Here is a 55,498-nt window from a genome sequence, read left to right as displayed (position 1 = left end):
TGCTGGGTGACCGGTTCAGGGCGAGGGCCCGCACCGCCACGCCCGAGGAGAAGCCGGAGATGTGGTCGATCATGACCGCGGCCTGGCCCGCCTACGACGAGTACACCAAGAAGACCGAGCGGGAGATCCCCGTAGTCGTGCTGGAGCGGGTCACGTCATGATCGGCGCCATGCCGGCCGGAGGGATCCCGCCATGATCGGAAGCCGGCACGGCCGGGCCCGGCGAGCGGTGCGAGCCGGTCAGGGCTCCAGCCAGACGTAGCCCGCGAACCGGCCGGTCGTCCCCTCCCTGCGGTGGGAGAACAGGTCGGCGCTCTCGATGGTGCAGCGGGTGTCGTGGGTGATCTCCCCGACGCCCGCCTTGCCCAGCTGCGAGGTGATGGCGGCCCGCAGGTCGAGGGCCGGGGTGTCCTGGCGGGTGATCGACCAGGCCTCGGGAAGCATCACCGCGACCTCGTCACGCATCTCGGCGGGGACCTCGTAGCAGGTGCCGCAGGCCATCGGCCCGATCAGGGCGGTCATCCTCGCGGGGTCCGCGCCGCGCCCGGCCATCTCCTCGACCAGGGCCGTGACCACGCCGGACATGGTGCCGACCCGCCCCGAGTGCGCGGCACCGACCAGTCCGGCCTCCGGCTCGGCCAGCAGGACCGGCGCGCAGTCGGCGCAGAGCGCCGCCAGGCCGAGACCGGGCACGTCGGTGCAGACCCCGTCCAGCGGCGGCGGGTCGTCGCCGAACGGCTCCCTGACGTATCGGACGTCGGCGCTGTGGACCTGCCGCATGAACACGACCCGCTCCAGGCCGAACTCCGCGGCCGTCCTGGCCCTGTTCGCCGCGACCGCGTCCGGCTCGTCGCCGCACATGCCCCCGAGGTTGCGGCTGCCGTACGGATCGGCGCTGACACCACCATGACGATCGGTGATCCTCATCTGAAAGTTCACGGGCCGACCTTACCCGCCCAGGAACCCGGTCCCCCGGACGTTCGTTTCACAAGGACACAGACCCCCCTAGAGATTGCGAGCGTCATGGCGCAGGTTGTGTACGACCGCAAGGAGCAGTACCAGCAGATCGAGAGCGGCCTGATGCCCGGCGAGCAGATCATCGCCGTCTACGACGCCATCGGCGCGGGCACCGGCTTCCTGGGGCTCACCGACAGGCGCGTGATCGTGCAGGACAAGTCGTTCGTCGGGAAAAGGATCGCCATCACGAGCATCCCCTACAACAAGGTCTCGGCGGTGAGCGTGGTGAGCAACAAGTCGATCGCGGGCTCCTTCTTCTCCTCGGGCGCCATCGCCATCCACGTGGGCACCCACACGTACGAGGTGGAGTTCCGGGGCGACAACAAGGCGCACCACGTGCACAACGTGATCCTGCACTTCATCACCGCCTAGGAACTCCCTCGATCACCGCCTGGGACCCCCTTCCGGGAGCGGGAACCGTCACCCGGCGGAGATCGGCGCCTCCCCGCGGGCGACCCGCCGGTAGAGCTCCATCGTCCGCTCGGCGATGCGCTCCCAGGAGAAGTGCTCCACCGCGCGGACCCGCCCGGCCTCGCCCATCCGGGTCGCGAGGGCGGGGTCGGCCAGCAGCCGGTTGACCCGCTCGGCGAGACCGGCGGCGAAGGCCTCGGGGTCGTGCGGGGTGCCGTCGGCGGCCTGGTCGATCGGGACCAGCAGGCCGGTCGAGCCGTCGGCCACGACCTCGGGGATACCGCCGGTGGCGGTGGCCACGACGGCGGTCTCGCAGGCCATGGCCTCCAGGTTGACGATGCCCATCGGCTCGTAGACGGAGGGGCAGACGAACACGGTCGCGTGGGTGAGGATCTGGATCACCTCGGGACGGGGAAGCATCTCCGAGATCCAGACGACGCCCTCGCGGTCGAGCCCGCGCACCAGCGCGGTCACCTCGGCGGCGATCTCGGGCGTGTCGGGCGCGCCCGCGCAGAGCACCAGCTGGGCGTCGGGGTGGAAGTCGCGCGCCGCGTGGAGCAGGTGGACCAGGCCCTTCTGCCGGGTGATGCGGCCCACGAAGACGACGTACGGCCTGCTCGGGTCGATGCCGTGCCGCTCCAGGACGTCGGTGTCCCGGTCGGGGGCGTACTCGCCGGTGTCGATCCCGTTGTGGATCACCGTGACCCTCTCCGGCGAGATCTCCGGATAGCTCGCCAGCACGTCGCGGCGCATCCCCTCGGAGACCGCGATGATCGCGTCGGCGGTGGCCAGCGCGCCGCGCTCGGCCCACGATGACAGCGTGTAACCGCCGCCCAGCTGCTCCGCCTTCCACGGCCGCAGCGGCTCCAGGCTGTGGGTGGTCACCACGTGGGGCGTCCCGTACAGCATCTTGGCGACGTGGCCGGCGAAGTTGGCGTACCAGGTGTGGCTGTGGACCAGATCGGCGCCCTCGCACCCGGCGGCCATCTCCAGATCGACGCCGAGCACCTGGAGCGCGGCGTTGGCCGTCTCCAGGCCGCCGGGCACCCGGTAGGCCGCGACGCCCTCCTCCGGTCGTGACGCTCCGAAGCAGCGGACCCGGGTGTCGGCGAGCCTGCGCAGCTCCCGGGCGAGGTATTCGACGTGAACTCCCGCCCCTCCGTACACGTCGGGGGGATATTCACGGGTCAGCAGATCCACTCGCATGCGATCAGCCTAGTGTTTCATCCCTGTTCATCAGGTTAGGGTCCATCTATGAGAGTCCTCGCGATCGTGCTCGCCGGTGGAGAAGGTAAGAGGCTCATGCCTCTGACAGCTGATCGAGCAAAGCCCGCGGTGCCTTTCGGGGGGATATATCGGCTCGTCGACTTCGTACTGTCCAATCTCGCCAACGGTCACTACCTGCAGATCGTCGTGCTGACGCAGTACAAGAACCACAGTCTCGACCGGCACATCTCCCGGACATGGCGCCTGTCGGCGATGCTCGGCAACTACGTCACGCCGGTTCCCGCCCAGCAGCGCCTCGGGCCGCACTGGTTCTCCGGCTCCGCCGACGCGCTGTTCCAGAATCTGAACCTCATCTACGACGAGATGCCGGACCACGTCATCGTGTTCGGCGCCGACCACATCTACCGGATGGATCCCCGGCAGATGGTCGAGCAGCACATAGAGTCCGGGGCCGAGGTGACGGTGGCCGCGATCCGGCAGCCGCTGTCGCTCGCCGACCAGTTCGGGGTCATCGAGGCCGACCCGGCCGGGCGGCGGATCGTCGCCTTCCGCGAGAAGCCGAAGGACGCGGTGGGCCTGCCGGACGCTCCCGACCAGGTGTACGCGTCGATGGGCAACTACGTCTTCAAGACCCAGTCCATGATCGACGCGCTCAGGGAGGACGCGCTCGACCCGACGAGCAAGCACGACCTGGGCGGCAACATCATCCCGATGATGGTGAAGTCGGGCAGCGCGGAGGTCTACGACTTCGCCGACAACATCGTGCCCGGCTCCACCGAGCGCGACCGGGGCTACTGGAGGGACGTCGGGACGCTCGACGCCTACTACGAGGCCCACATGGACCTCATCTCGGCGCACCCGGTCTTCAACCTCTACAACAGCCGGTGGCCCATCTACACCGGTCACGACCCGCTTCCCCCGGCCAAGTTCGTGCACAACGACGGCGACCGGGTGGGCAGGGCGATCGACTCCCTGGTCTCCGCGGGCGCGATCGTCTCCGGCGGGCTGGCGGAGCGCTCGATCCTCTCCCCCGGCGTGGTGCTGCACTCCCACTCCCAGGTCGAGGACTCGGTCCTGATGGGCAACGTGAAGGTGGGCCGCGGCGCCATCGTCCGCAAGGCCATCATCGACAAGAACGTGATCATCCCGGACGGCGCCAGGATCGGCTTCGACCTGGAGTACGACCGCAGCCGCTTCGCGGTGACCAGCGGCGGCATCGTCGTCATCGGCAAGAACGAGATCGTCGAACGCTGACCGAGGGACCTGTCCCCGGTTCTCCGGCCCCGCCGTGACGGCGGGGCCGGGGCACCCCCCGTACCGGCCGGGCCCGAGCCTCAGTGGTCCCGCCCGGAAGTTCGTCGGGAGTCAGTAGTCGAGGTAGAGATCGCGTACGAGTCCTACGGGGTTCCGCCCCGGGCGGCGCGGCGGCGCTCGGTGAGCCGCCGGGCCTTGGCCGTGTTGCCGCAGTCGGCCATGCGGCACCAGCGGCGGGAGCCGTTGCGGCTCTGGTCGAGGAACAGCCATCCGCAGCCGCCGTCGCGTATGGGGCAGCGGCGTACCCGGGGCAGGTCGGCCGTCCGCAGGACGTCGAGTGCGGCCTCGGCGACCCGGTCGGGTATCAGCATGGCGGGTATCGTGCCGTAGGTGAGCCGCACCTGCGGCGGGTCGCCTCTGTCGAGCACCAGCGCGGCTCTGGCAGCTGCCCCGACCCATCGCTCGTGCAGCACGACCAGCGCGGCCCCGGCCGCGATCGGATCCCCCTCGCCCGCGTCGTCCGCCGGCCCGCCGTCGGCGGGCCGGATCGTTGCGAGCACCACGAGGTGCAGCCCTTCCCGGATGTCCCGTACGGTGGCCAGCCCCGCCTGCGCCGACGCGGGATCGTCGTGCCACGCCTGGCCGGCCCGATCGCGCTCCGCGTCGCTGATCAGGCCTGCCCTGGCCGCCCAGCGCAGCAATGCGGGAGCGTCGGACAGATAGTCGTGGGGCGGCCCGCCGTCGAGCGGTACCCCTCGTTCGAGCGTGTTGACCAGATCGAGCGCGGGGTGCCCGCCGACCAGGGGAAGGTGTCCCACGTCGAGTGACATGCCCTTGAGGCTACCACTCAAGGCAGGCAAGGAGGTTGCACGGTTCGGTGCGTTGAGCATCGGATCACGTGACTCGGGCGCCCTCGGGCAGGAGGTCGGCGGCCGTGGCCGGTGCGCCCTTCCGCCGGCTGGACAGGACCGGCTCGGCCAGCACGATGGCGAACGCCGCCAGGCTGAGCAGCGCCCCGGCCAGTGCCGTGCTGCGCACGCCCGGGCCAGAGAGGAGCACGCTGCCGAGGAACGCGCCCGCGGTGATGCCCACATTGAACGCCATGGAGGTAGCGGCGCTCGCCATGACCGACTCGCCCGGCGCGTACACGAGCACCCGCGATCCCAGTACGGCGGTCAGGCCTGCGAGTGTGAAGCCGGACAGGGAGATCGCGATGACGGTCCCGACCTGGGAGGCGCCGAACGCGTACTGCCCGGCGAGCGCCAACGCCTGTAGGCCTATGAGCCCCGTCATGGTGCTCCAGCCGTGGCGGTCGACGAGGTAGCCCACCACGAACACGCCGGCCAGGCCCGCGATCCCGCGTGCCAGCAGAAGCGGGCCGATCGATGACTCGGTGAAGCCGCTGACGTCGCTCAGGAACGGGCTGATGTAGGTGAACGCCGTGAACGCGCCGGTGACCGCGACCGCCGTGGTGGCCACGATCGACAGGTACCGGCCGCGGTCGGGCGCGCTGCCCCGGTCCGCCGCGCCCTGCCCGGCGGGCGTGTCGGGCAGGACGGCCGCGATCGTGGCGAGGACGAGCAGGGCCAGGCCGCTGAGCGCGAGGAACGCCACCCGCCAGTTGGTCTGCTGTCCGAGCCACGTGCCGGCCGGAATGCCGGTCAGCGCGGCGCTGGAGGCGCCGGCGTACAAAATGGACAGGGCCCGGCCGCGCACCTCGGCCCGGAAGAGGCCGGCGGCGGCCGGCGTCACGATGGCCCAGAACAGCGCCTGGCTCAGCGCGGTCACCATCCGGGCGCCCATGAGCAGCCAGTAGTTCCCCGCCATGGCTGACAGGCAGGTCGCCACGACGAAGATGCCCAACAGGACGCACAGCAGCCGCCGCCGGGGCAGCCGGCGAGTCAGTCGCGTGAGCGGCAGGGACACCAGCACGATGATCAGGCCGTATCCGGTGACCAGGAGCCCGACCGCTGACGGACTGGTGCCGAGATCCCGGGCGATCAGGGGGAGCAGGCCGATGGGCAGCGACTCGGTGGTCACGTAGATGAACACGGCCAGGGTCAGGGCGGTCAGTGCGACGATCGCCGACTTGCTTCCGAAGCGTTCTTGCACGCGGTCTCCTCGGCTGATTCACCATCGTTCGGGATGATGAAGGTAGCTTCTTCACGTCGCCTCGCGAGAATTTCCTGCTGGAAATGAATGTAGACGTGTGTGTGCTACCGGTCAATGCAATTTAGACGGTACGCTGACGGCTATGCAGGAGCCCGAGCGCGGGGCGGCTTCCGGCCATGTCATGCGCCTGGAGATTCAACAGGGTCGCAGGGGCGTGCCGGCCGGGCCGATCGAGCAGCGCACCCGGGACCTGGGGAGGAGATGCCGCCCGAGACCGAGCGCGACCGCCGGCTCGCCCCAGGAGACGACCTCCGAACCCTCCACGACCTCCCCGCCACCCGAACCACTTCGACCGGCACGCCCCCGGGGTTCGCCGGTCACCGTCCGTCATGAGGAGTCCGAAGGGGGACGGCGTGCGGATCGTTGTCGGTGGCGGGTGACATGATCCGGCGATGCCGGAAAACAGTGCTTCGATCGCGTCCTTCTGGGACGCTGTCGCCGCCTCCTTCGACGAGGAGGCCGACCACGGCCTTCGCGACCCCCGGGTCAGGGCCGCCTGGGCGGAGCGCCTGCGCTCCTGGATGCCCGCCTCTCCCGCCGACGTCCTGGATCTGGGGTGCGGCACCGGCTCGCTGTCCCTGGTGCTCGCCGAACAGGGCCACCGGCCGGTCGGGGTGGAGCTTCTCCTGGCGGCGCTGCGGCCGCTGGTCGAGACCGCCCGCGTCGAGCCTCTGCTCGATCCCGCCCTGTGGGGGCGGGCCATCGAGGACGAGAGATACGCCGTCGTCGCGTTCGCGTAACCGTCTGGACGTACCTGCCCCTCTCCGCGCGACTTCTTGATCGGTACGGGATAGATTCTCCCGATACGTTGCACGACTTCCCGGAGAGCCCCAAGGACCTCCGGACAGACCCCCAGGTACGAGAGATCACATGTTCGGCATCATTCGTCCCTGCGGCGAGCACTCCTGCCCGACGCTGCACCGGGCCTGGATGGCACACCTGTGCGGGCTGTGCCTGACCCTCAGGGACGGGCAGGGGCACGCGGCCCGGCTGGCCACCAACTACGACGGCCTGATCATCTCGGTGCTGGCCGAGGCGCAGGGGCCGGCGGGCTCCCCGCACCGGACCGCCGGCCCCTGCGCGCTGCGCGGGTTCCGGCCGGCGGACGTGGTGGACGCGCGGGCCGCGGGCGTACGGCTGGCCGCCACGGTGTCGCTGGTCCTCGCGGCGGGCAAGCTGCGCGACCACGTGGCCGACGGCGACTCCGCGCCGGGCACCGGCGTGGCGCGCAGGGTGCTGGCGGCCCGCTGGGAGGCGGCGGGGGCCCGGATGGGGGCCGGGATCGGGTTCGACACCGCCTCGCTGGCCTCGACGGCCGAACGCCAGATCGAGCTGGAGAGCGCCTCGGGAGTGACGCTGCTGGAGCTGACCGCTCCCACCGAGGAGGCCGTCGCCGCCGCGTTCGCGCACACCGCGACGCTCGCGGGCACCCCGGGCAACGCGGCGGCGCTGGCCGAGGCGGGCCGGTTCTTCGGCCGGATCGCCCACCTGCTGGACGCCGTGGAGGACCGGGCGGACGACGCCGCCCGGGGGGCGTTCAACCCGCTGACCGCCACCGGCACCTCCGTACGGGAGGCACGGCGGCTGTGCGACGACGCCGCGCACGGCCTGGAGCTGGCGCTGCTGGAGCTGGAACTGGCCGACCGGCATCTGGTGGACGTGCTGCTGGGCACCGAGGTGCGGCGGGCGGTGGACCGGACGTTCCGCCACGCCTCCGGCCCGGATCACGGTCCCGCCGGCGAGGCGTGCGCGCGGCCGCGCGGGGAGCACGACCGCGAGACGCCGCCCCACCCCGGGGAGTCGGGGCACTCCTACGAGCGGCCCGGATTCGTCCGCAAGTCCGCCGCCGGGGTGGGGACCCTGCTGACCTGCGGACTCTGGCGGCCCCGGTGGAGCTCCCGCAGGCGGAACGCCTGGGACGACCGCTGCTACCTGACACGCTGCGACGGCTGCGGCTGTGACGGGTGTGACGGCTGCTGCGACTGCTGCAAGTGCTGCACCAAGTGCGACGGGTGCTGCTGCGACTGCGGCGCCTGACGCTCCGGGGCGCGGCCCGCCGGGCGTCGCGGACCGCTCCCGAACACGCCTCACGAACCGGACGGGCGGGCCCGTCGCCTCAGACCGGATCCCGCCGGTCGCCGTCCCGATCGCGAGAACCGTCCTCACGGGAGTCGCCCCCCAGGCCCCGCGACATCAGGCCCGCGCCCATCAGCCCGGTGAGCGTCCCGGGAACGGTCGCGGACGGGGGCGGGATCTCGACCCGGAAGCGGGGCAGCGCCTCGGGGTACCTCTCTCGGATGAAGGTCACCATGTGCTCGCGCATGTCGCACTTGAGGTCCCAGGCACTGGCGGAGTCGGCGGCGCTCATCAGGGCGCGCAGCTCCAGCAGCCCGTTGGGAAGGGTGTCGGTGACCTGGAGGGTCCAGTCCTTCTGGTCCCAGAGCGGGTGCTCGCGCAGGGCCCGGTAGAGCTCGGCGCGCAACTCCTCCACCGGCACCGACCAGTCGACCCGGAACATCACGTGGCCGATCACCCGGCTGCTGTGCCGGGTCCAGTTCTCGAACGGGTTGGCCGTGAAGTAGGAGACCGGCAGGACGAGCCGCCGCTCGTCCCACAGCCGCAGCACCACGTAGGTCAGGCTGAGCTCCTCTATTCGGCCCCACTCCCCCTTCACCACGACGACGTCGTCCAGCCGGAGCGCGTCGCTGAAGGCCAGCTGGAGCCCGGCGAGCATGTTGCCCAGGGTCGACTGGGCGGCGATACCGACGACGACACCGGCGATCCCGGCCGAGGCCAGCAGCCCGGCCCCGAGCGCCCGCACCTGCGGGAAGGTGAAGAGCATCGCGCCCAGCGCGACCACGATGATCACCGCCGAGGCGACCCTGCGGACCAGGGTGATCTGGGTGCGGATGCGGCGGGCCCGGCGGTTGGCCTCGCCCTCGACGGTGATCAGGCGTTCCAGCACCACGTCGGTGACCGCGTAGGCGGCCTGGATGACCAGCCAGGTGGCGCATCCGATCATCGCCAGGCCGAGACCCTGATAGACCAGCCGGCCGACCACGGTCGCCGTCATCTGGGGCTCGTAGGCGGTGTAGGCCGTCACCACGGCGGCCGTGGCGAACCCCGGCCAGGTACAGCGGCGCATGAGCGGACCGGCGAGAACCCATTTCTCACCGATCAGCCGCGAGCGCAACACCCGTCGTACCACCTCCACCGCCACGACGGCGGCCGCCACGGAGACAATCATCATGATCCAGCCGGACACTTGAGGCGTCCTCCTCGACGTCTGTCATCCTCGTCGTGCTCTTCCCTGGATCACCAGCTAATCAGAAGGATTCGTCGAATGTGACATTCCCTTCGACGGCTATCTGGTAGGCCGAAACCCGCCGTTCGAAGAAGTTGGCCAGCTCCTGCACGTCCTGCAACTCCATGAACGCGAACGGGTTGGCCGTGCCGTAGCGGGCGGGCATCCTCAGCCTGACCAGGCGCTGGTCGGCCACGTACTCCAGGTACCGGCGCATCTGGTCCACGCTCATCCCGAGCAGGCCGTCGCCGCACAGGTCGGCCGCGAAGGCCAGCTCGGCCGCCACCGCCTCCTCGATCATCTGGGTGACCTGCTCGGCGAGCTTGTCGTCGAACAGGTCCGGCTCCTCGGCCCGTACGGTCTCCACGACGCCGAAGGCGAACTCCATGTGCATGGACTCGTCGCGGAACACCCAGTTCGTCCCGGTGGCCAGGCCGCTGAGCAGGCCCCTGGAGCGGAACCAGTAGACGTAGGCGAAGGCCCCGTAGAAGAACAGCCCCTCGATGCACGCCGCGAAGCAGATCAGGTTGAGCAGGAACGCCCGCCGGTCCTCCCGCGTCTCCAGCCGGGTCAGCCCGCCGAGCGAGTCGATCCAGCGGAAGCAGAACTCCGCCTTGTCCCGGATCGAGGGGATGTGCTCGACCGCGGCGAAGGCCTTGACCCGCTCGTCCGGATCGGGCAGGTAGGTGTCCAGCAGGGTCAGGTAGAACTGGACGTGCACCGCCTCCTCGAACAGCTGCCTGCTGAGATAGAGGCGCGCCTCGGGGGCGTTGAGGTGCTGGTAGAGGTTGAGGACGAGGTTGTTGGCCACGATCGAGTCGCCGGTGGCGAAGAACGCCACGAGGCGGTTGATCAGGTGGCGCTCCTCGGGCGTCATCCTCGCCAGGTCGGCCAGGTCGGAGGTGAGGTCCACCTCCTCGACGGTCCAGGTGTTGCGGATCGCGGCCCGGTAGCGCTCGTAGAACTCGGGGTAGCGCATCGGCCGCAGGGTGAGATCCATGCCGGGGTCGAGCAACATCGGGTGAATGCCTTTCTGGGGGCTTTCGGGGAGCCGGGGCGGCTACTGGCAGGCGTCGCAGTACTCGGGGTTCTCCAGGGAGCAGGCGACGGCTTCGGGGTCGGGCGCCGCCCGCTCCACCGGCGCCGCCACGGTGGCCTGCGCGATCCTGGTGGCCGGGCGCGAGCGCAGGTAGTAGGTGGTCTTGAGGCCCGACTTCCACGCGTAGGCGTACATCGAGGAGAGCTTGCCGATGGTCGGCGTGGCCATGAAGAGGTTCAGCGACTGCGACTGGTCGATGTACGGGGTGCGCGCGGCGGCCAGGTCGATCAGCGCCTTCTGCGGCAGCTCCCAGGCCGTCCGGTAGAGCGCCTTCAGGTCGGCGGGGATCTCCGGGATGTCCTGGACGGAGCCGTCGGCGCGCTTGATCGCGTCGCGGATCAGCGGGGTCCACAGGCCGCGGGCCTGGAGGTCGCGGACGAGATAGCGGTTGACCTGGAGGAACTCCCCCGAGAGGGTCTCGCGCTTGAAGACGTTGGAGACCTGCGGCTCGATGCACTCGTAGCAGCCCGCGATGGAGGCGATCGTGGCCGTCGGCGCGATCGCGATCATCAGCGAGTTGCGCAGGCCGGTCCCGGCGATCCGCTCCCTGAGCTCGGCCCACTCCGCGGACCCCGCCGCCTCGTAGTGGTCGGGGTGGAGCACCCCGGCGGCGGCCCTGGTCTCCTCGTACGACGGGTGACGGCCCCGCTCCACGGCCAGGTCGGAGGAGGTCCGGTAGGCGGCGAGCGCGATCTCCTCGGAGATCCTGGTGGACAGCTCCAGGGCGCGCGGCGAGTCGAACGGCAGCCGCAGCGTGAACAGCACGTCGGCCAGGCCCATCACGCCGAGCCCGATCGGGCGCCACTTCCGGTTGGCCGCCTCCGCCTCGGGGGTCGGGTAGAAGCCCAGGTCGATGGTGCGGTCGAGGAACCGCACGGCGGTACGGACGGTCGCGCGCAGCCGCGCCCAGTCGACGGCCTCCCCGGCGTCCGCCGACAGGTGGGCGGCGAGGTTGATCGAGCCGAGGTTGCAGACGGCGGTCTCCGCGTCGCCGGTGACCTCGAGGATCTCGGTGCAGAGGTTCGACAGGTGGATGACGTTCTGGGGCCTGGCCGTCTGGTTGGAGGTCCGGTTGGCGGCGTCCTTGAAGGTCATCCAGCCGTTGCCGGTCTGGGCGAGCGTGCGCATCATCCGCCCGTACAGGGTGCGGGCGGGGATCTGCCGGGTGAAGCGGCCCTCGGCCTCGGCGGCCCGGTAGGCGTCGTCGAACGCGGCGCCGTACAGGTCGGTGAGGTGCGGGACCTCCTTGGGATCGAACAGCGACCAGACGCCGTCGGCCTCGACCCGGCGCATGAACTCGTCGGGGATCCAGTTGGCCAGGTTCAGGTTGTGCGTGCGGCGGGCCTCCTCGCCGGTGTTGTCGCGCAGTTCCAGGAACTCCTCGACGTCGGCGTGCCAGGGCTCCAAGTAGACGCAGGCCGCGCCCTTGCGCCGGCCGCCCTGGTTGACCGCGGCCACGCTGGAGTCGAGCGTGCGCAGCCAGGGCACGATGCCGTTGGAGTGACCGTTGGTGCCGCGGATCAGCGAGCCCCGCGAGCGGACCCTGGTCCAGGCGATCCCGATGCCCCCCGCGTACTTCGACAGCCGCGCGACCTGCCCGTAGCGCTCGTAGATGGACTCCAGCTCGTCGCGGGGCGAGTCGAGCAGGAAGCACGAGGAGAGCTGGGGCCTGCGGGAGCCGGAGTTGAACAGCGTGGGCGAGCTGGGCAGGTAGGACAGGGTGGCCATGAGCGCGTACAGCTCGGCGGCCTCCTCGACGGTCTCGGACAGGCCGCAGGCCACCCGGAGGAAGAAGTGCTGCGGGCGCTCCAGGACCTTGCGGGTCCTCGGGTGGCGCAGCAGGTAGCGGTCGTAGACGGTACGCAGCCCGAAGTACTCGAACCTGGCGTCGGCCTCCGGATCGGCCAGCGCGTCCAGGACCCCGGCGTGGGCGGCCACGAACTCCGCGAGCCCGTCCTGGATCAACCCCGCCTCGTGGGTCGCGGCGATGGACTCGGAGAAGTCGCGGACGCCGTGCTCGGCGGCCTCGTCGGCGATCAGCTCGGCCAGCATCGCGGCGGCGACCCTGGAGTTCTCGGGATCGGTGATCACCCGGGCGGCCGCCTCGTCGATGGCCAGCCTGCGGTCGTCCGACGCGGTCCCCGCCGCGGTCTCCGCCAATGCCTGTGTCACGTAGTGCCCCTCGCTCGATCGGACTTCCCCGTACGGCTCCGCCGGATGGGCACGCGTCCGCGAGCGATCCCGGGCACGCCGGATCGCCTCGTTCCGCGGACCCTCCCACGAGGCCCTGGACGTTCACGTCACCGGCAGGTCTTCGGACTCACGGGCGCACCGCACACACCTACCGGCCGTCGCTTCCCAGGCATGGTTCACCCAGTGCTCGATAACGGCTTTCGTTCCCGTTCACCGCTGCGGGGCAGTCCCGGAATCTCACCGGGTTCCCTCTTGCCTCGCCCCTCGCGGGGCGAACCAGCAACGAGCAGGATCCTACATCTAGGGGCGCCGGACGCAACTACCCCAACAGGTTGTGTCGGAGGACTTCAACAGTCCGAGCTCGTGAAGCACGCCGCGAGTGCGGCCCGTCTCGGTGGAGAGCCACTGGCGGAACTCGTCGCCGCTGAGGTAGACCCGGCTCCAGCCGTGGGACGCGCACAGGGCACGCCAGCGCGGCGCGGCGTCGATCCTGTCACACAGGGCGATCGCGGCGTCCCGGTCCCCCGGGCTCATGCCCTTGGGACCCAGCAGGCCGCACCAGTCGCTGTACTCCAGGCGGACGTCGACCTCCATGAGCGTCGGCGCGTCGATCCCGTCGATCCGGCCGCCGGAGGAGACCACCAGGGGCCGCAGGCGGCCCGCGGCGATCTCGGGCCGCAGGGCGCGCGCCGATCCCAGCAGGGCCGCCACCCGGCCGACGTGGAGCGCCTCGGCGGCGTCCTCGGGGGCGAGGTATCCGGCGTACTCCAGCAGCCGGATGTCCACCCCCAGGCACTTGCCGATCATGCCGTAGAGCACGTGGTCGGAGCCGCCCTCCGACCGTCCGCCGACCGTCAGCCCCGCCGGGTCGTGCCGCAGCCGCGCGACGAAGTCCTCGAAGGTGCGCAGGCGGGAGCCGGAGGAGACCACCAGGACCGCCCAGTCGCCGACCAGGCGGGCGATGGGAGTGGCGGCGTTCACCACGGCCGTGGTGTTGGCGATCTCCGCGGCGGCCACCATCGGCATCGCGGTGACGAGCAGCCTGCCCTCGCGCGCGAAGGGTCCGCGGAAGGCGCCGAACGCGTCGCGCGGGGCGGAGCCCAGGGCTCCCGCCCGCTCGACGGCCATGGCGGTGCGCGCCAGTCCCGACTGGACCAGGACGGTCGCCAGCCTGCCCGCGATCCTGTCCCAGCCGTGGCCGTCGGCGGTCGGCTCGAGAAGGAACAGGCGCTTCACCGCCGGATCGGCGCCGCCGTCCGCACCGCACCCCGCGGCGACCACGGCCCCCGCCGCCAGTGCGAAAAACCCCCTACGGCGCATAAGCGCCCCTTCCCCCAAGAACCCCCTATACCATAGGTTACTTTCCCCTCACTTTCTGTGATGAAGTGGGGTATGCCGGAACTTCCGGTGATCCACGTTCGGGCACGGATCACCGGAAAACACTGGAAATCCGGATATCGAAGACGACCGTCTCGCGAGGGCTCAGGAAAACGCACCCCCGCCCCCGGCAGGCCGGGGACGGGGGTGCGAAGGCAGAGAGGTAGAAGAGAGGTGGAGAGGGTCTCACTCCACCGTGACGCTCTTGGCCAGGTTCCTGGGCTTGTCGACGTCCCTGCCCAGCGCCACGGCGGCGTGGTAGGCGAAGAGCTGGAGCGGGATCGACAGCAGGATCGGGTCCAGCTCGGTCTCGTTCTTGGGCACCACGACGCAGTCGTCGGCCAGCTTGGGGTCGGCCGTGCGGTGGCCCACCATGAGCACCCGGCCGCCCCGGGCGCGGATCTCGCCCAGCGTGGTGAGGTTCTTGTCCAGCAGTTCGTCGTCGGGGACGATCGCCACCGTCGGCATGTCCGGGCCGATCAGCGCCAGCGGCCCGTGCTTGAGCTCGCTGGCCGGGTACGCCTCGGCGTGCACGTACGAGATCTCCTTGAGCTTCTGCGCGCCCTCGCGGGCCACCGGGTAACCCCTGACCCGGCCCACGAACATCATGCTCGGCGACTCGGCGTACTTGCCCGCCAGCTCCTCGATCTGCGGCTCCAGCGCCAGGATCTCCTTGATCTGGTCCGGCAGCCTCCGCAGGCCGTCGCAGATCCTGCGGCCGTCGGCGGGAGACAGGTCACGCACCCGGCCCAGGTGCAGCGCGAGCAGCGCGAAGGCCACGGCGGTCGAGGTGAACGCCTTGGTGCTCGCCACCGAGACCTCGGGACCCGCATGCAGGTAGACGCCGCCGTCGCACTCGCGGGCGATCGCGCTGCCCACGGTGTTGACGATGCCGAGCACCCGGCCGCCCTTGCGCTTGAGCTCCTGCACGGCGGCGAGGGTGTCGTAGGTCTCCCCCGACTGGCTGATCGCCACGTACAGGGTATCGGCCTCCACCACCGGGCTGCGGTAGCGGAACTCGCTGGCCGGCTCCGCGTCGGCCGGGATGCGCGCCAGCTCCTCGATGAGCTGCGCGCCGATCTGGCCCGAGTAGTACGCGGAACCGCAGCCGATGATCTTCACCCGGCGGAACGAGCGGGTCTCCCGCGCGTCCATGTTGAGACCGCCCAGGTGGGCGATGTGGAAGCGGTCGTCCAGCCGCCCGCGCAGCGTCCTGGCCACCGTGTCGGGCTGCTCGGAGATCTCCTTGAGCAGGTAGTGCTCGTAGCCGCCGGTGTCGTAGTGCCCGGCCTCCCAGTCGACGGTCAGCGTCTCCTTGGCCGTCTCCCGCGCGTCGCTGGCGAAGGTGTTGAACCCGTCGGCCCGCAGCACGGCGATCTCGCCGTCCTCCAGGTGCACCACCTGGCGGGTGTAGCGGACCAGCGCGGCGACGTCGGACGCGGCGAACATCTCCTTCTCGCCGATGCCCAGCACGATGGGGCTGCCGTTGCGCGCCACGACCACCTCGCCGGGACGCTCGGAGTCGATCACCGCGATCCCGTACGTGCCGACGACCCGCTTGAGCGCGGTCCGCACGGCCTCCTCCAGCGAGTCGGCCTCCTTGACCGTGCGGGCGATCAGGTGCGACAGCACCTCGGTGTCGGTCTCCGACAGGAAGATCGCCCCGTCGGCCTCCAGCTTGGCGCGCAGTTCGTCGGCGTTCTCGATGATGCCGTTGTGCACGACGCCGATGCGCTCGTCGGTGGACAGGTGCGGGTGGGCGTTGACGTCGCTGGGCGCGCCGTGGGTGGCCCAGCGGGTGTGGCCGATGCCCAGGCCGCCCTTGAACCGCGCGGGCACGACCGCGGCCAGGTCGGCCACCCGGCCCTTGACCTTGCGCATCTTGAGGCCCTTGTTGGAGACCACCACCCCGGCCGAGTCGTAGCCCCGGTACTCAAGACGCTGCAGGCCCTCCAGCAGGATGGGTGCCGCGTCCTTGGGCCCTACATAGGCCACGATTCCGCACATGTAACCGCTCCTTGTCCATAAACGATCGGGGTGCCGTCGTCCGCTACCCGTAGACGATCCGGCGAAGCTGCCGCAGGGAGAGTTCGGGTGCCGCGACACGGCGTACCGCCAGCTCGGCGGCGACCCTGGGGAAGATCTTCTCGTTGACCAGCCCCCTGGCCTTGAGCTCCGCGTGGCGCCGCCGGACGAACTCGTCGACGGGCTCGGAGAAGTAGGCCAGCACATCCGCGACGACCCGCGCCGCCTCGCCCGGACCGAGCGCGCTCGTCCGGGTCAGGTGGGTGATCAGATCCTCGTGTGGATTCCGTGCCGTGGACACAGAGCAGGACCATACGCATCCGGGAGAGAACACACCAAGTTTCCTGCCCGATTCCGGGCAGAGAATCTCTTCAACATCTCAACCCCGCCGCAATGCGCGACAGTCGGTAATCTCTGATAACTCTAGGTAGTTACCAGAGGGGGAGGAACCGCTATGCGCCGCCTGCCGGGGACCACCGTCGTCGCCGCTCTCACCGTCCTGGCCTCGGTCGCCCTGGCCTCGGTCGTCCCGGCGCAGGCAGCACGTCCCGGGGACCGGCCCACCCGGCTTCAGACGCACCCGGCCCCCGCCGGGACCACCGCGCCGCCCGCCACGGCGACGGGAGCGGGGGCACGGTCCGGCAGGCAGGCCGCCTTCACCGAGGCGGCACGGAGGTACGGGGTGCCGGAGAGCGTGCTGCTCGCGGTCTCCTACCTGGAGTCCCGCTGGGAGGGCCACGACGGGCTGCCCAGCGTCTCCGCCGGGTACGGCCCGATGCACCTGATCGACGGCCGGGCCGAACCCGGGCACCCCCACGGCGCCGGGGAGGACCCGCGCGGCGACGAGACCCGGCCGCGCGTGATCGCCCTTCCCCCCATGGCGGCGGACCCGCCGGAGGACACCCTGCGGCGGGCCTCAGAGCTGACCGGCCTGTCCCCCGACCGGCTGCGCGAGGACGCCTCCGCCAACATCATGGGCGGTGCCGCGCTGCTCGCCGACTACCGGCGCCGTACCGGCGGCGAGGGCTCCGGCGACGATCCGGCGAGCTGGTACGACGCCGTCGCCCGCTACCCCGGCGCCCCGGAGGGGGGCGTGGCGGCCGAGGAGGCGGCGCCGTCCTTCGCCGACGAGGTCTACGCGACGATCCGGGCCGGTGCCGCGCGGGTGACCGGCGACGGCGAGCGGGTGATCCTCCCCGCCACGCCGGGCCTGTCCACGCCCCCCGCCCCGCCCGCCCCCGCGGCGTGGCGCCGCGCCCCCGCGCCCACCCCGGCACCCGCCACCGTACGCGCCGTACGCGCCACGGGGTCCGCCGCGAAACCCGCCACCAAGCCCACCACGAGGCCCACCACGAGGCCCGCGACGCCCGCCACCAAGCCCACCGCGGTGCCCGCCAGAGTGCCCGCCCCCACCCCCACCCCGGCGCCCGTCCCCACCCCCGCCACGAAGATCGCCATGATGCTCGCCAAGCGGCCCGCTCCCGCGCCGGGACCCGACTGCCCGAAGAGCGTCTCCTGCGAGTGGCTCCCGGCCGCCTACAAGCGGCTCCCCGGCGGCGGGTACGGCAACCACGACCGCTCCGCCGGCCCCCGGAGGATCGACTACATCGTGATCCACGACGGGGAGACGAGCTACGACGCGATGACCCGCCTGGTCAAGAACCCCGCCTACCTGAGCTGGCACTTCACCATCCGCTCCGCCGACGGCCACATCGCCCAGCACCTGCGGGCCAGGGACATCGGCTGGCACGCGGGAAACTGGTACGTCAACTCCCGATCCATCGGCCTGGAGCACGAGGGCTACCTGGCCAGGGGCGGCGCCTGGTTCACCGAGGCGATGTACCGGGCGTCGGCCAGGCTGGTCCGCCACCTCGCCGCCAAGTACGACGTCCCCCTCGACCGGGCGCACATCCTGGGGCACGACAACGTGCCGGGCACCACCCCGGAGACCGTGGGCGGCATGCACGACGACCCCGGCCCCTACTGGGACTGGGCCCACTACTTCGAGCTGCTCGGCAGGCCGCTGCGCGCCTCGGGCGGCGACGACGCGCGCTCGGTGCTGATCAGGCCCGACTACGACACCAACAGCCCGGGATTCACCGGCTGCGCCGGGGGGTGCCGCGGCCTGGGCGCCGCCTCGGTCTGGCTGCGCACGCGCCCCTCCGCCACCGCGCCACTGGTCAGGGACATCGGCAAGCACCCCACCGGCGGCTCCACGTACAGCGTCTACGACCACGCCGCCCGCGCCTCCACCGGCCAGCGGTACGCGCTCGCCGAGCGCAGGGGCGACTGGACCGCGATCTGGTATCTCGGCCAGAAGGCCTGGTTCCACGATCCGGCCGGAGCTCCCACCTCCGTGCGCGCGTCCGGCCCCCTGGTGACGCCCAGACCGGGCCGCTCCCCGGTCAGGGTGTACGGCAGGGCCTACCCGAAGGCGCCCGCCTACCCGGGGGGCGTTCCCGTACAGACCCTGACCCCGCTGCAGTACTCGATACCCACCGGGCAGGCGTACAGCTCCGGCGCGACGAGGCGGGCCTCCTACCTCAGGGCGGCCGCCTTCGACCCGTCCGAGCACCATGTCGTCACAGGAAAGATCCGCTACCGGCAGATCCAGTTCGGGCACCGGATCATGTTCGTCCGGGCCTCCGACGTCCAGCCGGTCACCAGGTGAGGATCTCCGGCGGCCCGCCTGGTTGCGCACATCAGCCCTGCGGAGGCGCTAGAGTTTTCACGTGCCCCGGAACGTTTCCGGGAGTCACGCGGAAGTGGCTCAGTGGTAGAGCATCACCTTGCCAAGGTGAGGGTCGCGGGTTCGAATCCCGTCTTCCGCTCCGGCGGGTCCTCAGGGGCCCGGCCGGTGGAGTGGCCGAGAGGCGAGGCAACGGCCTGCAAAGCCGTCTACACGGGTTCAAATCCCGTCTCCACCTCAACGCACGACCATCGGACCCCCAGGGATCCGGTAAAGTAGTGCGAGCGCGGAGGGGAAACCCGAAGCGGATACGCGGAAGTGGCTCAGTGGTAGAGCATCACCTTGCCAAGGTGAGGGTCGCGGGTTCGAATCCCGTCTTCCGCTCTGGTTCACCCGAGGACGATTAGCTCAGCGGGAGAGCGCTTCCCTGACACGGAAGAGGTCACAGGTTCAATCCCTGTATCGTCCACCATATCTTCACGGTTCAGATGGGGCTTCGAAGCTCCTGCGAGGTTTTTCACGGGTCGCCGGGAGGCGAGCCTCAGCCTTTCATCCCGCTTTCGCGGCCTGGTCGCGCGCGGCGTCGGCGATCGTCCCGAGGTCGTCCATGGCGCTGGGACCGTTGACGACGACGAGGTGGTCGTCCGTGAAATTGGCGATCTCCGTCGTGTCGCCGCGCCGCACCACGTTGGTCGGGCCGGGCCGCCCCTCGACCTTTCCCACGGAGCCGCATTCGGCGTAGAAGCGCTTGAAGGCCTGGACGGTCTCGATCCCGGAGACGACGAGCTCCGAGACCGACACCCCGTCCGCCGAGGTGAACACCCGGAACCGCACCCGGGCCTCCCCCGGGGCGATGACCCGCTTCCCGCACGGCACCAGCGCCCTGTCGAGGTCGGCCCAGCGCACCTCGCCGGTCCTCTCGGCCGTCCACGGGCCACCGGGCAGTTGCGAGGCGTCGAGCAGCACCTGCGCCGTCGGCTTGACGATGACGGGCTCCCCTTCCGCGGCGCAGGCGGACAACCCGGCCACGGCGACGGCGGCGATCAGCGTCCATCGGGTCATCTGATCCTCCTTCGAGGGGACACGGACGATACCGACGCCGCGACGACCGCCAGCAGGGTCACGAACCCGGCGACGGCCAGGTGCATGAGGCGGACGGCCACGTCTTCCGGAAGGGAGACCGTGCCCGCCGCCATCATGGCACTCGCGGCGGCCCACAGACCACCGATGACGATCTTCAGCGGGGACACGGGACTCACCCCGTCCAGGCAGCCGCACGGCACCCGGCCCCGCGCCCGCAACAGGGCCACGAGATACCCGGCCAAGGCGGTGTGCCACACCGCCGCGGCCCCCCAGACGTGGCGGCCGGGGTCACCCACGACCCAGGCGGCGATCACCGCGACGCCGACCACCGGCTCGGCCAGGCCGGCGGCGCGGATCATCCAGGCGGGCAGCAGGCCGTGCCCGCGCGTGACGTCGTCCTCTCGTACGAAGCCCGCCATCACGAGGAGCAGCGCACCGGCCAGCGCGACGTCGGCGAGCAGGATCATCCTTCACCGGCCCAGGAGGAGAACCAGCAGCACGAGCAGGAAGCCGGCCGCGCACCATCGGCCCACCCGGGCCGACCGCCCCAGCAGGTGACGATCCCACCTCTGGGGGTCGCCGCTCAGCGAGCGGGTGAGCGGCATCAGCACCCGGCCCATGCCGAACCCGAGCCCGGCCAGCACCCCGGGGAGGATGCCCCCGACGAGCACGACGGTGAGGACCAGGGCGTGCGGGAGCGCGGTCGGGGTGAAGGTGCGCACCCCGGTGCCCATCTCGAAGCCGAACTGGAACGGGCCCTCGAACCGGGCGCGCGGGATGATCTCCTGTGGCACGAGCCTGCGGTTCTGGATCAGCTGGAGCGGTCGTCCGGCGAGTTCGAACACCAGCAGAACCGCCACCACCGGGACCAGTACCCAGGTCCGCCCGGCTTCGGGCACCACCGACACGAGGCCTCCGAAGGCCCCCACGACCGTCCCCGACACCAGCCCGCCCAGCACGAGCCCGGACGAGAACGCCGTCATCTGTCCCCGCCAGACCGACGAGGTGAGCAGATCCGCCGAGTTGAGGCTTCAAACCGAGCCGGACAGCGAGAACCCGGCGACGATCCCCATCAACGTCCAGGCGATGAGGTCCAGCCGGCCCGGCCATACCGCGCCGGCCACGGCCATCGCGGCGGCCACGGCGAACAGGAGCCCCGCGGTGCGGGTGGCGGCCATGGTCACGGGTTCGCCTTGGAGCAGATGTAGAACGTGCTGCCCGCGCCGTACACCACGAAGCGGCCGTCGGCGCAGCGGTAGGGGGTGCCGCTGTGCGTCCAGCGCCAGGCGTTCTTCTTCGTGACCCCGCTCGCTCCGCAGTTGACGATCGGCGTGTAGTACGAGTAGGCGTTGCCGTCGGTGCGGAACCAGCCGTCGCTGCCGCAGTAGCTGCTGGAGTACGCCGCGCCCACGCACACCCGCTGGGTGGTGCCGTCCCGGTACCCGTCGAAACTGGCGTAGCCGGAGTTGGAGCAGCCGGACCACTCCGAACCGACGGTCGCGGAGGCGCTCCTGATACGCGCGGGCGGCAGGGCGCCCACCACGTTCAGCGCCAGCGCGCCGCCGAGGACACCGACCGACTTGACCATCGTGCGCCGGGACACCCTCTGACGTACCGAGGGGCGCGCCTCGGTCTCCTCCTCCGCCGTCGGCACGTCGGCCCAGTAGTCGCCGGTCATGTCACTCACCTCACGTTCGACGATTCGGGCTGATCCACCCCGAGGAGCCGGTCCAGGTCCGGGTCGGACCCGACCGCGCGGCGCCACTCCTCGGCGCCGTCCGGGGCGTACTTGACGAGAGAGGGGGTCGCGCCGACCGCGACCGACCCCAGCAGTTCGGCGTCGGCGACGGCGCTGACGTGCGGGACCCGCCCGATCCACGCCGCGCAGGCCTCGGTCGCGCTCAGCAGGATCAGGTGGCCGTCGATCGCACCTGGCGGGATCGCGGCCAGGTGGCCGGCGCGGTCCCGGCAACTCAGGCAGTGCTCGGACACCACGAGCACGAAGGTCGGCCGCCCGTCGGCGGAGGCGAACCGGGCGAGGCGCCGGACCGCGGCCGGGCCGGGGGCGGGGGTGGCGAGCACCGCCTGCTGCAGCTCGCGCACGGTCCTCAGCAGGGCGGAGATGGCGAACAGCGCGACCACCATGCCGAGGAAGGCGAACACGGCCAGCGAGTTGACGACGTTCTGCACGGCCGTCAGACCAGCCCGCACGTGAGGGAGTCGGCGACGGCCGCGAACCGGGGGTCGTCGGCCTCCCGCGCCATGAGGATCGCGGTCGTCGTCGCGTTGACCAGGATCGCCGAGCGGAGCACCCGCCCGTCGGCGGCCCTCTCGTCGCGTTTCCACAACGCGCCGCCGCGCACCCGCTTGCCCGAGCCACCCGGAGTGGGCAGCGACCCGGCCGGGTTCACCTGGATCGAGCAGACGCCCTCCAGGCTGTTGACGGCCAGCAGGTCGCCGAGGCGTACGCGCGCGCCGAGCCTCGGCGCCAGGACGACCCCCTCCGGGGCGTCGTGGATGTCGAAGAGGGAGAGGTATCCGATGAACACCTCGAAGGGCACGTTCGCCCCCGGGACGAACGTGTAGACCTCGTGGTGCGGCCCGATCCACAGCATCGTCGTGCCGCCGCCCTCCAGGTCCTCGTGGGAGACCAGCCGGGCCCCGTTCCAGGAGACCTCGCGGACGGTGAACCGCTCGTACTCACCGAGGTGGCGGGCGATCAGCTCGCGCGAGCCGGCCGCGCCGGTATGGAAACGCAGGGCGCCGTTGTCGCTCTGCGCCCAGATCATGTAGCTCCAGCCCATGGTGAACGGCTGGGGGCTGCCGTCGACGGTGAGGGTCCGACCATCGGGTGTTCGCGCTAACATCGCCACCGCCCCAGAGTGAGCGACCCGTCTCCACGGGCGCCATACGGGCGCCACACGACCGCCACATCACAAGCTGCCGTCCTCCATGAGGATGCGGTCGTGCAGGATCGTCAACGTGTGCGAGGGCCCGACACCGATGCGCTCGACCAGGGCCGCCCGGCAGTCGTGGTAGGCGAGCAGCGCGTCGGCCCTCCGTCCGCTCTTGTGCAGGGCCAGCATGAGCTGCGCGCGCAGGTCCTCCCGCAGCGGGGCCCAGGTGACCGCGATCCGGAGCTGGTCGATGGCCTCCTCGTACGCCCCCAGCCGGACGCACGCGCCCGCGAAGTCGCTCACCGCGGCCATCCGGCGTTCGTTGAGCTGGGTGGCCGCGTTCCGCAGCGCCTGGGAGCTGTCGGCGAGGTCCTGGAGCGCGGCGCCGCGCCACAGGTCGAGCGCGTCCCTGAGCAGGCGGGCCGCCGAGGTGTCGTCGCGCGCGCTCAGGGCGGCGGCCGCGGCCGACCGCGCCGACTCGAAGTCGGAAAGGTCGAGCCGGTCGGCGACGTCGGTCACCCGGTACCCGCCGGGCACGGTCTGGATCGAGACCCCCGAGCAGGCCAGGCCCTTACGCAGGTCCGCGACGTACGTCTGCAGGTTCCTTCGCGCCGACGGCGGGGCGTCCTCCCCCCAGAGGGCGGCGACGCAGCGGTCGGTCGAGACCGCATGCGGCGAGTCGAGCAGCAGGAGGGCGAGGAGCTGGCGATGTTTGATCCGGGTCACGGCGAGATGGCTGCCGTCCGGTCGATGGATCTCGAAGTGCCCGAGCAGGAGAAATCTCATGAAGCTCCAGCCGACTCTGGGAGTGGCGGAGACGGACGGGAATCGAACCCGCCGCGCCGAGATCCTCGGCGCCACCGGTTTTGAAGACCGGGAGGGCCACCAGGCACCTGCACGTCCCCGATGGTAACGCTATCAAATAAATGTTCTGGAGCCAGAGTTGTCCTGGCGTCTGGTGATGCCCAGCAGGTCGAGGTGTTCGAGCAGCGGGATGACGACCCGGCGGCTGGTGTTCAGCGCGATTCGCGCCTCGGCCGCGGTGAAGGGCCGGGGCAGCCGGGCGAGCGCGGTGACCGCCTCCTCCACCGCCCCCGGTGGCAGGACGACGCCGGGCGCCAGGCGGACCAGTTCACCGGCCGCCTCCGCCATCGCCAGGGCGCGCGGGTCGAGGCCCAGCTCCGCGAGCCGGCCCGCGTCCGGCGCCGCGAACGGGTTGGCCGCCCAGTCCCGCCTCAGTTCGGCGACCGCGGGTGTGGCGGCCGGGGGGACCAGCCGTCCGCGCATCCGGCGTATGGAGGTGCCTTCGGCCAAGGCGTCGACCAGTGACCGGTCCGGCAGGCCGAGCAACCGCCGGGCCGTGTCCGCCGCCATCCCCGGCCGCGCGGCGACGACCTCCGCGAGCCGTTCCCGGAGCCTCTCCCAGTACGCCGGATCGGCCACCCACTCCCCCGCGACCGGTTCCACCGCCACCGGTGTCCCCATGGCGGCCAGCTCGTCCCGCCGGGCCAGGCCGCGCCGCCGCAACTCCGCCATCCCGTCCGGCCGGCCGGACATCCCGGCGAGCTCGGCCGCCCGCGCCCTGGCCGCCCCCCTTCGCCGCAGCTCAGGCGGGCGGACGTCGAGCACCACCGCGCCCCATACCCGGCGGCTGCCGGGATCACGCAGCAGCGCCCGGTCGCCGACGCGCAACGGAAACGGGCGGGCAGGCGTCACCCGTACCGTGTCGTCGCCGAGCGAACGCAGGCGCGCGGGTTCCGCCGCGGTGCCGATGTGCCAGGTCACGCGCTCCGGTGGACGGCCCTCGCCGCGGATTCGCAGGTCGGCCACCGGCACCTCGAGCCAGCGGTCCGGTGTCAGCAGCGCGTCCCCGCGCCGGGGGTGCGCGCCTCCGCGCAGGTTCACCGCGACCCTGGCGGGGGCGCCGACCTCGGCCCGAGCCTCCTTGAGACTGTGCAGGCCCCGGACGCGCACGTGGTCCGTCCCGATCCGGAGCCGGTCCCCGACCCGGATCGCGCCCGCGCCGAGCGTCCCGGTGACCACGGTTCCCCGCCCTTCGACGGTGAAGGCGCGGTCGATCCAGAGGCGCACGTCCGCCGCCGGCGCCGCTTCGGGTGACGGGAGAGAGAACAGCAGGGCCCGAAGCTCGGGAAGGCCGCGCCCCGTGACCGCGCTCACGGCGGTCGTCGGCACGTCCGCGAGGCCGGTACCGCGAAGCCGGTCACGGCAGTCGGCCAGCACCGGCGCGGGGTCGGCAAGGTCGGAACGGGTGACGGCGAGCACGCCCCGGGTGATGCCGAGCGCGTCGATGATCTCCAGGTGCTCCTGGGACTGCACGGCCCAGCCCGCGTCGGCGGCCACCACGAACAACACCGCCGGGACCGGGCCGACCCCGGCCAGCATGTTGCCGACGAAGCGCTCGTGGCCGGGCACGTCGACGAAGGCGAGGCCGCCGGTCCACACGTACCCGAGATCGATGGTCAGCCCGCGCCGCCGCTCCTCCGCCCACCGGTCGGGCTCCATGCCGGTGAGCGCCCTCAGGAGAGTGGACTTCCCGTGGTCGACGTGCCCGGCGGTGGCGATCACGAGCACGCGGCCACCACCGCGAGGAAGAGGTCCCCGTCGCGTTCCGGCGCGACCGCCCGCAGGTCGAGCAGGCAGCGCCCGCCCTCCACCCGGCCGGCCACCGCAGGGTTCCCCGTCCGCAGGGTTCCGGCCAGGGCGGCGGCCACGGCCACCGCCGCGCTGGGCAGCACGACGCCGGGTGCTCCCCCGCCCCCGACGGCCGCCTCGGTGTCCACGGCCTCGGCCTTCACGCCCGCCTCGGCCAGCCGTGCCGCGAGGACCTCGGCACGGCGGCGCAGTACGGCCGGGTCTGCGCGCAGGGCGTCACGGGCCGGGTTGGCCGCGTGGGTGAGCGTGGCCTCCACGGCCGCCAGGGTCAGCTTGTCCACCCGCAACGCGCGGGCCAGCGGATGGCGGCGCAGCCGCTCCACCACATCGGCCCGCCCGAGCAGCAGCCCGCACTGCGGGCCGCCGAGCAGCTTGTCCCCGCTGGCCGTGACCAGGTCCGCGCCCGCGCGCAACCAGGTCGCCGCGTCGGGCTCGTCCGGCAGCAGCGGCTCCGGCTCCAGCAACCCGGAGCCGATGTCGGCGACCAACGGCACCCCCAGCCCGGCCAGGTCGCCGACGGACGGTGTCGCCGCGAAGCCCTCGATCCGGTAGTTCGAGGGGTGCACCTTGAGCACGAAGCCGGTCGCGGGCCCGATCGCGCCGGCGTAGTCGGCCACGGACGTGCGGTTGGTGGTGCCGACCTCGCGCAGCCGGGCGCCGGTGGACGCCAGCAGCTCGGGCAGCCGGAAACCGTCGCCGATCTCGACCAGCTCCCCCCGGCTGATCACGATCTCCCGCCCCTGGGCCAGCGCGGTCGCGGCCAGCACCAGCGCCGCGGCGTTGTTGTTGACCACGTGTGCCGCCTCCGCGTCCGGGACGGCCCGCGCGAGCGCGGCCAGCGCCGCCCGGCCGCGCCGCGCCCGGCGGCCGGTCTCGAGGTCGAACTCGACATCGGTGCTCCCGCCCGCGGTACGGATGGCCTCCAGGGCGGCCGCCGAGAGCGGGGCCCGGCCGAGGTTGGTGTGCAGGAGCACCCCGGTGGCGTTGATCACCTCACGGGGCCCGTCGCCCGGCAACGACCGCAACACCTCCTCAGGGACGTCCGAGGGACTGATCTCTCCGCCCCTCGCCCGTCGCTGAGCGGCCTGGACGGCCCCCTTCACTCGATCACGGCCCATGCGCGCGACGAACGGCGCGAGGCGGGGATCGTCCAGGACCGCATCGGTCCGGGGAATGTAGCGACGCGAGTCGATCACAATGAATCGGGATATCGCACTACGCCGATCCGCGCAATGATTCCGATCGTCGAATCGATTCCTCGAATCGATTCGACGAGGAGTGAGCCGGCCTCGCGGCCCGCGTCGCCGGGGCCGGTGAAGCCGCAGGGCGAGCGGGTGTTCGCCGAACCCTCGCCGGTCGTCCTCACGGCTCCTCGCGGTGAACCGATTCGATCTAATATGTGGAAGCGTCGTGGTCGGTCCATCTGAGGAGTGCCGGTGAACATCGGAGAGATCGCCAAGCGGTCCGGCGTGTCACGCAGCACGGTGTCGTACGCGCTGAGCGGCAAGCGGCCGGTGGCGGAAGGGACCCGGCAGCGCATCCAGGCGGTCATCGACGAGCTCGGCTACCGCCCCAACGCCGCGGCCAGGGCACTCAAGGAGGGCAGGACGCGCACCATCGGCCTGGTCATCCCCCCGGCCAGCCGGCGCCTCACCGACGTCCAGCTGGGCTTCGTGGCCAGCGTGGTCGACGCCGCCGCGCGCGCCGACCTCGACATCCTGCTCTCACCGTCCGGCGGCGAGCACGACCGCTCGTTCGAGCGCGTCGTCACCGGTGCCCGCGTCGACGGGGTCATCCTCATGGAGATCCGGCTGGAGGACGACCGGGTCACCCGCCTGCGGCAGACCGGACTGCCGTTCGTCGGCATCGGCCACACCAGCCGGCCCGACGAGATGACCTGGGTGGACATCGACTACGAGACCCTGATAGCCCGATGTGTCCGCCATCTCGCCGACCTGGGTCATCGTCACATCGCCCTGGTCAACCGCTCGGCCGAGCTCGTCGCCGCCGGCTACGGCCCCGGCCACCGGGCACAGCTCGGCTTCACCGACGCCGTCGCCGAGCGCGGCCTGGAGGGCGTGCAGGTCTGCTGCGCCGACGACGCCCAGGCGGGACAGACCTGCGTCGAGAAGCTGCTGGCCGCGCACCCCGAGCTGACCGCCATCGCCACCGTCAACGAGGCCGCCATCCCCGGGATGTACCGCGCGCTGACCAGCGCGCGCCTGACCGTACCCGGCGACTTCTCGATCACCGGGGTCGCGGCCCGGCACTGGGCGGAGAACCTGCACCCGCCGCTCACCGCCGCCGACATCCTGGCCGACGAGCTCGGCGCGCACGCCGTCGACCTGCTCATCCAGCGCATCGCCGATCCCGGCCTCCCGCATCGCCACCTGCTCGTCGCGCCGCCGATCTCGCTGCGGGAGACGACCGGACCGGCGCGCCCCCGAACCGGCCGCGTCTGAGCCGCGGGCACGGCGCGCGACGTGCCGTCGCGGGCCGCGTGGAGGACCGATCGGTTCGGCGTCACGGCCGGTGACGCGGCGGGCGAAGGTGGTCGCACGGTGGTTCCTTCGGGGGTGGGGGGTGGATCAGGTCACGCCCTCCTCAGGGGGTGACGCCTTCCCGAGGTGGAGACCGTCGTCGAACGGGGAGGTGTACGACGGCGGCCGGCTGCGCGGATCCGGCCACGAACGCGAAGCGCCTCCACATCCCGCTCATGTGATCCAGCCGTGGAGGCACCGGAAGGAGCACTCCCTCCCGGAACCTCGCTACCAATTACGTTCCGACTACCTGTGCTCGTCAAGGCCTTAAGCCTGCTTATTTCACAACGAGCACATCGAGATTCGGGCCGTGGTTAGCTGTTTCCCGCTTTCATCTGCGATGATGTCCGCCGTAGGCGGCCTGCACCGACCATTCCCGAATGAAACATTCACATGTGTCGTACTGATCGGGCCCGCCCGATCCGCCGTGAAGGCGACCTCGGCAACCACCGCGGCGAGATCCGGCAGCGCCTCTTCTCCTGCCCCGACCCCGGCCGGTCATCGGCCACAACGGAACCCGAACCGGTTCGCTCCCAACGCGTTCGGACGGGTCGTGAGCAGGTGAGCGGGACGGGCGAACGTTTCTTCGGGCCCCGGCTCCCGGCGAAACGCGGGCATCACCGGCGAGAGCCCACCGGAAGAGAATCCGGCAGGCAGCCGGGCGGAACTGAGTCTTGACAAGCGGTCCGACCGTCGTATGTGCTTCGCTGTACACCACCGCCTCCTCCTCTCCCGGTGGATTCAGAACCCTATCGAATCGATTCGCATTCGTAGTGGCGACCGGCTTCCCGACGAGCCCTGTGGTCTTCCGAGCGCGTCTGTCTCCGCCAGGCCCTACTCCCAAGGAGCACGACAATGCAGGTTCCCCCCATTCCCTTACCGGGCCGCATGGCGCGTGGACGGCGCTCTCGAACGGCCGTCATCGCGTCTGTCGTAGCGGTGCTGACGGCCCTCCTGGCCACCGGCCTGACCTGGTGGGCGCCGGCCTCGGCGGCGACCACGCCGCTGATAGGCACGGCGTCGGGCCGGTGCCTGGACGTCTCCGGCGCCTCGCAGGCCAACGGCGCCGCGGTGAACATCTGGGACTGCAACGGGCGGCCCAACCAGCAGTGGACCTCGACCGCATCGGGTGAGCTGCGGGTGTACGGCAACAAGTGCCTGGACGTGAACGGAGGCGGGACCGCCGACGGCGCCGCGGTGATCATCTGGGACTGCAACGGCCAGAACAACCAGAAGTGGCGCCTGAACGCCGACAACAGCATCACCGCGGTCGGCAGCGGCAAGTGCCTGGACGTCTCCGGCTACGGCACCGCCAACGGCACCAAGGTGCACATCTGGACCTGTCACGGCGGCACCAACCAGAAATGGAGCACCGGAGCCCAGCCCAGCCCGACGCCGACCGTGACCCCGACGCCGCCTCCGCCCGGCGCGCGCCCGTGTGACATCTACGCCTCGGGCGGCACGCCGTGCGTGGCCGCGCACAGCACGACACGGGCGCTCTACGGCGCCTACGCCGGCAACCTTTACCAGGTCAGGCGCTCCTCCGACAGCACGACCCGGAACATCGGCGTCCTGACCGCGGGCGGCGTCGCCAACGCCGCGGCGCAGGACTCGTTCTGCACCGGCACCACATGCGTCATCACGGTCCTGTACGACCAGTCCGGGCGGGGCAACGACCTGTGGTACCAGGGATCCAGCGTGGTCCCCGGCTCCCCCCAGAGCAGGCCCGCGACCGCGACCACCGAGTCGCTCACCGTCGGCGGCAACAAGGCCTACTCCCTCTACATCAACCCCGGCAACAGCTACTGGCGGGACGGCCACCTGACCGGCGTCCCCACGGGCAGCGCGCCCGAGGGCATGTACATGGTGACCAGCGGCACCCACGTCAACAGCGGCTGCTGCTTCGACTACGGCAACAGCGAGACCACCAGGAAGGCCGACGCCGCCGGTGCCATGGACGCCATCAACTTCAGTACCCAGTGCTGGTTCGGCGGCTGCTCCGGGACCGGCCCCTGGGTCCAGGCCGACCTGGAATGGGGTCTGTTCCCCGGCGGCAGCCAAGCGTGGAACCCCAACCAGCGGGCCTTCCCCCACAAGTTCGTCACCGCCACGCTGAAGAACAACGGCACGACCCGGTTCGCGATCAAGGGCAGCAACGCCCAGTCCGGAAGCCTGTACACCCTGTACGACGGCCAGCTCCCCAACGGCTACAGCCCGATGAAGAAGCAGGGGGCGATCATCTTGGGCAGCGGCGGCGACTGCTGCAAGCCCGACGGCGGCGCCAACCTCAGCGCGGGCACCTTCTACGAAGGTGCCATGGTCGCCGGCTACCCCACCGACGCCACCGAGAACGCCGTCCAGGCCAACGTGATCACCGCCGGCTACCGCTGACCCGTCCCAGGAAGAGACCCTCACCCGGCCCGCACGCCGGCCCCCTCCCCAGCGGTGGCGGGGTGGCCGGCGTGCGGCGCCCAGCCTCACCCGCGCCCCACCCACGATGCCGGAGTGCGAGGCGAACGGCAGTGGTCGGCCGCCGGCCCGGACGGATGCCCCTCGACACGCCATCGGGGTGTCGCCGGTGCGACGGGGATCCCCGTCACACCGGCGTACGGCCGCACGATCACCTTCGCGGTGCGGTACTTTCTCCTTCACCGTCCGAGGAGAGCTCTTTCGACCATGGGTGCCAACCACTCACACGGCCCGGCCGCCCCCAGTTCCCGTGGCACGGTGTGGGCGACACTGGCCGTCATCGTTCCCCTGGCGCTGGCCACGCTGACCGCCCTGATCTGGCTGTGGCCCCCTGAACTCACCTCCGCCGGCGGGCCGCCGGCCGGCCTGCAGCGGGTGACCGGGACGATCACCGCCGTCACCCTCACCCCGTGCCCGCAGGAGCCGCCCGCGGACGGGCAACCCCCCGGCCGGCAGCCACCGGCCGACCCCGCCACCTGTGGCGACGCCAAGGTCGAGCTGACCAGCGGGCCACAGACCGGCCATTTCATCACCAGTGGCCTGCCCAGCGGGCCCGGCTCGCAGAAGTTCGCCGCGGGTGACGACGTGATCCTGGTCCACACCCCCGGCGGCGAGCTGGAGGTGCCGCCCTACCAGATCTCCGACCACGACCGGTCCTCCCCGCTGTGGCTGGCCGGTGTCGCGTTCGCGGCGGCGGTGATCGCCTTCGGCCGCTGGCGCGGGGTGATGGCGCTGGTCGGGCTGGCCATCACGTTCGTGCTGCTTCTCCTGTTCGTCATCCCGGCGATCCTGACCGGGCAGCAGCCGCTGCTGGTCGCCATCGTCGGCGCCGCGGCGATCATGCTCGCGGTGCTCTACCTCACCCACGGCTTCACCGTCCCCACCTCGATGGCCGTGATCGGCACCCTGATCAGCCTCAGCCTGACCGGCGTGCTCTCGTACGCGGCCATCGGCATCGCCCAGCTCAACGGGATCACCGACGAGAGCTCGTTCTACCTGGACGTCAGCTACCGGATCAACACCGAGGGCCTGCTGCTGGCCAGCATCATCATCGGCTCGCTCGGCGTGCTGGACGACGTCACCGTCACCCAGGCCGTCACCGTCACCGAACTCGCGCACGCCAATCCCGGCTACACCTTCGCCCAGCTGTACCGGGCCGCCGCCCGGGTCGGCCGCGCCCACATCGCCTCGGTGATCAACACGATCATCCTCGCCTACGCGGGCGCGTCCCTGCCGCTGCTCCTGCTGGTCAGCGTCGGCGACCAGCCCATCGGCGAGGTGGTGACCAATCCGGTCATCGCCACCGAGATCGTCCGCAGCGTCGTGGGGACGCTGGGGCTCATCGCGGCCGTCCCGATCACCACCGCCCTGGCCGCGCTGGCCAGCGCCCGGCGGGCCACCCCCGACCACCAGCCACTCGCCACGGCGCGCCACCGGCGGCGGACGGACCCCTTGACCGACTCCGTCACCCGTTCGTAGCGGCCGGCCTCCGGAGCCCACCCCCTCCCACCTGGGACGATCTCCGGGCAATCATCGGGATCATCTTTTTGGCACGCGATACTCGATGATGGAGAGGCACCATGTAAGGACGCATGACCCGAAACATGGTTAATCGCTATGCTCGTGAAACACGGCAAAGGGGGCGAGCCTGTGCAGCGCGTGGTGGTCGATCCTGAGGTGCCCAGGGATGTCGCCGAGCTCTTCCGCCGGAACGGTCCGCTGCTCTACCGCCTCCGCACCGGACGCCCGCCCAGGGACCAGGACGACCCCAGGATCCCCGGAGTGCTCATAGGGGTCTTCAGCGGGACGGTGGCTCTCGCGGCGGGCGGCCTCTTCGCCCTCGGCGCCCCGCTCTCGGCGGCCGTCCTGCTGCTCACCCCGCTGATCGGCCTGTACCTCTTCATCCTCGGGGTGGTCTACCTCGTGAGGAAGCCCTCGCCCGCCGACTCCGTCGAACGGGTCCTGTACGCGCACGCGCGGCACTGGCAGGGGCGCTTCCTGATCCTGGAGGACTTCGACCACAACGCCAGGCACCTGCTCGGCCGGGTCCAGCGGGCGATCGACTTCGTCGTGCACTCACGGGTCAACGCGATGGGCATGCTCGACAGCGTGCGCAACTCGGTGATGCTCCCCGCCGAGGAGTGGGAGATCGCCCGGCTGCTGACCAAGCTCTCCGCGCTGCGGGCCAAGCACCACAGCCTCGCCAGGGGAGGCAGGAGCCCCGAGGTGGTCGCGGCCATGGCGCCGCTGGAGCGGGCGCTGGCCGCCAGCGAGGCCGCCGTCCTCGCCAGGGTGGAGGCCCTGGAACGCTACGCGGGTCACGTGGCCGACGCCGAGCGGGCACTGCGCGCCCAGGGACAGATCGAGGTCCTGCGAGCGCACCTGCCCGAGTACGAGCAGCTCGTCGCCGAGACGGGCGCCGCCAGATTCTCCGGACCGGAGATCGGGCATCTCAGCGACGACGCCGACATGCTTCGGCGAGCGCTCCGCGAGAGCGTACGCTCGGCGCACGAGGCGTTCCGCCATCTCGACGGCTGACGTGAATGTGATCGAACGGAGGGCCGAGCCTGTGCGGCGAGTGGTGGTCGATCCTGAAGTCCCTCCCAAGACCGCCGACCTGTTCCGCCGGCACGCGTCGATGTTGTCACGCATCCGCGCCGGTTGGAGCCCCGAGCCTCCGCCGCCCAACTCGCGCCTGCCCGGACGGTTCCTGAACGTCGGCGGAGGGGTGGCCGCGCTCTTCCTGGTGTGCCTGATGTTCCTCGCCGATGTCGGGCAGCTGCTGTTCTTCATGCTCGCGCTGCTCGTCTTCGTGGTCTTCGTCGGCCTGCTGGCCGCCCGCGAGCCGGCGGAGCCGGAGACGATCGAGCACGAGCTCTACCGCGAGGCCCGCTGGTACGAGGGCCGCTACCTGCTTCCCGCCGAGGACTTCGACCACAACGCCGGGCAGCTGCTCGACCGGACCCAGCAGGCGATCGACTACATCCTGCGCTCGCGGGTCAACGCGATGGGCATGCTCGACAGCGTGCGCAACTCGGTGATGCTCCCCACCCAGGAGTGGGAGATCGCCCGGCTGCTGACCAAGCTCTCCGCGCTGCGCAACGAGCACCACGAGTTCGTGTACGGCGGCAGCACGCCCGAGGTGGCCGCGGCCATGGCGCCGCTGGAGCGGGCGCTGGCCGCCAGCGAGGCCGCCGTCCTCGCCAGGGTGGAGGCCCTGGAACGCTACGCGGGTCACGTGGCCGACGCCGAGCGGGCACTGCGTGCCCACGAACAGATCGAGGCGCTTCGCGCGCGGCTTCCCCGCTACGAGGAACTGCTGGCGGAGTCCGGGGCGGACGCCTTCGCCGTACCGGAGATAGGGAGGCTGGCCGAGGACGCCGGTCACCTCGAGCAGGCGCTGCGCGACAGCGTCCGCTCGGCGCACGAGGCGTTCCGCCACCTCGACGGCCCTGCCGCCACTCCCCCCGGCGGTCCCGCGCCCTTCGCGAGCGGGTTCCCCACCCCCTCCGACCGGCCTCAGGGCCGGGGGGACGGATCTCCCGCCCCCTCCCCCCGCGGGCCCGCCGATCCTTCCGGCGCGCCTCCGTCCCCCGGAGATCCGTCTTCTCCCGGAGACGTGGCGGAACCCCCGGGCCGCTGAGACACCGCGGTGGGGCCTTTCGTGGCCCGGCGCCGGTCCGGGCGGGCCTCGCCCTTGTCATGGATCGCGAAGAAGGCGAGGATAGCTCGCGTTCTTTGGAGGTAGCATGCGGATCCGCCTGGATGTGGCCCTCGGCGTGGTCGTGCTCGTCGACGTGCTCCGGGTCTTCCTGCCGTCGCTGATCACACTCTTCGGCCGGGCGGGAAGCACCCCCGCGGAGATGATGGGCCTGTACGCCGTCTCCTGGTTCGTGCTGGCCTTCCTCGCCGTCCCGCTGGCCAGGTCCGTCCGGCCGCCGCTGATCGCCCTCGGTGCCGCGGGCCTGCTGCTCCTGTCCAGGCTCGCGCTCCAGCTGACCGGCGGCGGGGACCCGCAGCTGTACGTGGCCAGCCTGGGCCTGCTGGCCGGGCTGGTCTGGCTGGTGGCGATCGCGATGAGCGGCATCGACGCCCGGCCGGTGATGGGCGGGTTGATCGTCGGCCTGGCCGCCTCCACGGTGATCCACGCGGCGCTGGACGGCATCGACCTGATGTGGCGGCCTGGAGCGGTCCCGTGGATGCTGCTGCTGGTGGAGCTCCTGCTCTTCTGCGCGTTCACGGTCCGGGCCGAACCCCCCGACGAGGAGTACTCCGGGGCTCCCCGCGCCTGGCTGGCGGTCGGACCCGCCCTGCTGCTCTGGGGTCTCTACACCGGCAACACCGCGCACGCCCAGGCGGCGACCGACTCCGCCCAGCAGGCCGCCACCGTGATCGTGGCGGCGTTCGCGGTGGTGTCGGCGGCGCCCGCCGCGCTGCCGGTGCTGCGCCGCCCGCTCCTGCCCGCGGTCGCCCTGGTGGCCTCGGCGGTGGCGTTCACGCTGGGCAGGGCCACCGTGGACGGTGTCCACGGTGTGGCGCCCGGCTGGACGATCGTCGCGCAGATCGTCGGCCAGGTCGCGCTGGGAGCCTGCCTGGCGCACGCCGCGGCGACCTTCGGCCGGGACCGGCCGGCCCGGCGAGGGCTGGCGGCGGCCGGGGGGATGCTGCTGTTCGTCGTGTTCGTCTTCGGCTACTACGCCGCCTACGACCTCTACCTGCCCAACGGGTGGGTGCCGGTCTGCGCGGCGCTCGTCGTCGCGCTCCTGGGCGTGGCGGGCAGCGCGGGCCTGCCGCGCCGTTCCTACGACCGGCGGTTCGCGGCGTCCGCCGTGGCCGCGGTCGCGCTGGTGGCGGCCGTTCCCCTGTGGCAGGGCACCCCGCCCCGCTGGGAGGCGCCGGGCGACGGGCTTCGGATCGCGGCGTACAACATCAGGATGGGCTACGGCGAGTCCGGCAGGCTCTCCCTGGAGCGGCAGGCCGACGCGATCAGGGAGCTGCGGCCGCACGTGGTGGTGCTGAGCGAGGCCGACAGGGGCTGGCTGCTCAACGGCGGCCACGACGGGGTACGGCTGATCGCCGAGCGGCTGGACATGCACTACATCTGGGCCCCGGCGACCGACGAGGTCTGGGGCGACGCCCTGCTCACCACGCTGCCGATCACCACGGTGAGGAACCACGTGCTGGTCCAGGGCGGCCCGACCGGCGCCCAGGCGCTGGAGGTCGGGCTGCGGTGGCAGGGCCGGGACATCACCGTGATCGGCACCCACCTGCAGCCTCCGCCGGGGTGGCGCGAGCTCGACCAGGTCGAGCAGCTCGGGGGGATCGTCAGGAACGCCGCGAAAGGCGGCACCCCGGTGGTCGTGGCCGGTGATCTCAACCTCCAGCCCGGTGACCCCGCCTGGCGGGCGCTGACCGGTGCGGGCCTGACCGACCCCTTCGCCCCGGTGAGGCCGTTCAACACCATCCCGTCCCTGAGCGGTCCGGCCGAGCAGATCGACCACGTGCTCGTCACCCCGGGTTTCACCGGAAAGGACCAGGCCAACCCGGATGTCCCGTACTCCGACCACCGTCCGGTCGCGATCACCCTGGTCGCCGGGCCTTGATCGAGCTCCGCTGGGTAATGTCAGTCGCATGACGGGACAACCTGTACTGGTCTTCGACGGCGACTGCGGTTTCTGCACGACGAGCGTCCGGTTCGCCGAGCGCCGCGTCGGGGTGCGCGCCCGGGTCGTCCCCTGGCAGTTCGCGGACCTCCGGGCGCTGGGCGTGACCCGCGAGCGGGCCGAGCGCGAGGTGCTCTGGGTCGAGAACGGCCGGGTGTACGGCGGGGCGCAGGCGGTGGCCAGGCTGCTGATCTCCGCGGGTCTCCCGTGGAGCCCTCTGGGGCTCGTGCTGCGGATCCCGCCGTTCCGGTGGGTGGCCCGGGGGATCTACCGGCTCGTCGCCGCCAACCGTCACCGCCTGCCGGGCGGCACCCCCGCCTGCGCCCTGTCCTCGCGGCCCTCGCGGCCCTCGCACTCCGGGCCCGCCGGCTCCCCGGTGATCTCGGCCCCCGCGCCTTCGGAGCACCGATGAAGGGCGTCCTGCTCACCGGGTTCGAGCCGCTCGACGGCGCCGGCAACCCGTCGTGGGAGGCGATCAGGCTCGTGCCCGGGGTGCGTACCGCGCTGCTTCCCTGTGCGTTCGGCGGGGCGCTGGAGCACCTGCGCGCGGCGGTGGCGGAGCACGATCCGGCGGTGGTCGTGTGCGTCGGGCAGGCCGGAGGGCGGCCGGACGTGACGGTGGAGCGGGTGGCCGTCAACCTCGACGACGCCCGCATCCCCGACTGCGCGGGACACCGGCCGATCGACGAGCCGGTGGTGCGCGGCGGCCCCGCCGCCTACTTCTCCACCCTGCCGGTGAAGGCGTGCGTGGCGGCCGCGCGGGCCGTCGGGGTCCCGGCGAGCGTCTCGCAGAGCGCCGGGACGTTCCTGTGCAACCACCTCTTCTACGGCCTCATGCACATGATCGCCACCGAGAGGCCGGCGATCCGCGGGGGGTTCGTGCACGTGCCGTTCAGCCCCGAACAGGTCCTGGACGACGCCAGGCCCTCCATGCCCGTCGCGGTGGTCGCCCAGGCGCTCACCGCGATCGCGACCACCGCCGTCTCGGTCTCCCTGGGCGGCGACCTCCGCCTGGTCGGCGGCTCCCTGCACTGAAGGCCCTTCGTGGTGGCCGGCCCCGGGGTCCGCGCCGGGGGTGACCTCCGCCCGGTCGCCGGCTCCTTCCGCTGGGAGCCGCCGACGGGGTGCCCGGTACCGGCCTGCCCGGTTCGGCCGTGCGGCCCCTCAGAGCGGCACGCCGTACACCGTGCGACGGCCCGCGAACTCGCTCACGCTCCACAGCGTCCTCCTGTCGCGGACGCAGGTCAGGTCCTCCGGGCCCACCGGGTAGGGCCGCCTGCGCACCGTGTCGCCGACCACGATCAGGGTGCCGTTCCCGGTGGAGCCCGCGGTCTGGCTGAGATACCAGGTGCCCTCGTGGGAGAGCGCGCCCTGGATCTTGCCCGCCGGCAGCGCGTGGGCGTCCACGGCCTTCACGACGCCGCCGGCGGGGGCATTCAGGATTCCCGCCTCGGTCAGCGGCCAGCGGGCCACCCGTCCGACCGTGCCCGCGGTGTCGACGTACTCGCCGGAGATCAGGGTGTCGGGGGCGGTGCTGCGGTCGACGGCGGCGAAGGAGAAGCGGACGGTGCCGCTGGTGGTGGTCCAGGCGTCGGTCTGCGGCATCACGTACCGGTAGCCGAACGCCTCGTACACGTCGCCCTTCCTGCCGATGGTCTCCGTGCCGTCCCCGTCGATTTCGAAGATCTGCCGGGTGTCGAAGACCCGCAGGCCCCGGGTGGTGTCGGCGACGTACAGCAGGTCGCCGTACCAGGCGACGCCGCCGGCGTGGATGTTGATCGGCGCGATGTTCCCGTCGGCGCCGGCCCGGACGAGCAGGACGTGCCGGTAGCGGAGCGTCGCGGTGTTCAGGAAGCTCAGGCGCACGCCCCGCTCGGCCCCCGACTCCGGCGTGTGGTACCAGCTCACCACGAACGCGCTCCCGCCGATCCCGGCGTCGGAGGCGCAGGTCAGGCCCTGCGGGTACCACTCCCTGGTGGCGTTGTCCCCGGCGTCGAAGCTGTACCAGTCGACCGGTTTCGGCCTCATCGTGGCGAACGCCCCGGCGCCGGCCGGTCCCTTCCTGACCATGACGCGGTTGGCCCTGGCCAGGACGGTGTCGAGGGGTACCCGCTTGAGCTCCTTCTCCAGGATCTTGATCCCGGCCGCGAGGCCGCCACCGTCCCGTTTCAGCCCGAACGGCTCCGCCGACACGGCCTTCATCTGACTCATGAGGGGTCTCTCCCTGTCCGGTCCCGCCAGGATCGGCGGATCAAGATACGGAGTTCATGAGTATGCCGGTACTTAAATCCCTTTTGTAGTTAGAAAGGCCAGGTGTGGACGGGCTCCCCGGCCAGCGACAGCTCCCGGTACCGGCTCACCACGCGCGCCGCCGCGGCCTGGTCGCCGCCCTCGCGGGCCAGCGCCTCCCGCTGCCAGATGGCGCCGGTACGGCGGCGGACGACGCGTTCGCGCACGATGTCCAGCGCCCACCGGGTCTCGTCCGGGTCCACGCCCATCCTGTCGAGCCCGGCCTCGGCGACCGGGAGCAGATCCAGGGCGAGCCGCTCGGCCGGTATCTCCTCGCTCAGGCCCGGCCAGCTCATCGGCGCGTTCAGACCGTGGATCGCGGCGCGGTAGAAGTTGCGGTAGGCCCCGGCGAAGGGGAACTCCTCCACCGGCCGGACGGCCAGGGCGGCGGTCAGCCCGAGCAGGAACGCGCTGTTGGCCGCCATGTCCGGCGCGCTCGGCCCCGCGGGCAGGGCGCGCATCTCCACCCGCAGGTGGCCTCCGTCACCGGGGTCGTAGACCGGCCGGTTCCACTGCCACACGGTGCCCTGGTGCAGCCGGAGCTCGGCCAGCGCGGGGACGCCGCCCGGCGCCTCCTCCACCGCCGAGGTCATCGGCAGCACCGGCTCGTAGTCGCGGACGCACGTCTCGAACATCTCCTCGATGCTCCGCACCCAGCCGGAACCGAACCCCACCCGGCGGTCCCTGCGGTCGAGCCGCTCCACGTCCCGGTCGTCGGCGGCCTCCTCGAACAGCGCGATCCTCGTCTCCTCCCACAGCCGCCTGCCCAGGAAACCGGGAGAGTTCCCGCTGACCGCGAGGACCGGGCCGATGGCCAGCTGGGCGGCGTTGTAGACGCGGGCGAAGTCGGTGGGGGTCGTGCGGAGATGGACCTGCCAGGAGGTGTTGGCGCTCTCCAGGATCACCCCCTCGACCTCCAGTTCCAGCAGCTCGACGCCCTCGACGCGCACCCGGAACGGCTCCGTGCGCAGCCGCCGCATGCCCCTGGCCAGCGCCCGGTAGCGGCCCTCGCCGCTCAGCGCCTCGTGGGTGAAGTCGAACTCGCTCAGCGACGGCAGGATCCCGATCGCCACGGCCTGCCCGCCCTGGGTGGCGGCCGCCGCGTCCACCACGGCCATGATCTCCCGCATCTCGCGCACCAGGGCGCTGAACGGCCGCCCGGCGATCGGCAGCGGGGTCAGGTTGGCCTCCAGGTTGAACCTGCCCAGCTCCAGCGTGAGCCGGCCGTCGTCCGCGGCGGCCTGCACCTCGTGGTTACGGGGAAGCGGCCGCCCCTCGGGGGTTATGAGGAACATCTCCAGCTCGGCTCCGATGGTCGCGGGACCGGCGCCGAAGCCAGGCCTCGCGAGCACCTCGCGGAGGGTGTCGAGCTGCTCCGCCAGTTTCGCCCTGAAACGGAGGAACTCCGCCTCGGAGTAGCGGTCCTTGTCGACTTTCTGCCCCATCACACCGTCCGATCCGTTGACCCTTGTGCCCTCCCTCTCTCCCAGGGTGCCCGTTCTAATCAGAACCTGCCGCCACCGGCGGCGCGCACGGGGTTGCCGGAGGTCGTACGGCCTCCGAGGCGGCCCGGGGCCGCCCGTCCGGACCGGCGCGTCGGCAGAATAGGCTCACCGGCCAGACGGGCCTGCCGGCGGAAGGCGCCGGGGGCCGGAGCGAGGGAGTGTGCGCGGATGCGAGCGGTGGTCTTCGACGCCTTCGGGGCCGAGGCGGAGGTCCGGGAGGTGCCCGCCCCCGAGCCTCCTCCCGGCGGAGCGGTGATCCGCGTGGAGGCCACCGGGCTGTGCCGGAGCGACTGGCACGGCTGGCAGGGCCACGACCCCGACATCCGGGTCCTCCCCCACGTGCCGGGGCACGAGCTCGCCGGGGTCGTCGAGGCGGTGGGTTCCGGCGTCGCCTCGTGGCGGCCCGGCGACCGCGTGACCGTCCCGTTCGTCTGCGCCTGCGGGTCCTGCGCGGCCTGCCTGTCCGGCGATCAGCAGGTCTGCGAGCGCCAGACCCAGCCGGGGTTCACCCACTGGGGTTCCTTCGCCGAGTACGTGGCCGTCCACCACGCGGACGTGAACCTGGTACGCCTCCCCGAGGAGATGGCCTTCGCCACCGCCGCCGGCCTGGGCTGCCGCTTCGCCACCTCGTACCGCGCCGTGACCGCCGTGGGCCGGGTGCGGCCGGACGAGTGGGTGGCCGTGCACGGCTGCGGCGGCGTGGGACTGTCCGCCGTCATGATCGCCGCCGCGGCCGGGGCCCGGGTGATCGCCGTGGACGTCTCGGCGGGCGCCCTGGAGCTGGCCAGGCGGTTCGGCGCCGTCGCCTGCGTCGGCGCCGAACCGCCCGAGGCCGACGTCGCCGCGCGTGTCAGGGAGCTGACCTCGGGCGGCGCCCACGTCTCCATCGACGCCCTCGGCGGTCCCGGGACGTGCGTGGCGTCGATCGAGAGCCTGCGCCGCCGGGGACGCCACGTCCAGATCGGCCTGCTGCCCGGGCTCACCCCGCTCCCGATGGGCCGGGTGATCGGCTACGAGCTCGAGCTCCTCGGCAGCCACGGCATGGCCGCCCACGCCTACCCGGCGATGCTGGAGGCCGTCGCCGACGGCACCCTGAGCCCGGACGCCCTGGTCACCCGCTCCATCGGCCTGGACGAGGCGGGAGCCGCGCTCGCCTCGATCGGCTCCGTCCCCGGGGTCACGATGATCCTGCCGTCCCGGCGCTGACGGGTCCGCCGGGCCCTCGGTTCTGCGGGGGGTCAGGTCAGGCGGCGGACCTGGAGGCCGGCGCCCCACCTGCCGACGGCCTCGTCGTCGGCGAAGGCCAGGGCCCTGAGCATGTTCCCCCCGTCGCTGATCTCGACGTTGCGGCGCAGGCGCCGGCTCAGCGGCTCCGGCAGCTTGGTGGTGCTCGCCTCGATGGTGTCGCCGTAGAACGGGGCGAAGGCCACCCCGGCGAATCCTGTGCGGCGCAGCAGGGCCGGTACGGTCTCGGCCGAGTAGAACATCAGGTGGTTCTTCGTGAAGCCGTTCCAGCCGCTGCCGTACGCCTTGAGCTGCAGGGAGGCGGCGTTCACGGTGAGGACGAGCAGCACCCCGCCGGGGGCGAGCAGGGCGCGGAAGCGCCTGAAGTCGTCGAGCGGGCGAGGCAGGTGGGCCAGGACCGACCAGAGGGTGATGACGTCGAAGCCCCCCGCGGCGACCTCCGGGACGTCCTCGGGGGCCCCGAGGTGGGCCCTCGCGCCGGTGAGGCGCTCGTTGGCTGCGGCCACGGAGTCGGGTGAGAGGTCGATCCCGACCGCGTCGAAGCCGCGCTGCTCGGCGAGCTGCAGGAAGAGGCCGGTGCCGCAGCCGAAGTCGAGCAGCCTGCGCCCCTGCCCCGAGGAGAAGACGGGGCCGAAGGCGTCCATGGTCAGCCGGTAGCGCCGTTGCCGGTTGGCCGCGTACTTCCCGGTCAGGAAGCCGCTGTAGCCGGTGGCGTACAGGTCGCCCAGCCGGTCGGGCCGGATGTTGGGGTTGCGGTAGAGGAAGCCGCACGCCGGGCAGCGCACCACCCGGTAACTCCACCCCCGCCCGTCGCCGGCCGGCTGGAACATCGGCTGCTGGCGTGTCTCCCCGCACAGGTGGCAGGTGACGAACTCCTCGATCTCCCCCAGGGATATCCGTTCCCGGTAGTCCTGGAACCTCATGACGGGGGCCCGGCGAATTCTCAGGCGCCACTGGATCTCGCGGGCGAGCCTTTCCCCGGGGCGGACATAAACCCTCTGCCCCCAGGGGACCTGGTCGTAGCGGGAGCCGTACACGACCCGCGAGAACGTTCGTTTGACGGACACCACGGCCATCCCTTCACCAGGACCTTCCCGAAACGGAGGGTTCTTATCAAAAGTGACACGCCCCCATCAATGACTCAACCGTTGTTCCGTATCAGCACCTTCAGATATTCGAAGGGTCCGGACAAATAATTCCCTTCTCGAAAAGGACATAAAGCAATACGTATGCCATTCCTACCAGAGACGACATAGCGCTTTAAATGTCCTTATCAATGATTAAATGGGTGATAACGTGGTTGACCATGCGCCCAGAAGACCTCGCCCTGCTCAACGTCCCCGGCAGTGTCACGCTCCACGGCGACCTCCTCCTCGTCGACGTGGCCCGGCCCGACCCGGAGGCCGACGCCTACCGGGGAAGCCTGTGGCGGGTGCCGCCGGACGGTCCGCCCGTCCGGTTCACCTTCGGTGAGCGCGACAGCGCGCCGCGCATCTCCCCCGACGGCGCCTGGGTGGCCTTCCTGCGCGCCGGCGGCGACGGCGACGGCGCCCCGCAGCTGCACGTGATGCCCACCGGCGGCGGCGAGGCGAGACCGGTCACCGATCTGCCGCTGGGCGCGGGCGTCCCGGCCTGGGCGCCGGACTCGCGCCGGATCGCGTTCGTCGCCCGGGTCGCCGAGCCCGGCCGGTACGGCACCGAGGAGGGGGTGAGCGCCGCGGCCGAGGCGCCCCGCCGGATCACCGGACTGCGTCACCGGACCGAGGGGGTCGGCTTCACCTTCGACCGGCCGCAGAGCCTGTTCGTGGTCAACGCCCTCGCCGACGTCCCGCGGCCGGTACGGCTGACCGAGGGGCCCTACGACGTGGAGTCCCCCGCCTGGACGCGGGACGGCGAGCACGTGCTGGTCTCGGCCCCCCGCGACCTCGACGGCGAGAGCCTGCACACGGACGTGTACGCGGTCCCCTCCGGCGGGGGTGCCCCGATCCTCGCGGTGCGCAGCGACGGCTCCGCCGAGCATCCCGTCGCCCTGCCGGGAGGGGAGGTGCTCTATCTCGGTACGGAGTTCTCCGGCATCGACGCGGTCGCCCGCAACGCGGGCCTCTACCGCGCGCCGCTGCGGATCGGCGGTTCCGGCGAGGGCGGCGAGGCGGCGGCCGGGACCCGGCTGACCGAGGAGGAGTCGGTGGACTGCGAGCCGCTGCCCCCCGTACCCCGGCAGGACGGCGTCCTGGTCGCGGTGCGGGTGCGCGGCGCGGTCGAGCTGCGCCTGGTCCCCGCCGGCGCCGTCGGCACGCCGCTGGAGAAGCTCGTCCTCGTCCTGGGTGAGCGGGCGCGCGTCAAGGCGTTCACCACCTGCGGAGAGCGGATCGTCGCGGTGCTGTCCACGCCCGCGAGCCCCGGCGAGGTGGTCACCCCCGACGGGGCGCTGACCGACTTCTCGGGCCCTCTTCCCGGGATCAGGCCGCTGCGCGAGATCACCGCCGTCTCCGCCGACGGCTACCCGGTTCACGGCTGGCTGGCCCTGCCCGAGGGCGACGGGCCGCACCCGGTCCTGCTGAACGTGCACGGCGGCCCGTTCCACCATCACGGGTGGGCGTTCCTGGACGAGACCCAGATATACGCGGGCGCCGGGTACGCGGTGGTCCTGCCCAACCCGCGCGGCTCCTGCGGGTACGGCCAGGCGCACGGCCGGTCGGTGGTCGGCGCGCTGGGCGGCGTGGACGCCGACGACGTGCTCGCCCTGCTGGACGCGGCGCTGGCCGATCCCGCGTGCGACGCCGAGCGGGTGGGCGTGATGGGCGGCTCCTACGGCGGCTTCATGACGAGCTGGCTGGCCGCCCGCCACGGGGAGCGGTTCAGGGCCGCCTGGAGCGAGCGCGCGGTCAACGCCTGGGACTCCTTCACCGGCTCCTCCGACATCGGCTGGTACTTCGCCGAGGCCTACTGCGGCCCCGACCCGGAGGCCCAGCGGGCGATGAGCCCGCTCTACCAGGCCGGCCGGATCACCCTGCCGTTCGCGGTGGTCCACTCCGAGGACGACCTCCGCTGCCCGGTCGAGCAGGCGCAGCGGATGTTCGTCGCGCTGCGCCGCAACGGCGTCCCCGCCGAGCTCCTGCTCTTCCCCGCCGGGGGACACGAGCTCACGCGCGGCGGCCGTCCGAGGCACCGCCTGCAGCGCTTCGAAGCCGTCCTGGAGTGGTGGTCGCGCCACCTGTCCTGACGTCGGCGCACGAGAGCCGGTGAGCCCGGGGCCCCGGGACCCGTGGGGCCGGGTCCCGGCGCCGACCGGGACGAACAGGATCAGGCCAGGCAGGTCAGGGGCTTGCCACCGTTGTATTCGATCATCTCCAGCATCGCGGTGAACAGGTCGATCGGCTCACCCGGGGCCAGCCCGTCCAGCTCGGCGTAGGCCCGGTGCAGGTTGCCGACGATGCGCTCGGGGTCGAGCAGTCCCGCGTACTCCCCGAGGTCGGTCTCGCGCGCGGTCTCCAGCGGGGACAGCCCGGCCTGCCTGCCGCGTTCGGCGGTGGCGAGCACGAACCGCAGATAGCCCTGCACGTGGTCGATGATCTCCGGGCCGCACACCCCGCCGTGTCCCGGGACGATCGTCTCCGCGCCCAGCGCCCTGAGCTCGTCGAGCGCCGCGATGGACCCGGTCACCGAACCCATCATCACGAACGGCGTGCCGCCGTTGAACACCAGGTCACCGGAGAACAGCAGCGACCGCTCGGGGATCCACACGATCGAGTCGTTGGTCGTGTGGGCCGGGACGCCGATGTGCCGTACCTCGCAGCGCAGCTCGTCGGAGTGGACGGTCACCCCGTCGGTGTAGGTGAGGAACGGCGGACGGGCCTCCAGGTTGCCCCAGTCGACCTCGGTCCAGGCCAGCTTCAGGTAGTCGGGGATCCCCTCGGCGAGGATCATCTCCCTGGTCCGCTCGTGCCCGACGATCGTCGCCTCGGGGAAGGCGGAGTTGCCGAAGGTGTGGTCACCGTGGTGGTGGGTGTTGACCAGCGTCGTGACCGGCCGGTCGGTGACCGACCTGATGGCCTCGCGGTAGGCGAGCGTGCGGCGTTCGGTGGAGCAGGAGTCCACACTGATCACTCCGCGGCTGCCGACGAGGAAGCCCGTGTTGTTGATCCACCAGCTTCCGTCGGGCTGCAGGTAGGTGTAGATCCCGTCGGAGACCTCCTGGACGCGCGCCGGAGGCAGGGGATGGTCGTGTCGCGATGAACTCATACCTGGGATTGTCGGGCCTGTACCCACCACTAGTCATACCGAATGGGGTCTTTTGGGGTCTAAAGCCCGATTCCATCGGTAAAAATGCACGCTCGCCGCCCGGCCATCACGATCTTCGTACGGGCGGGGCGAGACAGGGCCCGGACGGTCACACGTCGCCGGGACCGAAGGGCGGGAAGTACGGCTCGTCGAGGCGGATGACCCGGAAACCGACGTTCTCCGCGGCCCGGCTCAGCCGGATCCGACGTCCCCGCCCCCCGCCGCCGGGCCGGAGAAGGGCAGGGGACAGCACGGGCTGGTCGCGCAGGCCACCAGGTCGTCACACCCGGCCTCCATCGCCCGGACCAGCGACTCGCGGATCGACAGGAGATCGGCGATCTTCCGTTCCACCTCGGCCAGCTTGTCCCCCGCCCGCGCCCGCAGGCCGGTGTGCGCCGCGCCGTGACGGCGCCCGGCCACCTCGACGAGTTCCGACACCTCGTCCAGAGTGAACCCCAGGCGCTGCGCCACCTTGATCACCCGAAGCGCGGTCACCGTCTCCGGCGGATAGAGCCGGTGGCCGCCGTTGCTGCGCGGGGGCTCCTCCAGCAACCCGCGCCGGTGGTAGTAACGCAGCGTCTGCGCGCCGACCCCCGCCGCCTCCGCCACCTCCCCGGTGCGGAGCCACCCCCCGTTCACGAGGACACCCCCGACGCCGCCGCGAGCGCCCGGGCCGACAGGCCGTCGAGCACCCCGCTGTGAACCGCGGGAACCTCCACGTCCAGCACCAGGTAGTCCCGGTCGCGGGTGAACGTGAAGGTGAAGAAGGAACAGCACGCCGTCTCCCGCGCCGCGAGGTCCCGGACGCTCTCCTCCAGCCGGTCCACCCGGTCCGTACGGTCGTGCGCCCGGGGGCCACCGCGCAGAGTGAGCCGCAGGCGAGTCGGGCTCACCCGCTCCAGCCCGTCCAGCGCCGAGGCGAACAACGCGTCGAACTCCGCCACCCGCAGGGGCCGCTCCCCGGTGGGAAGCACGCATTCAGCCGGTATCCACTCCATGAACCCTCCCGGGGCGAGGCGCCCGGCTCCGACGCGAGCGGCCCCACACCCCGACGGTAAGCCTGTACCGGGGTACCGGATGCAACCTGCGGATCACCGGCCCTCTCCGCGGCAGGGGGTCCAAAGGCGCAGTCACCCAGGTCCAGGAGGACGCGATGATGTACACCCATGCAGTACGTGACACCCACAAGCGTGTCGATCACGAGAATCCGCCATGCCCGACTCGCCGACGGTCTTCCCCGAAAGGATCTCGAAAGGTCCACAGGCATCACATGTCTGATCTTGATTGGCGGCGGCCGACGAGAGCATGATGCACACGCGTTTAACAAAAGGGCATCTCGGCGCCAAGCGGGAATCGTTCGGTTTCCCAAAAATCAACAAAGGCAAACCAGGAAAACTCAGCTTGCTTCATATCGATTACCCATGGAATAGACAATAGGTGTAAATGATATTTATTCATGACAATTCATACGATACCGTCGTTGTGTCGGCTTGAGTTGCCAAGTGATCAGCAGCGGCGACTCCCGACCTGAGAGGAGTGCCTATGCACGGTAAGCGACGCGTGGCCCTGCTTGGCCCCGCGCTTGTCGCCGGCCTGGTTCTCGGGGTGTCGGAAACCTCCCCGGCGTCGGCCGCTTCGAGTTCCGGGAAAACAGCGGCGGTCGTGATATCACCCGAAGTCACCGCCATCGACAGCGCCACCAAATGCAAGAGGTACAGAGGCCGAATCTGCTGCAAGAGGTACGGTCGCTGGACTTGCAAGAGGACGAGCAGAGAATGGCCGCGCGTAAAGACTCCTAGGTCAGAAGGCCGGGGTTCCTGGGAGCACTCAAGGGGATACGAAAGCTCGGACAGGGGTCACGGCCGTTCGCGGTAAGGGCCTCCAAGGGAAAGAGCACACGTAGAAAGCCGTTCGGGAGCGGCTCTGTTCGCTCTTTCCGTTGGCGAGCGGAGCCGCCGTCCCGACCCTCTCGGGTCAGACCTCCACGACACGAGGGGAGGACCAGCCACCCGTATGATCCCGACAGGACGCGTGGGGCGGTCATCGAGGAGGTCCTCCGGGCCCATGGCGCCATCGGTGTCGTCGGCGAGGTACGCCTGCCGGCAGGAGACACGCAGATCGAACGACACGCTGCGAGAATCGGTCATGAGCGGCAAGCCTACGATCATGAACTGACATTTCCTGGCACCGGACTCGCCGATGTCCCGCGATTGCCGCCGGTGTAAGAATCAAAACATGGCGGAACTCAACGGGACACCGGTGACCTCGGAAGCCTTGCAGTCGCTGGCCCTCCTCAACTACGGCCACTTCACGTCCATGCGTGTTCAGGATCAGCGAACAAAGGGACTTTCCCACCATCTGGATCGTCTCGCGAACGACTGCCGGCTCCTGTTCGACGTGAGCCTGGACAGGGAACGGGTTCGCGAATTCGTCCGGCACGCCGTCAGGGGGGAACGAGGGGCGTTCGTGGTCCGGGTGACCGTTTTCGACCCAGCTCTCGATCTTGGGCACCCCGTGTCCTCCGCGGAACCGAGCGTGCTGGTCACCACCCGGCCGGCCATGCCGCTGCCTCCCTCCCCGATTCGGGTGAGAACGGTCGGCCATCGGCGTGACCTGCCGGGGGTGAAGCACGTCGGACTACTGGGATCGCTGTGGCACCGGCGGCAGGTTCAGATGCGGGGATACGACGACGCGCTTTTCGTCGACGACGCCTCCTTCGTATCCGAAGGGGCGACGTGGAACATCGGATTCTTCGACGGGGAGCGAGTCGTCTGGCCGGACGCGGAAATGCTGCCGGGGATAACGATGAGACTGCTGGACCAGGTTCACGATGACACGACGACCGCACCGGTGAACATCCGCGACGTCCCCGTCATGCGGGCCGCGTTCGCCACGAACACGACGATAGGCGTGCGAGCGATCAGCGCCGTCGACGGAATGAACCTGGCCGACGACCATCCTGTTTTCGAGACACTCCGGAAAGAGTACGAGGAGATCCCGCCGGAACGGCTGTAGGGAGGCGAGAACGATCCCGGCCGTTCAGGTCGGCGGACTTTCACCTACAGCCGTACCGATCCCCGCCGGGACCGGCGGAGACCGGGACGAACCGGTTGAAGACAGCGGCCGTAGGGTGGAGTCCAGGGCATTGAAGATCCGGAGGTTTGACATGGAGTACGTGCGCCTGGGGTCCACCGGGATGAAGGTGTCGAGGGTCTGCCTTGGCATGATGAGCTACGGCGATCCCGCCAAATGGGGCGAGTGGGTGCTGGACGAGGCCGCCGCCGAGCCGATCGTGCGCCGGGCCGCCGACGCGGGGGTGACGTTCTTCGACACCGCCGACGTCTACTCCTTCGGCACCAGCGAGGAGGTCACCGGCCGCCTGCTCGCCAGGATCTTCCCCAGCAGGGACGACTACGTGCTGGCCACCAAGGTGTTCATGCCGATGGGCAAGGGCGTCAACGACGGCGGCCTGTCGCGCAAGCACATCCACTCCGCGATCGACGCCTCGCTGCGCCGCCTGGGCACCGACCACGTGGACCTCTACCAGATCCACCGCTGGGACCCCGACACGCCGATCGAGGAGACCATGGAGGCCCTGCACGACGTGGTCCGCGCGGGCAAGGCCCGCTACATCGGCGCCTCCAGCATGTACGCCTGGCAGTTCGCCAAGGCCCAGCACACCGCGGAGAAGCACGGCTGGACAAAGTTCGTGTCGATGCAGAATCATTACAATCTTCTTTACCGAGAAGAAGAGCGGGAGATGAACCCGCTCTGCCTCGACCAGGGCGTCGGGCTGATCCCGTGGAGCCCGCTGGCCCGGGGCCTGCTGGCCCGCGCCGGATCCGAGGAGAAGACCACCCGGGCGGGCAGCGACCCCCGCATCGAGTCCCTCTACGACGACGCAGACAACGACCGCCTGATCCTCGGCCGGGTCGCCCAGGTGGCCAGGGAGCGCGAGGTCGCTCCCGCGCGGGTGGCGCTGGCGTGGCTGCTCCACCAGCCGGGCCTGTCGGCCCCGATCGTGGGCGCGACCAAGGACGTGCACGTGGACGACGCGGTCGCCGCGGTGGGCCTCTCCCTCACCGAGAAGGAGCTCGCCTTCCTCGCCGAGCCGTACCGCCCCCGGGTCGTCAAGCACTGACGTCTCCGGCCGGGCGGGGAAGGGCCCGTACCCCGGCGCTGAGGAATCCCGGCGCCCCACGATCCCGTCGCCTGACGGTTTCGGGACCCAACGGTCCCGGAACCGGGAAAGGCGGCCGGGTGTCAGGAGTCGGCGGGCAGTTCGAACTGGACGCAGGTCATGCCGCGCATGTCCAGCCATGCCCGTCCCTGCGCCCGTACGAGCCGGAAGACGACCTCCTCGCACCCGGGGCAGCGGGCCACCAGGCCCGGGGCGTGGGTGTAGAGGAGCGCCTCGGCCAGCGCGAGGGTCCGCGCGCAGCCGGAGCACCGGCCGGTGGCGGCGGTCAGGTCGACGGCGAACACGTCGCGCAGGGCTCCGCCCGCCGCGTTCCCGTCGAGGTGGTCCTGGCTCATCGTTGTCCTCCACTGGGGCCGAAGCGTTCCGTGCGGATCAGACGGGGGTCGTGCCCGGCGGAGACGAGCAGGGCCGCGGCGGTCTCGACGAAGCCGGTGGGCCCGCACACGAAGACGGCCGGTTCCCGCTCGGCGGGCCAGACGGCCTCGGAGAGCAGGGCGGCGTCGACCCGCGCGGGCGGGCGCTCCCAGCCGTCGGGCACCTCGCGCGTGTAGGCGTAGGTGACGTCCAGGCCGGAGCCGTCGGCGCTCTGGCGGTCCAGCTCGGCGCGGTAGAGGGCGGAGCGCGGCCCGCGCGCCGAGTACAGGAGCCGGAACGGCGTGCCGACCCCGGCCGAGGCGCGGGCGCGGATCATCGCCATGAGGGGGACGACCCCCGAGCCGCCCGCGACCAGCTGCACCGGCTCGGGCGTCTCGGGCCGCCAGACGAACCAGCCGCCGATCGGGCCGCGTACCTCCAGCGGGTCTCCCGGCGAGAGGACCCGCGCGAGGTACGGGGAGACCTCGCCGTCGGGCAGCAGCTCGACGGTGAGCTCCACGCGGTCCCCGTCGGCCGCCGAGGCGATGGAGTACGAGCGCTGCGTGGAGTAGCCGTCGGGGGCGGTGAGCCGTACGTCGACGTGCTGGCCGGCGAGGTGGCCGGGCCAGCCGGGGACGTCCAGGGTGATCGTGCGGGCTCCGGGGGTCTCGTCGCGCACGGCGGTGACCGTGGCGACCCTCCAGATCAGTCGCCCCAGTACCGTTGCTCGCGCCATGGGTCCCCATAGTTGTGGTAGCCGACGCCCTCCCAGAATCCCGGCTGGTCCTCGTCGAGGAGCCGGAGGCCGCGCACCCACTTGGCGCTCTTCCAGAGGTAGAGGTGCGGCACGAGCAGCCGGGCGGGCCCGCCGTGCTCGGGGGTGATGGGCTCGCCCTCGTAGCGGACGGCGATCCAGGCCCGGCCGTCGAGGAGGTCCTCCAGCGGGAGGTTGGTGGTGTAACCGCCGTAGGAGGTCGCCAGGGCGTACTCGGCGGACGTCTCCACGCCGTCGAGGAGGGTGTCCAGCGACACGCCCTCCCAGGTGGTGCCGAGCTTGGACCACTTGGTGACGCAGTGCAGGTCGACGGTGAACCGCTCCACGGGCAGGGCGTTGAGCTCCGCCCAGTTCCAGCGGACGACCTCGCCGGTCTCGGTGGTGACGCCGAGACTCCAGTCGTCGGTGGACACCAGGGGCGTGGGCCCGGCCGAGAGGACGGGGAAGTCCTCGGTGAGGTACTGCCCCGGCGGCAGGTCCGGGTTGCCGGTGCGGCGGCGGCCGAAGAATCCGGGCGAGACGATGCCGATGACGCCCACCTCCACTGTCCGGCAGATCACTACAGCCGCGACACGCCCCTCGAATCGATCACGAGCCGACGAGTCACGAGAACTAGATGAATCTCATCACATCCGGTCGCGTCTCACGTCACCAGGGCGGGGTCCGGCGGGTTTCCGCGCGCCGGTCCGGACCCCCGCGGGGCCGTGAAGGCCCGTGAGTTCGTCGAAGGCTCGCGCGGGACCCCTGACGGCCCGTGGCTCCCCCCTGTACGCCCGTTCGCGCGCGGCGGACGTGGCCCCTGCGCACGTACGCGGACACGGCGGGCACGGCGACCGGCTCCCCGGGGGTTCAGGTGCCCGAGGCGGCGATCACCTCGGAGACCAGGCGCGGGGAGGTGATCAGGCGGCTGTACTCGGGCTGGCGCAGCTCGCCACCCATGAACGGGTGGGGGTTGCGGTGCACGGCGGGGCTGGGCGCGTCGACCAGGGCCGCGAAGTGGATCTCGGAGGCTCCGGTCGCCTCGACCACGCGGTGCACGTTGCGGGGCGTGATGCCGCCGCCGGGCATGACGATCAGGTCGTCGCCCGCCCGCTCGACCAGGGAGGCGATCAGCGGTGCGCCCTCCAGCGCGGTGACGTCCTGGCCGGAGGTGAGAACCCGGTCGACGCCCAGGGAGGCGAGGGTGTCCAGGGCGGCGAACGGGTCGGCGGTCATGTCGAAGGCCCGGTGGAAGGTGACCGACAGGTCCCCGGCCGCGCCGATGAGGCGCTTGGCCACCTCGACGTCCACCTCGCCCGACGGCGTCAGCACCCCGATCACCACGCCCTGCGCGCCCGCGTCCCTGATCGTGGCCACGTCGCGCTCCATGGCCGCGACCTCGTACTCGTCGTAGATGAAGTCGCCGCCCCGGGGGCGGACGATCACGTGGACCCGGATCGCCGAGACCGCCGCGAGGGTCGCCTCGACGGTGCCGAGGGTCGGGGTCAGGCCTCCCTCGAAGAGGGCCGAGCACAGCTCGACGCGGTGCGCCCCGGCCTGCTCGGCCGCGAGCGCGCCCGCGGTGCTGTCAATGCAGATCTCATAGCTAAGACTCATTTTTCCTCCAAAGCATGGATTTCACCGACTGGTCGGCCTCCGCCCAGCACCGGAACGCTCGCGAAGTCCGCCGCTCCCGCGACGTCCCCGCCGGCCGCCCTGAGCGCGGCCAGCGCGATCGCGCTCGTGGCCCGCGGGCTCCCGTCGATGACCTTGACGGCCGCCGCGTGCCCGGTGGCGAGCGCGACGACGAGGACCCCCTCGGCCCCGCCCTTGGCCACCGCCCCCGGCAGCGCCCGCATCAGCGAGGTGTTCACGTGCCCGGTCCCGCCGACGTACTCGGGGTGCTCGCGCATCGCGTCGGCGACCGCGCGCGGCGGGGTTCCCGGCTCGGCGACGACCAGGGCCCGTACGGCCCGCGCCAGCCCGGTCAGCGACAGCCCGAACAGCGGGGCGCCGCACCCGTCGACGGCGACGTGGGCCGCCCTCTCCCCCGACAGTTCCTCGGTCACGGCACGCACCCGCCGCTGCAGGGGGTGGTCGGCGTCCAGGTAGGAGGCGGTCTCCCAGCCCGAGGCGGCGGACGCGGCGAGCATCGCGGCGTGCTTGCCCGAGCAGTTCATCCGCTCGCGCGAGGCTTTCAGGCCCGCCCGGATCAGCGTGTGCCGGGTGGCCTCGTCCTCCGGCCAGTCCTCGGGGCAGCCGAGGGCCTCGAAGCCGAGCCCGGCCCCGGCGAGGATGTCGGCGACCAGCCGCACGTGGAAGTCCTCGCCGGTGTGGCTGCCGGCGGCGATCGCCAGGCCGGGGCCGCGCAGGTCCGCCCCGGACAGCAGGCAGGCCAGCGCCTGGAACGGCTTGGCCGAGGAGCGCGGCAGCACCGGCGCGTCGACCGCTCCCCTGGCGACGGCCACGGCGCCGTCGGGCGCCAGGGCGACGGCGCTGCCGAAGTGCACGCTCTCCACGAATCCGGAGCGCACCACCTCCGCGAGCGGGACGAGTTCAGGCACGGGCGGGTCTCCTTCTGAGCCGTCGGGCCCCCGGGGTGTCGCGGGCGTCGAGGGTACGGGCGAGTTTGGACAGCGACGCGTTGACCACCAGGTAGATCAGCGCGACGACGATGTAGGTCTGGATGAGCAGGCCGTTGAAGGTCGCCAGGACCTTGCCGCTGTAGAGCAGTTCGGCGTAGCTGACCACGAAGCCCAGCGAGGTGTCCTTCAGCAGGCCGACCGACTGGCTCACGATCGAGGGCAGCACCCGCCGGGCCGCCTGCGGCAGCACGATCAGGCGCATGGTCTGGCCCTGGGTGAGCCCGACCGCGAGACCGGCCTCGCCCTGGCCGCGCTCCACGGACAGGATTCCGGCGCGGAAGATCTCCGCGAACGCCGCGGCGTTCGAGATCGCCAGCGGCACCACGAGCTTCCAGAACAGCGGCAGGTCGAGCCCGTAGCGGGGCAGCGCGAACAGCACGACGTAGACCAGCAGCAGCGCCGGGATGGTCCGCACGACCTCCACGTACGCGGCGGCGGGCACGCGGACCCACCTGCGCCGCGACAGCCGCCCGAGGGCGAGGGCGACCCCGGCCGCCATCGCGAGCGCGGCCGAGACGACGGCGGCGAGCGCGGTGGCCCACAGCCCGTTCAGCAGGTAGCGCCACATCGGCCAGGTCGCGTACGGCGACCAGCGGTCGGCGTCGAGCTGGCCGTTGGCGGCGAACTGGCGGAGCGCCAGCGCCAGCAGGGCGAGCACCGCGACCGCCCCCACCGCGGTCGCGATCCTTATCCTGCGGCGGGCGCGCGGCCCCGGCTGGTCGAAGAGGAGATTGCTCATCGGAGCACCGCCGTTCCGCCCGGAGCCGGGACACCTCTGTCGCCGGGAGGCAGATCGCTCACCGGACCACCACCAGCCGTCGTTCGAGCCGCCCGGTGACGAACCCGGCGCAGGCGGCGATCAGCGCGTAGGCCAGGCCCGCCCCGACGAAGATCGGGATGGGCTGCGCCTCCGCGAGGTTCACCCGGTTGGCCGCGGCGGTCAGGTCGACGACGCCGACCGCGGCGGCGAGCGAGGTGTTCATCGTCAGCGCGATGAAGATGTTGCCGACCGGCTGGATCACCGTGCGCAGCGCCTGCGGCAGGACCACGTGGCGCAGCGACTGGCCGAAGGTCAGCCCGAGCGCGCGGGCCGCCTCGCCCTGCCCGGCGGAGACCGCGTTGACGCCGGAGCGCAGGGCCTCGGCGATGTAGGCGGCCTCGTAGAGCGCGATGACGATCATGGCCGTCACCAGCAGGTCGGCCTTGAGTCCGATCTCGGGCAGGCCGAAGACGGCGAGCACCAGCAGCACCAGCAGCGGCAGGTTCTGGAAGGTCTCCACGTAGGCCGTGCCGATCCCGCGCAGGACGCCGACCGGGCTGACCCGCATGGCGGTGATCACCAGCCCCACGACCGCGGCGCCGGCGAAGGACGCCGCGGTCAGCTGGAGGGTCACGACCAGTCCCTGCCAGAACTCGGGCAGGTGGTCCAGGAGGGCGGACATCAGGACCCCGGCACCGATCCGATCTGCGGCGGGGCGGGAGCCTCACCCTGCACGACCGTGCCGAGGGAGTTCTTCCAGGTCTTCTGCCAGAGGCCGTCGGCCTGGATCTTCTTCAGCCAGTCGTTGACGAACTTCTTGAACTGGTCGTCACCGTGCTTGAGGCCGATGCCGTACGGGTCCTCGGTGAACGGGCTGCCGACGACCTGGACCGAGGGGTCCTTCTGCGCGTTGGCCACCAGGAGCGTCTCGTCCTGGACGTAGGCGTCGCCGCGTTCCTGCTTGAGGGCCTGCATGCACTCGGGGTCGCTGCCGAACGTCACGATCTTGGCCTGCGGGGCGAGCTTCTTGATCGCCGAGACGGCCGGGGTGTTGGCGCCGGCGATGACGGTCTTGCCGTTCAGGTCCTCGGGCTTGGCGATGCCCGTGGTGCCCTTCCTGACGGCGAGGCTCAGCCCGGAGGAGTAGTACGGCCCGGCGAAGGCGACCTGCTCGGCCCGCTCCGGGGTGATCGTGTAGGTCTGGAAGACGACGTCCACGGTGCCGTTGGAGAGCAGCGCCTCGCGGGTCTCCGAGGCCGAGTTGACGATCTTCACCTTGGGCTCGCCGATGATGTACTTGGCGAGCGCCTTGCCCATGTCCGCGTCGAACCCCTCGACCTCGCCGGTCGTCGGGTTCTGCTGCGACAGCAGC

53 protein-coding genes, 5 tRNA genes and 1 riboswitch (2 of these 59 running past the window's edge) are annotated in these 55,498 nt (G+C 71.5%); of the genes, 22 read left to right on the top strand and 36 right to left on the bottom strand.

Annotated features, from left to right (window positions below; translation table 11 throughout):
* On the top strand, positions 1 to 161 hold the final stretch of the coding sequence (locus tag ACVCAG_RS06655) for a nitroreductase family deazaflavin-dependent oxidoreductase (RefSeq protein WP_440082486.1). 247 nt of this gene lie to the left of the window's left edge; the window shows 161 of its 408 coding nt (coding positions 248–408); the start codon falls outside the window, past its left edge; it ends in the stop codon at positions 159 to 161.
* A 78-nt stretch (positions 162 to 239) separates the two neighbouring features.
* On the opposite strand, the gene pgeF is transcribed toward ACVCAG_RS06655, so the two are convergent.
* Positions 240 to 926 carry a peptidoglycan editing factor PgeF gene (gene pgeF, locus ACVCAG_RS06650; protein WP_362843411.1) on the bottom strand — a complete coding sequence of 229 codons (687 nt, stop codon included), beginning with the start codon at positions 924 to 926 and terminating at the stop codon, positions 240 to 242.
* Between the two features lie 96 nt (positions 927 to 1,022).
* Between pgeF and ACVCAG_RS06645 the strand changes: the two genes are divergently transcribed.
* A complete protein-coding gene (locus tag ACVCAG_RS06645; RefSeq protein ID WP_440082485.1) occupies positions 1,023 to 1,388 on the top strand; it encodes a PH domain-containing protein in 366 nt (121 codons plus the stop codon).
* A 48-nt stretch (positions 1,389 to 1,436) separates the two neighbouring features.
* Here ACVCAG_RS06645 and glgA read toward each other — a convergent pair whose 3' ends face one another.
* A complete protein-coding gene (glgA, locus tag ACVCAG_RS06640; RefSeq protein ID WP_440082484.1) occupies positions 1,437 to 2,633 on the bottom strand; it encodes a glycogen synthase in 1,197 nt (398 codons plus the stop codon).
* Between the two features lie 48 nt (positions 2,634 to 2,681).
* Between glgA and glgC the strand changes: the two genes are divergently transcribed.
* Positions 2,682 to 3,908 (top strand): glucose-1-phosphate adenylyltransferase, encoded by a 1,227-nt coding sequence (glgC, locus tag ACVCAG_RS06635; RefSeq protein WP_350966885.1) that lies wholly within the window; start codon positions 2,682 to 2,684, stop codon positions 3,906 to 3,908.
* A gap of 143 nt (positions 3,909 to 4,051) precedes the next feature.
* On the opposite strand, the gene ACVCAG_RS06630 is transcribed toward glgC, so the two are convergent.
* Positions 4,052 to 4,738 carry a CGNR zinc finger domain-containing protein gene (locus ACVCAG_RS06630; RefSeq protein WP_440082483.1) on the bottom strand — a complete coding sequence of 229 codons (687 nt, stop codon included), beginning with the start codon at positions 4,736 to 4,738 and terminating at the stop codon, positions 4,052 to 4,054.
* Between the two features lie 64 nt (positions 4,739 to 4,802).
* Entirely contained in the window at positions 4,803 to 6,020 is a 1,218-nt protein-coding gene (locus ACVCAG_RS06625; RefSeq protein WP_440082482.1) for an MFS transporter, read from the bottom strand.
* A gap of 452 nt (positions 6,021 to 6,472) precedes the next feature.
* Between ACVCAG_RS06625 and ACVCAG_RS06620 the strand changes: the two genes are divergently transcribed.
* On the top strand, positions 6,473 to 6,820 hold the full coding sequence (locus ACVCAG_RS06620) for a methyltransferase domain-containing protein (protein WP_440082481.1): 348 nt from the start codon (positions 6,473 to 6,475) through the stop codon (positions 6,818 to 6,820).
* Positions 6,821 to 6,950: 130 nt separating this feature from the next.
* Positions 6,951 to 8,117, top strand: coding sequence for a DUF5685 family protein (locus ACVCAG_RS06615; RefSeq protein WP_440082480.1), 1,167 nt, complete (start codon positions 6,951 to 6,953; stop codon positions 8,115 to 8,117).
* Positions 8,118 to 8,196: 79 nt separating this feature from the next.
* Here ACVCAG_RS06615 and ACVCAG_RS06610 read toward each other — a convergent pair whose 3' ends face one another.
* The 6 genes from ACVCAG_RS06610 to ACVCAG_RS06585 all read right to left on the bottom strand — a co-directional run bounded on the left by ACVCAG_RS06610 (position 8,197) and on the right by ACVCAG_RS06585 (position 16,379).
* Positions 8,197 to 9,330, bottom strand: coding sequence for a mechanosensitive ion channel family protein (locus ACVCAG_RS06610; protein WP_447189586.1), 1,134 nt, complete (start codon positions 9,328 to 9,330; stop codon positions 8,197 to 8,199).
* Positions 9,331 to 9,406: 76 nt separating this feature from the next.
* Complete coding sequence (locus ACVCAG_RS06605) at positions 9,407 to 10,402, bottom strand: ribonucleotide-diphosphate reductase subunit beta (protein ID WP_440082478.1); 996 nt, start codon at positions 10,400 to 10,402, stop codon at positions 9,407 to 9,409.
* 42 nt (positions 10,403 to 10,444) lie between these two features.
* Positions 10,445 to 12,655, bottom strand: a complete 2,211-nt coding sequence (locus tag ACVCAG_RS06600) for a ribonucleoside-diphosphate reductase subunit alpha (protein ID WP_440082477.1) — start codon at positions 12,653 to 12,655, stop codon at positions 10,445 to 10,447.
* 116 nt (positions 12,656 to 12,771) lie between these two features.
* Positions 12,772 to 12,972: riboswitch (cobalamin riboswitch) on the bottom strand.
* A gap of 4 nt (positions 12,973 to 12,976) precedes the next feature.
* On the bottom strand, positions 12,977 to 13,996 hold the full coding sequence (locus tag ACVCAG_RS06595; RefSeq protein WP_440082476.1) for a tripartite tricarboxylate transporter substrate-binding protein: 1,020 nt from the start codon (positions 13,994 to 13,996) through the stop codon (positions 12,977 to 12,979).
* Between the two features lie 243 nt (positions 13,997 to 14,239).
* Positions 14,240 to 16,060: a glutamine--fructose-6-phosphate transaminase (isomerizing) gene (gene glmS / locus ACVCAG_RS06590; RefSeq protein WP_440082475.1), complete on the bottom strand. Its 1,821-nt coding sequence runs from the start codon at positions 16,058 to 16,060 to the stop codon at positions 14,240 to 14,242.
* Between the two features lie 43 nt (positions 16,061 to 16,103).
* Positions 16,104 to 16,379 (bottom strand): hypothetical protein, encoded by a 276-nt coding sequence (locus tag ACVCAG_RS06585; protein WP_362843370.1) that lies wholly within the window; start codon positions 16,377 to 16,379, stop codon positions 16,104 to 16,106.
* Between the two features lie 153 nt (positions 16,380 to 16,532).
* Here ACVCAG_RS06585 and ACVCAG_RS06580 point away from each other — a divergent pair, with 153 nt between their 5' ends.
* The 5 genes from ACVCAG_RS06580 (at position 16,533) to ACVCAG_RS06560 (ending at position 19,239) form a co-directional block, all read left to right on the top strand.
* A complete protein-coding gene (locus ACVCAG_RS06580; RefSeq protein ID WP_447189585.1) occupies positions 16,533 to 18,749 on the top strand; it encodes an N-acetylmuramoyl-L-alanine amidase in 2,217 nt (738 codons plus the stop codon).
* Between the two features lie 88 nt (positions 18,750 to 18,837).
* Positions 18,838 to 18,909, top strand: a tRNA-Gly gene (locus tag ACVCAG_RS06575).
* 25 nt (positions 18,910 to 18,934) lie between these two features.
* Positions 18,935 to 19,005, top strand: a tRNA-Cys gene (locus ACVCAG_RS06570).
* A gap of 74 nt (positions 19,006 to 19,079) precedes the next feature.
* Positions 19,080 to 19,151 (top strand) — tRNA-Gly (locus tag ACVCAG_RS06565).
* Positions 19,152 to 19,164: 13 nt separating this feature from the next.
* A tRNA-Val gene (locus ACVCAG_RS06560) sits at positions 19,165 to 19,239 on the top strand.
* 77 nt (positions 19,240 to 19,316) lie between these two features.
* On the opposite strand, the gene ACVCAG_RS06555 is transcribed toward ACVCAG_RS06560, so the two are convergent.
* The 12 genes from ACVCAG_RS06555 to ACVCAG_RS06500 form a co-directional block, all read right to left on the bottom strand.
* Positions 19,317 to 19,829, bottom strand: coding sequence for a hypothetical protein (locus ACVCAG_RS06555; RefSeq protein WP_440082473.1), 513 nt, complete (start codon positions 19,827 to 19,829; stop codon positions 19,317 to 19,319).
* Complete coding sequence (locus tag ACVCAG_RS06550) at positions 19,826 to 20,317, bottom strand: MauE/DoxX family redox-associated membrane protein (protein WP_447189584.1); 492 nt, start codon at positions 20,315 to 20,317, stop codon at positions 19,826 to 19,828. The genes ACVCAG_RS06555 and ACVCAG_RS06550 overlap by 4 nt, the downstream gene beginning before the upstream one ends.
* Before the next feature lie 3 nt (positions 20,318 to 20,320).
* Positions 20,321 to 20,833, bottom strand: coding sequence for a hypothetical protein (locus ACVCAG_RS06545; protein WP_440082471.1), 513 nt, complete (start codon positions 20,831 to 20,833; stop codon positions 20,321 to 20,323).
* 48 nt (positions 20,834 to 20,881) lie between these two features.
* Positions 20,882 to 21,034, bottom strand: a complete 153-nt coding sequence (locus tag ACVCAG_RS06540) for a hypothetical protein (RefSeq protein ID WP_440082470.1) — start codon at positions 21,032 to 21,034, stop codon at positions 20,882 to 20,884.
* Complete coding sequence (locus ACVCAG_RS06535) at positions 21,031 to 21,528, bottom strand: hypothetical protein (protein ID WP_440082469.1); 498 nt, start codon at positions 21,526 to 21,528, stop codon at positions 21,031 to 21,033. Before ACVCAG_RS06535 ends, ACVCAG_RS06540 begins: the two co-directional genes overlap by 4 nt.
* Positions 21,529 to 21,533: 5 nt before the next feature.
* On the bottom strand, positions 21,534 to 22,061 hold the full coding sequence (locus ACVCAG_RS06530; protein ID WP_440082468.1) for a hypothetical protein: 528 nt from the start codon (positions 22,059 to 22,061) through the stop codon (positions 21,534 to 21,536).
* Complete coding sequence (locus tag ACVCAG_RS06525) at positions 22,046 to 22,717, bottom strand: hypothetical protein (protein ID WP_447189583.1); 672 nt, start codon at positions 22,715 to 22,717, stop codon at positions 22,046 to 22,048. The genes ACVCAG_RS06530 and ACVCAG_RS06525 overlap by 16 nt, the downstream gene beginning before the upstream one ends.
* A 66-nt stretch (positions 22,718 to 22,783) precedes the next feature.
* Positions 22,784 to 23,533: a BTAD domain-containing putative transcriptional regulator gene (locus ACVCAG_RS06520; RefSeq protein WP_440082466.1), complete on the bottom strand. Its 750-nt coding sequence runs from the start codon at positions 23,531 to 23,533 to the stop codon at positions 22,784 to 22,786.
* A 23-nt stretch (positions 23,534 to 23,556) separates the two neighbouring features.
* A tRNA-Sec gene (locus tag ACVCAG_RS06515) sits at positions 23,557 to 23,652 on the bottom strand.
* 13 nt (positions 23,653 to 23,665) lie between these two features.
* A complete protein-coding gene (locus ACVCAG_RS06510) occupies positions 23,666 to 25,339 on the bottom strand; it encodes a SelB domain-containing protein (protein ID WP_440082465.1) in 1,674 nt (557 codons plus the stop codon).
* Entirely contained in the window at positions 25,330 to 26,616 is a 1,287-nt protein-coding gene (gene selA, locus ACVCAG_RS06505; protein WP_440082464.1) for an L-seryl-tRNA(Sec) selenium transferase, read from the bottom strand. Before selA ends, ACVCAG_RS06510 begins: the two co-directional genes overlap by 10 nt.
* Positions 26,613 to 26,786 (bottom strand): hypothetical protein, encoded by a 174-nt coding sequence (locus tag ACVCAG_RS06500; protein WP_440082463.1) that lies wholly within the window; start codon positions 26,784 to 26,786, stop codon positions 26,613 to 26,615. The genes selA and ACVCAG_RS06500 overlap by 4 nt, the downstream gene beginning before the upstream one ends.
* A gap of 70 nt (positions 26,787 to 26,856) precedes the next feature.
* Between ACVCAG_RS06500 and ACVCAG_RS06495 the strand changes: the two genes are divergently transcribed.
* From ACVCAG_RS06495 to pcp, 8 genes are all read left to right on the top strand, one after another.
* The gene (locus ACVCAG_RS06495; RefSeq protein WP_440082462.1) at positions 26,857 to 27,882 is read left to right on the top strand and encodes a substrate-binding domain-containing protein; all 1,026 of its coding nucleotides are present in this window, start codon (positions 26,857 to 26,859) and stop codon (positions 27,880 to 27,882) included.
* Between the two features lie 1,017 nt (positions 27,883 to 28,899).
* Positions 28,900 to 30,351, top strand: coding sequence for a lectin (locus ACVCAG_RS06490; protein WP_440082461.1), 1,452 nt, complete (start codon positions 28,900 to 28,902; stop codon positions 30,349 to 30,351).
* 285 nt (positions 30,352 to 30,636) lie between these two features.
* Complete coding sequence (locus ACVCAG_RS06485) at positions 30,637 to 31,908, top strand: YibE/F family protein (protein WP_447189582.1); 1,272 nt, start codon at positions 30,637 to 30,639, stop codon at positions 31,906 to 31,908.
* A gap of 138 nt (positions 31,909 to 32,046) precedes the next feature.
* Positions 32,047 to 32,967: a hypothetical protein gene (locus ACVCAG_RS06480; protein WP_447189581.1), complete on the top strand. Its 921-nt coding sequence runs from the start codon at positions 32,047 to 32,049 to the stop codon at positions 32,965 to 32,967.
* A 43-nt stretch (positions 32,968 to 33,010) separates the two neighbouring features.
* Entirely contained in the window at positions 33,011 to 34,072 is a 1,062-nt protein-coding gene (locus ACVCAG_RS06475; RefSeq protein WP_447189580.1) for a hypothetical protein, read from the top strand.
* A 106-nt stretch (positions 34,073 to 34,178) separates the two neighbouring features.
* Positions 34,179 to 36,032: an endonuclease/exonuclease/phosphatase family protein gene (locus tag ACVCAG_RS06470; protein WP_440082457.1), complete on the top strand. Its 1,854-nt coding sequence runs from the start codon at positions 34,179 to 34,181 to the stop codon at positions 36,030 to 36,032.
* A 28-nt stretch (positions 36,033 to 36,060) separates the two neighbouring features.
* Positions 36,061 to 36,504 carry a thiol-disulfide oxidoreductase DCC family protein gene (locus ACVCAG_RS06465; RefSeq protein WP_447189579.1) on the top strand — a complete coding sequence of 148 codons (444 nt, stop codon included), beginning with the start codon at positions 36,061 to 36,063 and terminating at the stop codon, positions 36,502 to 36,504.
* Positions 36,501 to 37,127 (top strand): pyroglutamyl-peptidase I, encoded by a 627-nt coding sequence (pcp, locus tag ACVCAG_RS06460; protein WP_440082455.1) that lies wholly within the window; start codon positions 36,501 to 36,503, stop codon positions 37,125 to 37,127. Before ACVCAG_RS06465 ends, pcp begins: the two co-directional genes overlap by 4 nt.
* Positions 37,128 to 37,256: 129 nt before the next feature.
* On the opposite strand, the gene ACVCAG_RS06455 is transcribed toward pcp, so the two are convergent.
* Both ACVCAG_RS06455 and ACVCAG_RS06450 read right to left on the bottom strand, forming a co-directional pair.
* Positions 37,257 to 38,303, bottom strand: a complete 1,047-nt coding sequence (locus tag ACVCAG_RS06455; RefSeq protein WP_440082454.1) for a hypothetical protein — start codon at positions 38,301 to 38,303, stop codon at positions 37,257 to 37,259.
* Between the two features lie 89 nt (positions 38,304 to 38,392).
* On the bottom strand, positions 38,393 to 39,826 hold the full coding sequence (locus tag ACVCAG_RS06450) for a glutamate--cysteine ligase (protein WP_440082453.1): 1,434 nt from the start codon (positions 39,824 to 39,826) through the stop codon (positions 38,393 to 38,395).
* A gap of 228 nt (positions 39,827 to 40,054) precedes the next feature.
* On the opposite strand from ACVCAG_RS06450, the gene ACVCAG_RS06445 reads away from it, so the two are divergent.
* Entirely contained in the window at positions 40,055 to 41,092 is a 1,038-nt protein-coding gene (locus ACVCAG_RS06445) for an alcohol dehydrogenase catalytic domain-containing protein (protein WP_447189578.1), read from the top strand.
* Positions 41,093 to 41,124: 32 nt separating this feature from the next.
* Here ACVCAG_RS06445 and ACVCAG_RS06440 read toward each other — a convergent pair whose 3' ends face one another.
* Positions 41,125 to 42,198 carry a methyltransferase domain-containing protein gene (locus ACVCAG_RS06440; RefSeq protein WP_440082451.1) on the bottom strand — a complete coding sequence of 358 codons (1,074 nt, stop codon included), beginning with the start codon at positions 42,196 to 42,198 and terminating at the stop codon, positions 41,125 to 41,127.
* Between the two features lie 239 nt (positions 42,199 to 42,437).
* Here ACVCAG_RS06440 and ACVCAG_RS06435 point away from each other — a divergent pair, with 239 nt between their 5' ends.
* Entirely contained in the window at positions 42,438 to 44,354 is a 1,917-nt protein-coding gene (locus ACVCAG_RS06435) for a S9 family peptidase (RefSeq protein WP_447189577.1), read from the top strand.
* Positions 44,355 to 44,434: 80 nt separating this feature from the next.
* Here the strand turns inward: ACVCAG_RS06435 and ACVCAG_RS06430 are convergent, their stop codons facing one another.
* The 3 genes from ACVCAG_RS06430 to ACVCAG_RS06420 all read right to left on the bottom strand — a co-directional run bounded on the left by ACVCAG_RS06430 (position 44,435) and on the right by ACVCAG_RS06420 (position 46,410).
* Positions 44,435 to 45,373, bottom strand: coding sequence for an MBL fold metallo-hydrolase (locus tag ACVCAG_RS06430; protein ID WP_440082449.1), 939 nt, complete (start codon positions 45,371 to 45,373; stop codon positions 44,435 to 44,437).
* Positions 45,374 to 45,604: 231 nt separating this feature from the next.
* Entirely contained in the window at positions 45,605 to 46,051 is a 447-nt protein-coding gene (locus ACVCAG_RS06425) for a MerR family transcriptional regulator (protein ID WP_440082448.1), read from the bottom strand.
* Entirely contained in the window at positions 46,048 to 46,410 is a 363-nt protein-coding gene (locus ACVCAG_RS06420; RefSeq protein WP_447189576.1) for a hypothetical protein, read from the bottom strand. The genes ACVCAG_RS06425 and ACVCAG_RS06420 overlap by 4 nt, the downstream gene beginning before the upstream one ends.
* A 1,237-nt stretch (positions 46,411 to 47,647) precedes the next feature.
* Between ACVCAG_RS06420 and ACVCAG_RS06415 the strand changes: the two genes are divergently transcribed.
* Together ACVCAG_RS06415 and ACVCAG_RS06410 are read left to right on the top strand one after the other, a co-directional pair.
* Positions 47,648 to 48,427, top strand: coding sequence for an aminotransferase class IV family protein (locus ACVCAG_RS06415; protein WP_440082446.1), 780 nt, complete (start codon positions 47,648 to 47,650; stop codon positions 48,425 to 48,427).
* A 151-nt stretch (positions 48,428 to 48,578) separates the two neighbouring features.
* Positions 48,579 to 49,553 (top strand): aldo/keto reductase, encoded by a 975-nt coding sequence (locus ACVCAG_RS06410; protein ID WP_447189575.1) that lies wholly within the window; start codon positions 48,579 to 48,581, stop codon positions 49,551 to 49,553.
* A gap of 122 nt (positions 49,554 to 49,675) precedes the next feature.
* Here ACVCAG_RS06410 and ACVCAG_RS06405 read toward each other — a convergent pair whose 3' ends face one another.
* From ACVCAG_RS06405 to ACVCAG_RS06370, 8 genes are all read right to left on the bottom strand, one after another.
* Positions 49,676 to 49,948 carry a DUF6510 family protein gene (locus ACVCAG_RS06405; protein WP_440082444.1) on the bottom strand — a complete coding sequence of 91 codons (273 nt, stop codon included), beginning with the start codon at positions 49,946 to 49,948 and terminating at the stop codon, positions 49,676 to 49,678.
* Positions 49,945 to 50,703 carry a ferredoxin reductase gene (locus ACVCAG_RS06400; RefSeq protein WP_440082443.1) on the bottom strand — a complete coding sequence of 253 codons (759 nt, stop codon included), beginning with the start codon at positions 50,701 to 50,703 and terminating at the stop codon, positions 49,945 to 49,947. The genes ACVCAG_RS06405 and ACVCAG_RS06400 overlap by 4 nt, the downstream gene beginning before the upstream one ends.
* Positions 50,673 to 51,272 carry a sulfite oxidase-like oxidoreductase gene (locus ACVCAG_RS06395; protein WP_440082567.1) on the bottom strand — a complete coding sequence of 200 codons (600 nt, stop codon included), beginning with the start codon at positions 51,270 to 51,272 and terminating at the stop codon, positions 50,673 to 50,675. The genes ACVCAG_RS06400 and ACVCAG_RS06395 overlap by 31 nt, the downstream gene beginning before the upstream one ends.
* A gap of 319 nt (positions 51,273 to 51,591) precedes the next feature.
* Positions 51,592 to 52,338, bottom strand: a complete 747-nt coding sequence (locus ACVCAG_RS06390; RefSeq protein WP_440082442.1) for a copper homeostasis protein CutC — start codon at positions 52,336 to 52,338, stop codon at positions 51,592 to 51,594.
* A complete protein-coding gene (locus ACVCAG_RS06385) occupies positions 52,335 to 53,285 on the bottom strand; it encodes an asparaginase (protein ID WP_440082441.1) in 951 nt (316 codons plus the stop codon). The genes ACVCAG_RS06390 and ACVCAG_RS06385 overlap by 4 nt, the downstream gene beginning before the upstream one ends.
* Positions 53,278 to 54,105, bottom strand: a complete 828-nt coding sequence (locus ACVCAG_RS06380; protein ID WP_440082440.1) for an ABC transporter permease subunit — start codon at positions 54,103 to 54,105, stop codon at positions 53,278 to 53,280. The genes ACVCAG_RS06385 and ACVCAG_RS06380 overlap by 8 nt, the downstream gene beginning before the upstream one ends.
* A 58-nt stretch (positions 54,106 to 54,163) precedes the next feature.
* Complete coding sequence (locus ACVCAG_RS06375) at positions 54,164 to 54,808, bottom strand: amino acid ABC transporter permease (RefSeq protein ID WP_362684240.1); 645 nt, start codon at positions 54,806 to 54,808, stop codon at positions 54,164 to 54,166.
* Positions 54,808 to 55,498 carry the 3' portion of a glutamate ABC transporter substrate-binding protein gene (locus ACVCAG_RS06370; protein ID WP_362684243.1) on the bottom strand. The gene runs 227 nt beyond the window's last position, so the window shows 691 of its 918 coding nt (coding positions 228–918); the start codon falls outside the window, past its right edge — the gene reads right to left on this strand; the stop codon is at positions 54,808 to 54,810. Before ACVCAG_RS06370 ends, ACVCAG_RS06375 begins: the two co-directional genes overlap by 1 nt.

The sequence above is a fragment of the Streptosporangium sp. G12 genome (assembly GCF_052983175.1).
This window is presented reverse-complemented; position numbering and strand designations above follow the sequence as displayed.

What these genes read in the sequence shown, in the direction of transcription:
- pgeF (WP_362843411.1), bottom strand. Translation starts at nt 926, where the DNA reads ATGAGGATCACCGATCGTCATGGTGGTGTCAGCGCCGATCCGTACGGC.
- ACVCAG_RS06645 (WP_440082485.1), top strand. Translation starts at nt 1,023, where the DNA reads ATGGCGCAGGTTGTGTACGACCGCAAGGAGCAGTACCAGCAGATCGAG.
- glgA (WP_440082484.1), bottom strand. Translation starts at nt 2,633, where the DNA reads ATGCGAGTGGATCTGCTGACCCGTGAATATCCCCCCGACGTGTACGGA.
- glgC (WP_350966885.1), top strand. Translation starts at nt 2,682, where the DNA reads ATGAGAGTCCTCGCGATCGTGCTCGCCGGTGGAGAAGGTAAGAGGCTC.
- ACVCAG_RS06630 (WP_440082483.1), bottom strand. Translation starts at nt 4,738, where the DNA reads ATGTCACTCGACGTGGGACACCTTCCCCTGGTCGGCGGGCACCCCGCG.
- ACVCAG_RS06620 (WP_440082481.1), top strand. Translation starts at nt 6,473, where the DNA reads ATGCCGGAAAACAGTGCTTCGATCGCGTCCTTCTGGGACGCTGTCGCC.
- ACVCAG_RS06615 (WP_440082480.1), top strand. Translation starts at nt 6,951, where the DNA reads ATGTTCGGCATCATTCGTCCCTGCGGCGAGCACTCCTGCCCGACGCTG.
- ACVCAG_RS06610 (WP_447189586.1), bottom strand. Translation starts at nt 9,330, where the DNA reads ATGATGATTGTCTCCGTGGCGGCCGCCGTCGTGGCGGTGGAGGTGGTA.
- ACVCAG_RS06605 (WP_440082478.1), bottom strand. Translation starts at nt 10,402, where the DNA reads ATGTTGCTCGACCCCGGCATGGATCTCACCCTGCGGCCGATGCGCTAC.
- ACVCAG_RS06595 (WP_440082476.1), bottom strand. Translation starts at nt 13,996, where the DNA reads ATGCGCCGTAGGGGGTTTTTCGCACTGGCGGCGGGGGCCGTGGTCGCC.
- glmS (WP_440082475.1), bottom strand. Translation starts at nt 16,060, where the DNA reads ATGTGCGGAATCGTGGCCTATGTAGGGCCCAAGGACGCGGCACCCATC.
- ACVCAG_RS06580 (WP_447189585.1), top strand. Translation starts at nt 16,533, where the DNA reads ATGCGCCGCCTGCCGGGGACCACCGTCGTCGCCGCTCTCACCGTCCTG.
- ACVCAG_RS06555 (WP_440082473.1), bottom strand. Translation starts at nt 19,829, where the DNA reads ATGACCCGATGGACGCTGATCGCCGCCGTCGCCGTGGCCGGGTTGTCC.
- ACVCAG_RS06550 (WP_447189584.1), bottom strand. Translation starts at nt 20,317, where the DNA reads ATGATCCTGCTCGCCGACGTCGCGCTGGCCGGTGCGCTGCTCCTCGTG.
- ACVCAG_RS06545 (WP_440082471.1), bottom strand. Translation starts at nt 20,833, where the DNA reads ATGACGGCGTTCTCGTCCGGGCTCGTGCTGGGCGGGCTGGTGTCGGGG.
- ACVCAG_RS06535 (WP_440082469.1), bottom strand. Translation starts at nt 21,528, where the DNA reads ATGACCGGCGACTACTGGGCCGACGTGCCGACGGCGGAGGAGGAGACC.
- ACVCAG_RS06525 (WP_447189583.1), bottom strand. Translation starts at nt 22,717, where the DNA reads ATGTTAGCGCGAACACCCGATGGTCGGACCCTCACCGTCGACGGCAGC.
- ACVCAG_RS06520 (WP_440082466.1), bottom strand. Translation starts at nt 23,533, where the DNA reads ATGAGATTTCTCCTGCTCGGGCACTTCGAGATCCATCGACCGGACGGC.
- ACVCAG_RS06485 (WP_447189582.1), top strand. Translation starts at nt 30,637, where the DNA reads ATGGGTGCCAACCACTCACACGGCCCGGCCGCCCCCAGTTCCCGTGGC.
- ACVCAG_RS06480 (WP_447189581.1), top strand. Translation starts at nt 32,047, where the DNA reads ATGCTCGTGAAACACGGCAAAGGGGGCGAGCCTGTGCAGCGCGTGGTG.
- ACVCAG_RS06470 (WP_440082457.1), top strand. Translation starts at nt 34,179, where the DNA reads ATGCGGATCCGCCTGGATGTGGCCCTCGGCGTGGTCGTGCTCGTCGAC.
- ACVCAG_RS06465 (WP_447189579.1), top strand. Translation starts at nt 36,061, where the DNA reads ATGACGGGACAACCTGTACTGGTCTTCGACGGCGACTGCGGTTTCTGC.
- pcp (WP_440082455.1), top strand. Translation starts at nt 36,501, where the DNA reads ATGAAGGGCGTCCTGCTCACCGGGTTCGAGCCGCTCGACGGCGCCGGC.
- ACVCAG_RS06455 (WP_440082454.1), bottom strand. Translation starts at nt 38,303, where the DNA reads ATGAGTCAGATGAAGGCCGTGTCGGCGGAGCCGTTCGGGCTGAAACGG.
- ACVCAG_RS06450 (WP_440082453.1), bottom strand. Translation starts at nt 39,826, where the DNA reads ATGGGGCAGAAAGTCGACAAGGACCGCTACTCCGAGGCGGAGTTCCTC.
- ACVCAG_RS06445 (WP_447189578.1), top strand. Translation starts at nt 40,055, where the DNA reads ATGCGAGCGGTGGTCTTCGACGCCTTCGGGGCCGAGGCGGAGGTCCGG.
- ACVCAG_RS06435 (WP_447189577.1), top strand. Translation starts at nt 42,438, where the DNA reads ATGCGCCCAGAAGACCTCGCCCTGCTCAACGTCCCCGGCAGTGTCACG.
- ACVCAG_RS06430 (WP_440082449.1), bottom strand. Translation starts at nt 45,373, where the DNA reads ATGAGTTCATCGCGACACGACCATCCCCTGCCTCCGGCGCGCGTCCAG.
- ACVCAG_RS06420 (WP_447189576.1), bottom strand. Translation starts at nt 46,410, where the DNA reads ATGGAGTGGATACCGGCTGAATGCGTGCTTCCCACCGGGGAGCGGCCC.
- ACVCAG_RS06415 (WP_440082446.1), top strand. Translation starts at nt 47,648, where the DNA reads ATGGCGGAACTCAACGGGACACCGGTGACCTCGGAAGCCTTGCAGTCG.
- ACVCAG_RS06410 (WP_447189575.1), top strand. Translation starts at nt 48,579, where the DNA reads ATGGAGTACGTGCGCCTGGGGTCCACCGGGATGAAGGTGTCGAGGGTC.
- ACVCAG_RS06405 (WP_440082444.1), bottom strand. Translation starts at nt 49,948, where the DNA reads ATGAGCCAGGACCACCTCGACGGGAACGCGGCGGGCGGAGCCCTGCGC.
- ACVCAG_RS06400 (WP_440082443.1), bottom strand. Translation starts at nt 50,703, where the DNA reads ATGGCGCGAGCAACGGTACTGGGGCGACTGATCTGGAGGGTCGCCACG.
- ACVCAG_RS06390 (WP_440082442.1), bottom strand. Translation starts at nt 52,338, where the DNA reads ATGAGTCTTAGCTATGAGATCTGCATTGACAGCACCGCGGGCGCGCTC.
- ACVCAG_RS06380 (WP_440082440.1), bottom strand. Translation starts at nt 54,105, where the DNA reads ATGAGCAATCTCCTCTTCGACCAGCCGGGGCCGCGCGCCCGCCGCAGG.
- ACVCAG_RS06375 (WP_362684240.1), bottom strand. Translation starts at nt 54,808, where the DNA reads ATGTCCGCCCTCCTGGACCACCTGCCCGAGTTCTGGCAGGGACTGGTC.